This window comes from Kitasatospora sp. NPDC089509 (assembly GCF_044749365.1).
GTDB lineage: Bacteria > Actinomycetota > Actinomycetes > Streptomycetales > Streptomycetaceae > Kitasatospora.
Genome location: NZ_JBIVHS010000007.1, coordinates 435,894 through 479,357, shown reverse-complemented (window position 1 = coordinate 479,357; position 43,464 = coordinate 435,894). Strand labels below are relative to the sequence as shown.

At 73.3% G+C, this 43,464-nt stretch carries 28 protein-coding genes (1 of these 28 cut by a window edge); 9 read left to right on the top strand and 19 right to left on the bottom strand.

Annotated features, from left to right (window positions below):
- Positions 1-21: 21 nt before the first annotated feature.
- The 4 genes from ACIP4P_RS18775 to ACIP4P_RS18760 are packed head-to-tail and all read left to right on the top strand — an operon-like array spanning position 22 to position 12,340.
- Complete coding sequence (locus ACIP4P_RS18775) at positions 22-6,831, top strand: amino acid adenylation domain-containing protein (RefSeq protein WP_400919764.1); 6,810 nt, start codon at positions 22-24, stop codon at positions 6,829-6,831.
- Positions 6,825-10,727 (top strand): amino acid adenylation domain-containing protein, encoded by a 3,903-nt coding sequence (locus ACIP4P_RS18770; protein ID WP_400919762.1) that lies wholly within the window; start codon positions 6,825-6,827, stop codon positions 10,725-10,727. Before ACIP4P_RS18775 ends, ACIP4P_RS18770 begins: the two co-directional genes overlap by 7 nt.
- A 14-nt stretch (positions 10,728-10,741) precedes the next feature.
- On the top strand, positions 10,742-10,963 hold the full coding sequence (locus ACIP4P_RS18765; protein ID WP_350515250.1) for an MbtH family protein: 222 nt from the start codon (positions 10,742-10,744) through the stop codon (positions 10,961-10,963).
- Between the two features lie 30 nt (positions 10,964-10,993).
- Positions 10,994-12,340 (top strand): hypothetical protein, encoded by a 1,347-nt coding sequence (locus tag ACIP4P_RS18760; protein WP_400919760.1) that lies wholly within the window; start codon positions 10,994-10,996, stop codon positions 12,338-12,340.
- Positions 12,341-12,424: 84 nt separating this feature from the next.
- Here the strand turns inward: ACIP4P_RS18760 and ACIP4P_RS18755 are convergent, their stop codons facing one another.
- The 5 genes from ACIP4P_RS18755 to ACIP4P_RS18735 all read right to left on the bottom strand — a co-directional run bounded on the left by ACIP4P_RS18755 (position 12,425) and on the right by ACIP4P_RS18735 (position 18,238).
- Positions 12,425-13,549, bottom strand: a complete 1,125-nt coding sequence (locus ACIP4P_RS18755) for an alpha-hydroxy acid oxidase (protein ID WP_400919758.1) — start codon at positions 13,547-13,549, stop codon at positions 12,425-12,427.
- Positions 13,546-14,634 (bottom strand): 4-hydroxyphenylpyruvate dioxygenase, encoded by a 1,089-nt coding sequence (hppD, locus tag ACIP4P_RS18750; RefSeq protein ID WP_400919756.1) that lies wholly within the window; start codon positions 14,632-14,634, stop codon positions 13,546-13,548. The genes ACIP4P_RS18755 and hppD overlap by 4 nt, the downstream gene beginning before the upstream one ends.
- The gene (locus ACIP4P_RS18745; protein WP_400919754.1) at positions 14,631-15,992 is read right to left on the bottom strand and encodes a PLP-dependent aminotransferase family protein; all 1,362 of its coding nucleotides are present in this window, start codon (positions 15,990-15,992) and stop codon (positions 14,631-14,633) included. Before ACIP4P_RS18745 ends, hppD begins: the two co-directional genes overlap by 4 nt.
- Before the next feature lie 214 nt (positions 15,993-16,206).
- Complete coding sequence (ccsB, locus tag ACIP4P_RS18740; RefSeq protein WP_400919752.1) at positions 16,207-17,343, bottom strand: c-type cytochrome biogenesis protein CcsB; 1,137 nt, start codon at positions 17,341-17,343, stop codon at positions 16,207-16,209.
- Between the two features lie 232 nt (positions 17,344-17,575).
- Positions 17,576-18,238 carry a hypothetical protein gene (locus ACIP4P_RS18735; RefSeq protein ID WP_400919750.1) on the bottom strand — a complete coding sequence of 221 codons (663 nt, stop codon included), beginning with the start codon at positions 18,236-18,238 and terminating at the stop codon, positions 17,576-17,578.
- A 247-nt stretch (positions 18,239-18,485) separates the two neighbouring features.
- Between ACIP4P_RS18735 and ACIP4P_RS18730 the strand changes: the two genes are divergently transcribed.
- Positions 18,486-21,926 (top strand): SdrD B-like domain-containing protein, encoded by a 3,441-nt coding sequence (locus tag ACIP4P_RS18730; RefSeq protein WP_400919748.1) that lies wholly within the window; start codon positions 18,486-18,488, stop codon positions 21,924-21,926.
- Between the two features lie 424 nt (positions 21,927-22,350).
- On the top strand, positions 22,351-22,836 hold the full coding sequence (locus ACIP4P_RS18725; protein ID WP_400919746.1) for a hypothetical protein: 486 nt from the start codon (positions 22,351-22,353) through the stop codon (positions 22,834-22,836).
- A 205-nt stretch (positions 22,837-23,041) separates the two neighbouring features.
- Here the strand turns inward: ACIP4P_RS18725 and ACIP4P_RS18720 are convergent, their stop codons facing one another.
- The 14 genes from ACIP4P_RS18720 to ACIP4P_RS18655 form a co-directional block, all read right to left on the bottom strand.
- Positions 23,042-23,878, bottom strand: a complete 837-nt coding sequence (locus tag ACIP4P_RS18720) for an alpha/beta fold hydrolase (RefSeq protein WP_400919811.1) — start codon at positions 23,876-23,878, stop codon at positions 23,042-23,044.
- Positions 23,879-23,933: 55 nt separating this feature from the next.
- Complete coding sequence (locus ACIP4P_RS18715; RefSeq protein ID WP_350513310.1) at positions 23,934-24,650, bottom strand: spheroidene monooxygenase; 717 nt, start codon at positions 24,648-24,650, stop codon at positions 23,934-23,936.
- On the bottom strand, positions 24,643-26,103 hold the full coding sequence (locus ACIP4P_RS18710) for a flavin monoamine oxidase family protein (RefSeq protein ID WP_400919743.1): 1,461 nt from the start codon (positions 26,101-26,103) through the stop codon (positions 24,643-24,645). The genes ACIP4P_RS18715 and ACIP4P_RS18710 overlap by 8 nt, the downstream gene beginning before the upstream one ends.
- 9 nt (positions 26,104-26,112) lie before the next feature.
- A complete protein-coding gene (locus tag ACIP4P_RS18705; protein ID WP_400919741.1) occupies positions 26,113-27,822 on the bottom strand; it encodes an AMP-binding protein in 1,710 nt (569 codons plus the stop codon).
- Positions 27,819-29,129: a flavin-containing monooxygenase gene (locus ACIP4P_RS18700; RefSeq protein WP_400919739.1), complete on the bottom strand. Its 1,311-nt coding sequence runs from the start codon at positions 29,127-29,129 to the stop codon at positions 27,819-27,821. The genes ACIP4P_RS18705 and ACIP4P_RS18700 overlap by 4 nt, the downstream gene beginning before the upstream one ends.
- Complete coding sequence (locus ACIP4P_RS18695; RefSeq protein WP_400919738.1) at positions 29,126-29,509, bottom strand: hypothetical protein; 384 nt, start codon at positions 29,507-29,509, stop codon at positions 29,126-29,128. The genes ACIP4P_RS18700 and ACIP4P_RS18695 overlap by 4 nt, the downstream gene beginning before the upstream one ends.
- The gene (locus ACIP4P_RS18690) at positions 29,506-30,636 is read right to left on the bottom strand and encodes a saccharopine dehydrogenase (protein WP_400919736.1); all 1,131 of its coding nucleotides are present in this window, start codon (positions 30,634-30,636) and stop codon (positions 29,506-29,508) included. Before ACIP4P_RS18690 ends, ACIP4P_RS18695 begins: the two co-directional genes overlap by 4 nt.
- Positions 30,629-32,053: a flavin monoamine oxidase family protein gene (locus tag ACIP4P_RS18685; RefSeq protein WP_400919734.1), complete on the bottom strand. Its 1,425-nt coding sequence runs from the start codon at positions 32,051-32,053 to the stop codon at positions 30,629-30,631. Before ACIP4P_RS18685 ends, ACIP4P_RS18690 begins: the two co-directional genes overlap by 8 nt.
- Positions 32,054-32,056: 3 nt before the next feature.
- Positions 32,057-33,580: an NAD(P)/FAD-dependent oxidoreductase gene (locus ACIP4P_RS18680; protein ID WP_400919732.1), complete on the bottom strand. Its 1,524-nt coding sequence runs from the start codon at positions 33,578-33,580 to the stop codon at positions 32,057-32,059.
- A 4-nt stretch (positions 33,581-33,584) separates the two neighbouring features.
- Entirely contained in the window at positions 33,585-35,186 is a 1,602-nt protein-coding gene (locus ACIP4P_RS18675; protein WP_400919730.1) for an aldehyde dehydrogenase family protein, read from the bottom strand.
- Complete coding sequence (locus ACIP4P_RS18670; protein WP_400919728.1) at positions 35,183-36,541, bottom strand: TrpB-like pyridoxal phosphate-dependent enzyme; 1,359 nt, start codon at positions 36,539-36,541, stop codon at positions 35,183-35,185. Before ACIP4P_RS18670 ends, ACIP4P_RS18675 begins: the two co-directional genes overlap by 4 nt.
- Complete coding sequence (locus ACIP4P_RS18665; RefSeq protein ID WP_400919726.1) at positions 36,538-36,945, bottom strand: hypothetical protein; 408 nt, start codon at positions 36,943-36,945, stop codon at positions 36,538-36,540. The genes ACIP4P_RS18670 and ACIP4P_RS18665 overlap by 4 nt, the downstream gene beginning before the upstream one ends.
- Before the next feature lie 139 nt (positions 36,946-37,084).
- Positions 37,085-38,686: an MFS transporter gene (locus ACIP4P_RS18660; protein ID WP_400919724.1), complete on the bottom strand. Its 1,602-nt coding sequence runs from the start codon at positions 38,684-38,686 to the stop codon at positions 37,085-37,087.
- Between the two features lie 139 nt (positions 38,687-38,825).
- On the bottom strand, positions 38,826-39,896 hold the full coding sequence (locus tag ACIP4P_RS18655) for a hypothetical protein (RefSeq protein WP_350513298.1): 1,071 nt from the start codon (positions 39,894-39,896) through the stop codon (positions 38,826-38,828).
- Between the two features lie 829 nt (positions 39,897-40,725).
- Here ACIP4P_RS18655 and ACIP4P_RS18650 point away from each other — a divergent pair.
- The 3 genes from ACIP4P_RS18650 to ACIP4P_RS18640 form a co-directional block, all read left to right on the top strand.
- Positions 40,726-40,998, top strand: a complete 273-nt coding sequence (locus ACIP4P_RS18650) for a hypothetical protein (protein ID WP_400919722.1) — start codon at positions 40,726-40,728, stop codon at positions 40,996-40,998.
- A gap of 77 nt (positions 40,999-41,075) precedes the next feature.
- On the top strand, positions 41,076-42,416 hold the full coding sequence (locus ACIP4P_RS18645) for an LLM class flavin-dependent oxidoreductase (RefSeq protein ID WP_400919720.1): 1,341 nt from the start codon (positions 41,076-41,078) through the stop codon (positions 42,414-42,416).
- A 112-nt stretch (positions 42,417-42,528) separates the two neighbouring features.
- A protein-coding gene (locus ACIP4P_RS18640; protein ID WP_400919718.1) for a pyridoxal phosphate-dependent aminotransferase crosses the window boundary here: on the top strand, positions 42,529-43,464 show its 5' portion. 234 nt of this gene lie beyond the right edge of the window; the window shows 936 of its 1,170 coding nt (coding positions 1-936); its start codon is at positions 42,529-42,531; the stop codon falls past the right edge of the window.

Genomic DNA, 43,464 nt, shown 5'->3' with positions numbered 1-43,464 from the left:
CTGGTCAACCCGGCGCGTTCGATGGCCCGTCACCCGCTGTTCCAGGTGATGCTGGCGTTCCAGAACACCCCGCAGGTCAGCCTCGACCTCCAGGGTCTGAGCTTCACCCTGGAGCCCGTCGACCTCGACATCGCCAAGTTCGACCTGCTGTGGAGCCTGCGGGAGCGCCCGGACGCCGACGGCGTCGACGGCATCCTCGAATACAGCACGGACCTCTTCGACGCCGGGACGGCGGCCACCCTGGTGCGCCGGCTGGAGCGGGTGCTGCGCGCGGTCGTCGCCGACCCGGACCGGCCGATCGCCGTCCTGGACCTCCTCGACCAGGAGGAGCGCCGACAGCTGCTGGCGGAGTGGACGGACACCGCGGCCCAGGTCACCCCGGCGCCCCTGCCGGAGCTGTTCGAGGCGCAGGCCGCCCGCACCCCCGCGGCCACCGCCGTGCTGGAGGGCGATCTCGCGCTGAGCTACGCCGAGCTGAACGCCCGCGCCAACCGCCTGGCCCGGCTGCTGGTCGACCGCGGCGTCGGCCCGGAGTCGGTGGTGGCCCTGTCGCTGCCGCGTTCGGCCGAGCTGGTGACCGCCGCCCTGGCCGTGCTCAAGGCCGGCGGCGCCTACCTGGCCGTCGACCCCGACTACCCCGCCCAGCGGGCCGGCTTCATGTGCGCGGACGCCGCCCCGGTCGGCGTGCTGACCGCCGGCGGTTCGGACGGCCGGCTCCCGGCGGAGCTGACCCGCTGGCGGCTGGACGACCCGGACACGGTCGCGGAGTTGGCCGGGTACCCCGCGGCCGACCTGACCGACGCCGAGCGCCGCACCCCGCTGCGCACCGGCCACCCGGCCTACGTGGTCTACACCTCCGGCTCCACCGGGACGCCCAAGGGCGTGCTGGTCAGCCACCGCGGCCTGGCCGCCCTGGCCGTCTCGCACCGGGACGCCCTCGGCCTGGACGGCGACTCCCGGGTGCTGCAGTTCGCCTCGCTCAGCTTCGACGCCTCGGCCGGAGAGCTGGTCATGACGCTGCTGTCCGGCGCCACCCTGGTCGTCCCGCGCCCGGAGCAGGTCATCGGCGAGGGGGTCGTGGAGCTCATCGCCACGGCCGGGGTGACCCACGCGATGCTGCCGCCCGCGTTCCTCGCCACCCTCGACCCGGCACGGGTGACCACCCTGCGCGGCCTGATCACCGGCGGCGAGGCCTGCCCGCCCGAGGTCACCGCCCGCTGGTCGGACGGCCGGACGATGCTGAACGCCTACGGCCCCACCGAGTCGACGGTGTGCGCGAGCCTGAGCCGGCCGCTGTCCGGCGCGGTGGTCGCACCGATCGGCCGCCCGGTGGCCAACACCCGCGCGTTCGTGCTCGGCCCGGGCCTGGTCCCGGTCCCGGTCGGCGTCGTGGGCGAGCTCTACCTGGCCGGCGACGGCCTGGCCCGCGGCTATCTCGGCCGGCCCGGGCTGACCGCCGAGCGCTTCGTGGCCGACCCCTTCGGCGAGCCCGGCTCCCGGATGTACCGCACCGGCGACCTGGCCCGCTGGACCGAGGACGGCGAACTCGTCTTCGCCGGCCGGGCCGACAACCAGGTGAAGCTGCGCGGCTTCCGGATCGAGCTCGGCGAGATCGAGGCCGTGCTGGTCCGGCACCCCGCCGTGGCCCGCGCCACCGTCCTGGTCCGCGAGGACCAGCCCGGTGACAAGCGCCTGGTCGGCTACGCCGTCCCCGCGGACGGCGCCGCGCCGGACCCGGCCGAGCTGCGCGCCCACATCGCCGCCGCGCTGCCGGAGCACATGGTGCCCGCGGCCGTCGTGGTGGTGGACGGCATCCCGCTGTCCCGCACCGGCAAGGTGGACCGGGCGGCCCTGCCGGCCCCCCGGTACGACACGCTGCGCTCGGGCCGCGGCCCCCGGACCGCCCGCGAGGAGGTGCTCTGCGCGCTCTTCGCCGAGGTGCTCGGCCTGGAGCAGGTCGGCATCGACGACAGCTTCTTCGACCTCGGCGGGCACTCCCTGATCGCCACCCGCCTGGTCAGCCGGATCCGCTCGGTGCTGGACCTCGAACTGCCGCTCGCGGTGCTGTTCGAGGCGCCGACGGTGGCCGCGGTCGCGGCGTACGCCGGAACCGGGGCGGACGCCCGCCCGGCACTCGTCCGGGGCCCGCGCCCGGAGGCGCTGCCGCTGTCCTTCGCCCAGCACCGGCTGTGGTTCCTGGGCCGGCTGCACGAGGCCGACGCCGTCTACAACATGCCGGTCCCGCTGCGGCTCACCGGCACCGTCGACCGGCCCGCCCTCCAGGCGGCGCTGGACGACCTGCTGGCCCGGCACGAGTCGTTGCGCACCCTGCTCGTCGAGGTCGACGGGCGCGCGGAGCAGCGGGTGCTCGACGCCGACCGGACGCCTTTCCCGCTGAGCTTCGTCGACGCCACGGCGGCGGAGCTGCCCGAGCTGGTCACCGCCGCGGCGCGGGCCGGGTTCGACCTGGCCACCGAACTGCCGGTGCGGGCCACCCTGTTCAGCTTCGGGCCGGAGGAGCACGTGCTGCTGCTGGCGCTGCACCACAGCGCCGCCGACGGCTGGTCGCTGGCCCCGCTGGCCCGCGACCTGGGCGCCGCCTACGCGGCCCGGCTGGCCGGTACGGCTCCCGACTGGCAGCCGCTGCCCGTGCATTACGCGGACTACGCCCTGTGGCAGCGGGAACTCCTCGGCGACGAGGAGCACCCCGACAGCCTCGCCCACCGTCAACTCGCCCACTGGCGCGAGGCGTTGGCCGATCTGCCGGAGGAGCTGGCGCTGCCGGTCGACCGGCAGCGGCCGGCCGTGGCCAGCCACCGCGGCGGCCGCGTCGCGGTGGCCTGGGACGCCGAACTGCACCGGGCCGCGACGGAACTCGCGCGCACCACCGCCACCAGCGTGTTCATGGTGGTGCAGGCCGCCCTGGCCACCCTGCTGACCAGGCTCGGCGCCGGCGAGGACATCCCCGTCGGCAGCCCGATCGCGGGCCGGACCGACGAGGCGCTGGACGGCCTCATCGGCTGCTTCACCAACACCGTCGTGCTGCGCACCGACACCTCCGGCAACCCCGGCTTCCGGGAGCTGCTGGGCCGCGTGCGGGCGACCAACCTGGCCGCCTACACCCACCAGGACCTGCCGTTCGAGCGCCTGGTGGAGGTGCTCAACCCGGTCCGGTCGCTGTCCCGGCAGCCGCTGTTCCAGGTGCTGCTGGCCTTCCAGAACACCCCGGAGGTGGCCCTGCGGCTGCCCGGCCTGGACATCGGGCTGGAGCCGGTCGAGACCGGGGTGGCCAAGTTCGACCTCGCGCTGAGCCTGCACGAGACCCACGGCGAGGACGGCGGGGCCGGCATCGAGGGCATGCTGGAGTACAGCACCGACCTCTTCGACCGCCCGAGCGCGGAACTGCTCGTCGCCCGGCTGTCCCGGCTGCTGCGCGCGGTGCTGACCGACCCGGACCGGCCGATCGGCCAGGTCGACGTCCTCGGCGACGCCGAGCGGCACCGGGTGCTCCGGGAGTGGAACGACACCGCGGCGGCGCTGCCCGCCGAGGCGTCCACCGTGCACCGGGTCTTCGCCGACTACGCGCGCCGGCACCCGGAGGCGGTCGCCGTCCGGGCGGGCGCGCGGGAGCTGACCTTCGGTGAGCTGGACGCGCGGGCCGACCGGCTCGCCCGGCGGCTGATCGGGCTCGGCGTCCGGCCCGAGGACCGGGTCGCGGTCCTGACCGAGCGCTCCGTCGAGCTGGTGGTCTGCCTGCTCGGCGTGCTCAAGGCGGGCGCGGCCTACGCGCCGCTGCACGAGGGCTACCCGGCCGAGCGGATGCAGCAGGTGCTGCGGCGGTCGGGGGCGAGCGTCCTGCTCACCGACCGCGCCTGGCAGGAACGCGGGGTGCCGCAGGCCGAGCAGGTCGTGCTGGTCGACGAGACGGACCTGCCGCCGACCGACGGCGCCGCCGTCCCGGCCGTCCCGGCGCACCCCGAGCAGGCGGTGTACGTGATGCACACCTCCGGCTCCACCGGCGAGCCCAAGGGCATCACCATCACCCACCGCGCCCTGCTGGAGCTGGTCCTCGACCCGCGCTGGGAGCCGGGGCACCAGGACCGGGTGCTGATGCACGCGCCGTACGCCTTCGACATCGCCGACTACGAACTGTGGATCCCGCTGCTGACCGGCGGCCAGGTCGTGCTGGCCCCGCCCGGGGACGTCGACGTCGCCGAGCTGAAGCGGCTGATCGTCGAGGAGCGGATCACCGGGGTGCACTTCACCGCGGGCCTCTTCCGGGTCGTCGCGGACGACCTGGCGGACTGCCTCGGCGGGGTCCGGGAGATCCTCACCGGTGGTGACGTGGTCTCGGTGGCCGCCGTCGAGAGCGTGCTGCGGGCCGCCCCGCACGTCGTGGTCCGGCACCTGTACGGGCCGACCGAGATCACCCTGTGCGCCACCCAGCACCGGGTCACCGCCCCGGCGGAGCTCGGCGACCGGCTGCCGATCGGCCGGCCGATGGCCAACACCCGGGTGTACGTGCTGGACGGCGCGCTGTCCGCGGTGCCGGTCGGCGTCGCGGGCGAGCTGTACATCGCGGGCGCGGGCCTGGGCCGGGGCTACCTCGACCGGCCGGGCCTGACCGGCGAGCGCTTCGTGGCCGACCCCTTCGGCCCGGCGGGCGAGCGGATGTACCGCACCGGCGACCTGGCCCGCTGGCGTCCGGACGGCACGCTGGAGTTCGTCGGCCGGGCCGACGACCAGGTGAAGATCCGCGGCTTCCGGGTCGAGCCCGGCGAGATCGAGGCCGTGCTCGGCCGACACCCGGCGGTCGCCCAGAACGCGGTGGTCGTCCGGGAGGACCGGCCGGGCGACCAGCGCCTGGTGGCGTACGTGGTCGCGGCCGGCGACGAGGGGCCGGCCGGCCCCGAGCACCCGGCGACGGACCGCGTCGACCCGGCGGAACTGCGCACCTTCGTCGGCACCGTGCTGCCCGACTACATGGTGCCCGCCGCCGTGGTGGTGCTGGACGCGCTGCCGCTGACGCCCAACGGGAAGCTGGACCGCAAGGCCCTGCCCGCCCCCGCGGCGCGTCCGGCCGGCTCCGGCGGGGCTCCGCGCAACGCCCGCGAGGAACTGCTCTGCGGGCTGGTCGGGGAGGTCCTCGGGCTCGGCACCGTCGGCATCCACGACAACTTCTTCGAGCTCGGCGGCGACAGCATCGGCTCCATCCAGCTGGTCAGCCGGGCCCGCGCGGCCGGGCTGGCGCTGACCCCGAAGGACGTCTTCCAGGCCAAGACGGTCGCCCAACTCGCCCTGGTGGCGGGCGAGGTGGTCGTCCGGGCCGCCGACGACGGGGTCGGCCCGCTCCCGCTCACCCCGGTCATGCACGACCTGCGGGCGCGCGGCGGCACGCTGGACGGCCTGCAGCAGTCGGTGCTGCTGCAGGTCCCCGCCGAGCTGACCACGGCCGGGCTGACCACCGTGCTGCAGACCGTGCTGGACCACCACGACGTGCTGCGGCTGGAGGTCCTCGACCAGGACTGGCGGCTGCGGACCCGGCCGACCGGTTCGGTCGACGCCGCGTCCGTGCTGCGGACCGTGGACGTCACCGGGCTGGACGACGCGGCGGCCCGCACGCTGATGCGGGTCGAGGCCGAGGCCGCGGGCGACCGGCTGGACCCCGCCGCCGGGGTGCTGCTGCAGGCCGTCCGGTTCGACGCGGGCCCCGCCCGCTCCGGCCGGCTGCTGCTCGCCGTCCACCACCTGGCCGTGGACGGCGTCTCCTGGCGGATCCTGCTGCACGACCTGGCGGCCGCCTGGAGCGCCGTCGCGGCCGGGCAGGAGCCCCGGCTGGAACCGGTCGCCACGTCCTTCCGCCGCTGGGCGCGGACCCTCACCGAGGAGGCCGGGCGCCCCGGCCGGACGGCGGAGCTCGCCTTCTGGACCGGACCGGACCGGGCACCGGAACCCCTGCTGGGATCCCGGGCCCTCGACCCGGCCCGGGACACCACCGCCACCGCGCGCTCGCTCACGGTGTCGCTGTCCGCGCCGGTCACCGAGGCCGTGCTGACCACCGTCCCGGCGGCGTTCAACGCGGGCGTCAACGACGTCCTGCTGACCGCGCTGGCGCTCGCGGCCACCGTGCTGCGGGAGGACCCGGAGGGCGCCCCGGTGCTCGTCGAGGTCGAGGGCCACGGCCGTCAGGACGACCTGGTGGAGGGGCTCGACCTGTCCCGCACCATGGGGTGGTTCACCACCGTCTACCCGGTCCGGCTCGACCCCGGCGCGGTGGACTGGGACGACCTCTGGTCGGCCGGGCCCACCGTCGGCCGACTGCTCAAGCGGGTCAAGGAGCAGCTGCGCGCGGTGCCGGACCACGGCATCGGCCACGGCCTGCTGCGCCACCTGAACGCCGGGACGGCCGGAGCGCTGGCGGACACCCCCGCCCCGCAGATCGGCTTCAACTACCTCGGCCGGTTCGACGCCGCCGGACCGGGCGCCGACTGGGGCCTGGCCCCGGAGAGCGCGCAGGACGACGCGGCGGGCCCGCCGTCGGCCGGCCCGACGCCGCTGCGGCACGCGCTGGACGTCAACGCGGTGGTCCGGCCCGGGGCCGACGGCGCCGAACTGCGGGCCGGCTGGACCTGGCCGGACGGTGTCCTGGCCGAGCGGGACGCGCGGGCGCTCGCCGACACCTGGGTGCGGGTGCTGGAGGCGATGGCCCGCCACGTCGAGCGCGCCGACGCCGGCGGCGCCACCACGTCGGACTTCGACCTGGTGCAGCTCGACCAGGACGAGATCGATGAGTTCGAGAACGAGTTGCTCGAGGACGGGGACCTGTGGTGAAGCGCGCACGGATCGAGGACATGCTGCCGCTCACGGCACTGCAGGAGGGACTGCTCTTCCACTCCCTCTACGACCGGCAGGCCTCGGACGTCTACCACCTGCAGTTCGCCTTCGACCTGCGCGGTGAGCTGGACGCCGAGGCGCTCCACCGGGCGGCCGCCGGCCTGCTGCGCCGGCACGCCAACCTGCGGGCGGCCTTCCGCCAGCGCCGCAACGGCGAGTCGGTGCAGGTCGTGCTGGACGAGGTGACCCTGCCCTGGCGCGTGGTCGACCTCTCCGCCCTGCCCGCCGACCGGCGCGCGGAGGAGCTCGCCACGCTCCTCGCCGAGGACCGGGCGAAGCGGTTCGAGGTCAAGAGCCCGCCGCTGATCCGCTGCCAGCTGGTGCGGCTCGGCGCCCGGGAGCACCGGTTCGTGTTCACCAGCCACCACCTGCTGATGGACGGCTGGTCGGTGCCGCTGCTGCTGAACGAGCTGTTCACCATGTACGCCGACGGCGGCGACCACGCGCTGGCACCGGTTCGGCCCTACCGCGAGTACCTGCGCTGGCTGGGCCGCCAGGACCGGACCGCCGCCCAGGACGCCTGGCGCCGCCACCTGGCCGGCCTGGAGGGGCCGACCCTGCTCGGCCCGGCCGGGGCCGGCCGCGAGACGGTGGTCCCGGACGAGGCCTCGGTCGACCTCGGCGCGGACCTGACCGCCGGCCTCACCGCGGTGGCCCGGCGCAGCGGACTGACCCTCAACACCGCCGTCCAGGGCGCCTGGGCGCTGGTGCTGTCCCGGCTGACCGGCCGCACCGACGTGGTGTTCGGCGCGACGGTCTCCGGCCGCCCGGCCGACCTCGCCGGCGTCGAGTCCATGATCGGCCTGTTCGCCAACACCGTCCCGGTCCGGGTGCGGACGGACCCGGACCGCTCCCTCGCCGGACTGCTGGCCGACCTGCAGCAGGAGCGATCGGCCCTCGCCGACTACGAGCACCTCGGCCTCGGCGAGCTCCAGCAGCTCAGCGGCGTGCGCGGCGAACTCTTCGACGCGCTGTACGTGTTCGAGAACTTCCCGGCCCCGGCCGAGCGCGACACCCCCGGCTACCAGGGCCTGACGCTGGCCGGCGCGGACGGCCAGGCCGCCGCCCACTACCCGCTGACCCTGACCGTCCTGCCCGGCGCCACCCTCCGGTTGCGCCTGGACTTCCGCGCCGACCTGTTCGCCCGGGAGACCGTGCTCGGCTGGGCTGACTGCCTGCGCCGGGTGCTGGAGGCCCTGGTGGCCGACCCGGACCAGCCGGTCGGGGCCGTGGACGTGCTCGACGCCGACCGGCGGCAGCGGCTGCTGGTCGGCTGGAGCGGCGAAACGGCCGCGCCGGACGGCAGTTGCCTCCCGGAGCTGTTCGAGGCCCAGGTCCGCCGGACCCCAGACGCCACCGCGCTCTGGCAGGACGACGCGCCCGTCGGCTACGCCGAGCTGAACGCCCGGGCCAACCGGATGGCCCGCTTCCTGGTCGGCCAGGGGGTCGGCCCGGAGTCGGTGGTCGCGCTCGCCCTGCCGCGCTCGGCGGACCTGCTGGTCGCGCTGCTGGCGGTGCTCAAGGCCGGCGGCGCCTACCTCCCGCTGGACCTCGAACACCCCCGCGAGCGGGTGGAGATGATCACGGCCGCGGCCCGCCCGGCGGTGACCCTGACCACCCGGGACGGACTCACCCGGCTGCCCGCCGGCGAGGCCCGGTGGTGCGTGGACGACCCCGCCTTCACCGCCGTCGTGGCCGGGTGCGCCGCGGACGACCTGACCGACCGGGACCGCGCCGCCGCGCTGCGGCCCGGCCACCCCGCGTACGTGATCTACACCTCCGGGTCCACCGGGACCCCGAAGGGCGTCCTGGTCCCGCACCGCGCCCTGGTCAACTTCCTGCACGGCACCGGCCGGCTGGTCCCGATGGACACCGCGGACCGGATGCTCGCGGTCACCACGGTGGCCTTCGACATCCACGTGCTGGAGCTGTACCTGCCGCTGCTGGCCGGCGCGGGCGTCGTGGTGGCCGGGCGCGACCAGGTCCGCGACCCCGCCGAACTGGCCGCCCTGCTCCGGCGCAGCGGGGCCACCGTCATGCAGGCCACCCCGACGCTGTGGCAGGCGCTGCTGTCCGAGCACCCGCAGGACGCCCGGGGGCTGCGCATGCTGGTCGGCGGCGAGGCGCTGCCCGCGCCGCTGGCCGCCCGGATGCGGGAGCTCGGCCAGGAGGCCGTCAACCTCTACGGGCCCACCGAGACGACCGTCTGGTCGACCGCCGCAGACCTCGGCGCCGACCTCGGCGCGGACCGCCCGGGGGCGCCCTCGATCGGCCGCCCGATCCGCAACACCCGGGCGTACGTGCTGGACGAGCGGCTCCGACTGGTCCCGCCCGGGGCGGCCGGCGAACTGTACCTGGCCGGCGAGGGCCTGGCCCGGGGCTACCTGGGCCAGGCGGCGCTGACCGCCGGCCGCTTCGTCGCGGACCCGTACGGGCCCGCCGGGGCGAGGATGTACCGCACCGGCGACCTGGCCCGCTGGACCGAGGACGGCCGGCTGGAGTACCACGGCCGGACCGACCACCAGGTCAAGCTGCGCGGCTTTCGGCTGGAGCTCGGCGAGGTGGAGGCCGCCCTGGTCGCCCAGCAGCAGGTCGCGCAGGCGGTCGTGGTGCTGCGCGACGACCGGCCCGGTGACCGCCGCCTGGTCGGCTACGTCGTCCCGGCCGGGCCCGCCCTCGACCCCGCGGAGACGCTCGCCGCCCTGCGCCGACGGCTGCCGGAGTACATGGTGCCCGCGGCCGTGGTGCCGCTGGAGGCACTGCCGCTGACCCCGAACGGGAAGCTCGACCGCAAGGCGCTGCCCGCACCGGACCTCACCGGCCAGGTCTCGGACCGCGAGCCGAGCACCGCCGAGGAGGAGGTGCTGCGCACCCTGTTCGCCGAGGTGCTCGGCCTGGAGCGGATCGGCGTCGACGACGACTTCTTCGAGCTGGGCGGGCACTCGCTGCTGGCGACCCGGCTGGTCACCCGGATCCGCGCGGAACTGGGCACCGACACCTCCATCCGCAGCCTCTTCGAGGCGCCGACGGTGGCGTCCCTCGCCGAGCGGCTGCACCGGCAGGACGACCCCTTCGACACCGTGCTGCGGCTGCGCCCCGGACGCCGCGGCACGCCGTACTTCCTGTTCCACCCCGCGGCCGGGCTCGGCTGGGGCTACACGGGCTTCATCGGCCGGCTCGACCCGGAGTCGGCGCTCTACGCGCTGCAGGCCCGCGGACTCACCGGTGACGGTGAACTCCCGGGCAGCGTGCGGGAGATGGCCGCCGACTACCTGGCCCGGATCCGCGCGGTGCAGCCGAACGGGCCGTACCGGCTGCTCGGCTGGTCGTTCGGCGGGCTGGTGGCGCACGCGGTGGCGACGCTGCTCCAGGACGAGGGCGCGGAGGTGGAGCTGCTCGCGCTGCTCGACGCCTACCCGGCGGTGGACGGCCCGGAGGTGTCCGAGGCCGACCTCGACCGGGAGATCCGGGCGGCGCTCGCCGCGGAGCCGGCCGGCGCCCCGGACCCCGCGGGCCCGCCCGCCCGGTCGGACGACCCGCCGGCCGCCCTGGGGGAGCGGGGCGTGGCGGCGCTCAAGCGCGTCGCGGCGAACAACATGCGGATCGCCCGCGGGTTCGTCCCCGGCACCTTCCACGGCGACGTGCTGGCCTTCCGGGCCGCCCGGCAGCCCGGCGGGCCGCTGTCCCCGGCCAAGGCCTGGGCCGCCCATGTGACCGGCGGGATCGATGAGTTCGAGCTGGACTGCACCCACCAGGAGATGACCGCGCCGGCCTCGCTGGACGTGATCGCCGGGGTGCTGCGGGACCGGATGTCGCCGACATCCGGACGATGACAAGGAGAGACACGATGGCGACGAACCCCTTCGAGGACGAGAACGGGACCTACCTGGTGCTGGTCAACGACGAGGGCCAGCACTCGCTCTGGCCCGCCTTCGTCGAGGTGCCGGCCGGCTGGCGCACGGTCCACGGCGAGGACAGCCGGCAGGCCTGCCTCGACCACATCGAGCAGAACTGGACGGACATGCGGCCCACGAGCCTGGTCGAGGCCATGGATGCGGGACATGCCTAAGGTCTGCGGCAGCACGGGGGAGGCACGGACATGACGAGCTCGGGATTGGCGGCGGACCGGGACCGGACCGGGGAGTCCGGCGGGCCGGTGCCCGGCGCGGGGGTGGGCGGACCCGCCCTCACCGTGGGGACGCCCGCGGCCGCGGCGCGGGCGCTGCGGCGGGCGGTCGAGGAGGTCACCGACTGGTCGCACCGGCCGATCGGGCCGGAGAGCTACCCGGACTTTCCGTACCGGGCGGTCGTCGACTACTACCGGCGGGTCGGAAAGGCCGCGGTGGCACCGGAGTTGGTGGCGCTGCTGCGCGGCCTGCGGGTCCGGATCGGCTGCGGCGGGCTGGCCCGGCCGTGGTCGTCCCCGGACGCCTGGCTGTTCGACCAGTGGCTGCCGCTGACGTTCACCGACCAGCCGATGGCGTACAACAGCTACGCCGGCCACGACCTGCTGCAGGTCGCGCACTGGGACGCGGGGAGCGCGGAGCACGCCGAGGACCTGCTGATGGTGGCGCTGCTCGCGGACCTCGCGACGGTCGAGCTGGACGCCCTGGCCCTGCCCGAGCCGACCGACCGGCAGCGGACCAGGACGGTCGCGGTGCTGCAGGCGGTGGCCCGGCTCGGCGCGTTCGCGCCGGCGGCCGTGCCGGACACCGCGCCGCTGGAGGCGTTGCGGGCCGCGGTCGCCGCCGCGCCCGGGAACGAGGAGCTGGTGGCCGCCGGCCGGGAGACCGTGACGCTGCTGCGGGCCGGGGTGCCGGCCGGACTGCGGCGGGCGGTGGACATCGGGCTGCTGCCGGTGACCACCGTGCACGACGAGCACATGTTCATCCGGTCCGTGCAGCTCTTCGAGCGGATCTTCGCCCGGGTGGCGGCCGCGCTGACCGACGCGGTCGAGGCGGTCCGGGCCGGCCGGCCGGCGGAGGCGGCCGCCGTGCTGTCGGCGACGGCGGCCCGGCTGACCGGGGCGACCTCGGCGCTGTACCGGATCCTGACCACGATCCCGCCGGAGACCTTCGCGGTGATCCGGGACCACACCCACGGTGCCAGCGCCATCCAGTCCCGGCCCTACCAGATGATCGAACTGGTCAGCGCGAAGCGGCCGGACGGCCCGTACTCCAGCGAGAAGGGCCCCGAGTTCACGGTCGTCGCGACGCTGCAGGAGGAGTTCCTGGCGCGGATGGGCGGCTGGGACGCGGACGAGGCGCGCCGGCTCCAGGAGGAGATGCTCGCGCTGGACGCCGCCTGGCGGTCGATGAAGCGCACCCACTGGGGCGTGACGCTGAAGATCATCGGCCGGGTCTCGGGCACCGGCGGCACCACGGGCGCCGACTACCTGAAGGCGGCGGCGAACATCGAGCTGTTCCCGATGCTGGCCGCCGCCTAGCAAGCCTGTCAGGCCCTGTCAGGCCCTGTCAGGCCCTGTCCGGTCCGGGCCGAGCCCGGCCGGACAGGGCCCGCCGGGCCGGGCTCAGCCCAGCACGGTGGCCAGGTCGCGCGCGGCGCCGAGGTCGGGGCACCCCGACAGGACCAGGGCCTCCCGGAGTTCGGCCTGCAGCAGCTCGAACACGCGGGCGGCGCCCGCCTCACCGTCGGCGGCCAGGCCCCACAGCACCGGGCGGCCGAGCAGCACGCCGTCGGCGCCGAGGGCCAGGGCGCGCAGGACGTCCGTGCCGGAGCGGATGCCGCTGTCGAGCAGCACCGAGCAGCGGCCGCCGACCGCCTCGACCACCGGCGGCAGGGCGGTGACGCTGGCCGGCGCACCGGCGAGCTGGCGGCCGCCGTGGTTGGACACCACCACCGCCTCGGCGCCGATCTCCACCGCCCGGACGGCGTCCCGCGGGTCGAGGACACCCTTGAGCACCAGCGGCATCGTGGTGCGCTCGCGCAGCCAGGCCAGGTCCGCCCAGCCGATCGCGGGATCGAAGGCCTGCCCGGTGTGGGTCGCGACGCCCGACGCCCCGGGCTGCCGGGTGTGGGTCGCCGCCAGCGGCACCCCGCCCAGGTTGGCCGCGGTCACGTCGGCGGGCAGCGTGAACCCGTTGCGCAGGTCGCGGAGTCGACGGCCCATGACCGGCACGTCGACGGTGACCACCAGCGCCTCGCAGCCGGCCTCCTCGGCGCGGCGGACCAGGTCGAGCACCTGCGCGCGGTCGCGCTGCCAGTACAGCTGGAACCAGCTCGTACCGCCGACCGCGGCGATCTCCTCCAGCGGGTAGCTGCTCAGGGTGCTGATCGCGTACGGGATCCCGGCTTTGGCCGCGGCGCGCGCGGCGGCGAGCTCGCCGTCCGGGTGCATCAGCCGCTGGTAGGCCATCGGCGCCACCACGACCGGCATCGCGGCCGTCCCGCGCAGCAGCGGGCCGGAGGGGTCCGCGACGTCCGTCCCGGCGAGCACCCGCGGCACCAGGCGCACCCGGTCCAGCGCCGCCCGGTTGGCGGCCTGGACGGACTCGTCACCGCTGCCGCCCGCGACGAAGTCCCGTACCTCGGCGGGCAGTCGGTCCGCGGCGAGCCGCTCGACGTCGGCGAGGCAGACCGCCGGGCCCGCCGGAGCCGCCGGGACCGGTGCCGGATCCGGAGCGGGGCCGCTCATCGGGCCGCCTCGTCGGTGCGGGACTGCTCCAGCTCCACCGCGGTGTAGAGCGCCTTGATGTTGCCGCTGCCGAAGGTCCGGGCGCCCAGCCGCTCGATCACCTCGAAGAACAGCGTGCCGCGCGGGTGGACGGAGCGGGTGAAGATCTGCAGCAGCTGGCCGTCCTGGTCCTGGTCGACCAGGATGTTGAGCTCCCGCAGCCCGTCGACCGAGTGGCGCAGCAGGTCGAGGCGCTCCGGCACCAGGTCGTAGTAGGCCCCGGGGGTGCGCAGGAACGCGACGCCGTTCGCGCCCAGTCGGGCCACGTCCTGCACGATGTCGTCGGTGGCGAACGCGATGTGCTGGACGCCGGCGCCGCCGTGGTCCTTGATGAACTGGTCGATCTGGCCGGGCTCCCGGGACAGATCGGGCTCGATCAGAGTGAGCGTCACCGTGCCGGAACGATTCTGCACGACCATGGAGTCCATGGCCTGCTTGCCGACCACGATGCGCTCGGTGAAGACCATGTCGAAGTCGAGGACGGTCTTGTAGAACTCCACCGTGGGGACCAGCTGACCGGCCTCCAGGCACACCGCGAAGTGGTCCACCGTGTGCAGACCGGCGGCGGACCCCTCGGCGGCGGCCTCCTCGACGGCGTCCGGCCCGGCCACCGGCAGCCCCGGCAGGGCGCGGGCGTCCACCCCGGGCAGCCGCTGGACGAAGGTGTGCACGACGTCGCCGAAACCGGTGATGGAGGCGGTGACCACGCCGTCCCGGGTGGTCGGCTCGGCGACCGGACGGGCACCGCGCCGGACCGCCTCGGCGAAGGCGGCCGCCGCGTCCGGGGTGGCGAGCCCGATCGCCGACACACCGTCACCGTGCCGCTCGACGAAGGCGGCCGCCGGGTGGTCGGCGTCGCCGGCCGCGGTCAGCACCAGTCGGACGCCCTGCCGGCCCACCGCGACCGCGCGCACCCCGTCCGACGCGTCGGCGGACCGGGCGTAGACCTCCAACCCGTACTGGTCCACGAAGAGTCCGGTCGCCAGGTCGAGGTCGGCGATCGCCAACTCGACGTGGTCGACCCCGAGTATGTCGAGCGCGCTCACAGGTGTCCCCCTTGGTTCGGTGCGGTCGTGCCGTTCTCTTCGCACTGCTCGTCGACGAACTCCGCCAGCCGGTCCAGGCCGACGGTGATCTGCTCCGGCGTCAGGTAGCTGAAGGACAGCCGGATCTGGTGGCGGGGCTCGCCGTCGCCGTAGAAGTGGTGCATGGGCGTCCACAGCACCCGGTGCCGGCGCGCCGAGAGTTCGAGCAGCTCGTCGTCGACCGGGAACGGGACGTCCATGACGACGAAGAAGCCCCCGGTGGGCACGTTCCAGCTCACCCCCGGGCGCCGGTCCGGCCCGAACCGCTCGGCCAGCCCGGCCAGCAGGTGGCGGAGGTTCTCCTGGTAGACCGCGTTCTCCGGGGCGTTCGCCGCGCGCAGGCTGAAGTCGTGCTCCAGGAGCTTCCCGCCGATGACGGCCTGGGCGACCGGCGGGGTGTTCACCGTCAGCATGCTCTTGATCTTGGCGAGTTGGTCGGCGAGCGACTGGGTCCCGCCGTTGCCGTCGCCCACCAGCTGGTCGGCGACGACGTAGCCGATCCGGGCGCCCGGCAGGCCGGTCTTGGCGAACGAGCCGAGGTAGACCACCCGGCGGTCGCGGTCGAGCGCCTTGAGCGTCGGCAGCGGCTCGGTGTCCGGCGCGTGGAAGATCCCGTACGGGTTGTCCTCCAGCAGCAGGAAGTCGTGCTCCGCCGCCAGCCGCAGCAACTGCTGCCGGGTCTCCAGGTCGAGGCTGATCCCGGACGGGTTGGCGAAGTCGGCCACCACGTACAGCGCCCGGGGCCGCAGGCCGGACTCCTTGGCCCGTCGTACGACCTCCACCAGGTCCGCCAGGTCGATGCCCGCCGGCGAGCCCTGGACCGGCAGCAGCGGCATGTCGACCAGCTCGGCAGCTCCGGCGACCCCCACGTAGCAGGGCAGCACGGTCAACAGGCAGTCCTGCTCGGTGCGGCGCAGCGCCCGCAGGGTGAGGAACAGCGCCTCCTGGCAGCCGACCGTCACCACGATCGACTCCGGGTCGACCACCACGTTCTCGTCCACCGCGAGGTTCTTCGCGATCAGGTCGTGGATGATCCCCTTGGTCCGGCCGTACTGCAGCACGGTCCGCCGCACCAGCGTGACGTCGCCGTCGAACCGCTCCATCAGGTGCTCGGTGTACCGGCGCAGGTGACGGTGGACCAGCTCGGTGTCGAACAGTCCCTCGAAGGGGCGTCCGGCGGCGAAGGAGACGGCCTCCGGGAAGCGCTGTGAGACCTCGTTGAGGAAGTTCATCGATTCGATGACCGGTGAGGCCAGCGATGCGTGCAGGTCGGCGAGTTCCAGCTCCACCGGACTCCGCTCGTTGTCGGACGCGGTCAATCCAGCTCCCCCTTGTGTCTGCACCCGCGCCGAGCGGCGGCGAACTGCTTCCCCGAAGCCGCCTGCGCGGGGTTCACGAACGTGCGGGCGTGCGGGAACGCAGCCCCGGAACAGAGTGAATCATGAAACGATCCCGGCACCGGTCCGAGGTCCGCCCCGTGATCCCGGGGCGCACCACGGGATCACGGGGCGGAGTTCCGTACCGCCGGCGGCGTCAGCCGATCCCGGCGTACGAGTGCTTGCCGGTGACGAAGATGTTGATGCCGTAGTAGTTGAAGAGCATGCAGGCGAACGCGACCAGGGCCACGTAGGCGGCCTTGCGGCCACGCCAACCGGCGGTCGCCCGGGCGTGCAGGTAGGCCGCGTACGCGACCCAGGTCACGAAGGACCAGGTCTCCTTCGGGTCCCACTCCCAGTACTTGCCCCAGGCCGCCTCGGCCCAGATGGCACCCGCGATGACGGTGAACGTGTACAGCGGGAAGACGATCGCGTTCACCCGGTACGAGAAGCGGTCGAGCGTGGCCGCCGCGGGCAGCCGCTCCCAGACGGAGGCGGGGATGCGCAGCGGGCCCGTCTCGCGCGCGCCGAGGGCGCGCTGCTTCTCGTAGACGTCCTTGCCGAGGTACATCAGGGTCGCGGCGAAGGCCGTGTAGAAGGCGCCCACACAGGCCGTCGCGGCGGTGACGTGGATGCCCAGCCAGTACGAGTGCAGGGCCGGCACCAGCGCGTCCGCCCCGGTGTAGAGCACCGTCACCGCGAGCCCGAGGGTCAGCACGGCGCCGACGGTGACGGGCACGCCCAGCCAGCGCACCGGGGCCTTGGCCGCCAGCAGCCCCAGGTAGACCAGGACCATGGCGAGCGCGAACGCGCAGGAGAACTCGTACATGTTGCCCCAGGGCCAGCGCATCGCCGACAGCCCGCGGGCGGTGACCCCTCCGACGTGGAGCAGCGCGCCGAGCGTGGTCAGCGAGATCGCGATCCGCCCCGCGAGGTCCGCCTTCGGGCTGCTCCCCGCGGCACCGGGCCCGTCGACCTGGGGCTCCTCGCCCCGGCCCGTGGTCACCACGGTCGCGCCCTCGCCCGCCACCACGGTGCGGGTGAGGGTGGTGGACCCGCCGTCCCCGGAGGCGACGGTGACCGTGGCCTGCCGGACGCTCCTGCCCGCGTGGGCGGCCACCGTCTCGGCCAGGGTCGTCTGCTCGATCGAGCGCCGGGCCACCGTTCCCCGGCTGCCGAACGTCCACTCGAAGAGGTGGGCGAACATCGCCAGGACGTACACCGCCATGGCCGAGTAGATGAGCTTGTTGGACATGCCAGCCAGTTGGAGGTCGACGACCGAGGCGAGCTTCACCACGAACTCCTTCGGAGTCAGGCTTCGATGGACACTGACCGCCCCCACTCTACGGTGGGTGATCCGCTGCCGACTCTCCGGGGTCCCGCTCCCGGGCCGGGGCTGATCCCCCCTCAGTCGACCTGTCCGGCAGCGGAGACGGGCGCGCGAGCGGGATCAGCCGATCCCCGCTCCCGTCGAGCCCCGGGTCTCGTTCGCCGGTTCGCCCGGCGGGCCGCCGCGTACGGTGTCGTCATGATTCAAGATCAACAACCGTTTCCCATAACGGTGATGAGGGGAACGGTGGCACCCGCCGGGCCCGCCGGGGCGCGCAGGGCACGCGAAAGAGCCGTCCTGGCCGGGCGGTTCGGGGGATGAGGGCGGCGACCCCTTCCACCAGCAGCATCCAGGTCGGGTGCCCGCCGGTGCCGAAGGCGGCGGCCAGGGCGTAGCCGATGGCGGCGTCGGCCGGGCGGGCGTCGGCGTCCTCCCGCCAGTCGGCGATGACGACCTGGTCGCCGTCGCAGGAGAAGTCGCCGAGGCGCCTGCCGTCGCGGGTGAGTCGACTGCTGGGGATGGAGTCCGGGACCAGGACGTACACCGCGCCCCGGTGGGTGACCTCGACCCGGTAGGAGCCCCGGAGGAACCTGCCCCGGCCCGGCCGCAGCGGCACCGGGGCGCCGTCCACGGTCAGGGTGAGGCGCTCGGCGTCGCGGGTGCCGATCGCGATCTGCGGGTCCGGTTCGCCGTCCGGCCCTCCGTCCGGGTTGCTCTCCTGGTCGCGGGTGAGGACGACGGTGGGGATCCGTTCGCCGGAGACGGTCACCCGCTGCTGGCCCCGGAGGTCCACGGTGATCGCGCCGAACACGGTGTCCTCGGTGGTGAAGGGGACGGGAGTGGTCGGGCGGTCGGTCATCTGGGCTTCCTCCGGTCGGTCGCTTTACCCGTTCTTTGCCTCTCGTCCTTTGTATCCCGTCCGGGCGTGCGCGGAGTACGACGATCGGGTGATTCCACGGGCGGCGATCGGGGGGCTCGCGCCGTCCGGGTGGATCGGGGCGCAGGGTGGTGGGGGTCGTGCCATCCGTGGGCCGGGCAGGTGAATCACCGTGACCCGTCCTCGCGCCGTCAAGAGCGGCGTCGGGCGGTCGGATGAACTGCCTGCCATGCGACTTCGATTCCGGACCGGGCGGATCGCCTCGGTTCTGGCACTGGTGGCGGGCTCGCTGCTCAGCAGCAGCGTGCTGGCACCACCGGCCCAGGCCGCGATCTCCTTCACCAAGAGTGTGGACAAGGCGACGCCCTCCCCGGGGGAGAACGTCACCTACACCCTGCGCTACACGTGCTCGATCACCGAGTGCGCGAACGGCCAGATCCTCGACACGCTGCCCGCCAACATGCAGTTCGTCGGCTGGACGCCCGACCCGTCATCGGTCGACGAGGCCGCCTCCACCGTGCCCGCCACGGGCGCGATGGGCGGCACGATGGACATCAAGCTGAAGAACCTCAGCCCGGGCACCACCGCCACCATCACGGTGACGATGAAGTACCCGAACTTCTCCACGCCCAACGGGGCGGCCTCGACCAACTCGGCGACCATGTCGGCCACCGGCGAGACCTCGCAGACCGCGACCGCCGACACCAAGGCGGCCGTCCAGCCGCAGTACACCGTCACCAAGGGCATCCAGACCTCCAGCAGCGACGGACGCACCGTCACCTACCAGTTCAGCGCCTGCGCCACCGACAACGTGCCCAACGTCGACCTGGACACCAGCCGGCTGCTGGACACCCTGCCGCCCGGCGCGGTGGTGGACCTCGGCCGCTCGCCGGGCTGGTCCCAGGTGGCCCCCGGGCCGAACACCTGGGGCTACGACATCGGGGCGTTCACCTCCGGCAACGGGCGCGGCGGCTGCCGACTGCCCGGCGTGCTGGTCGTCAACTACCCGGAGGCCGACTTCCCGGACGGGACGACCTCCGACAACACCGTGGACCTGCTCGGCGCCCCGCTCACCGAGAGCGAGCGGCGGCTGGACTCCTCCTCCACCACCACCGGCCAGTTCCGCCCCCCGGCGAGCGGCGTGGTGGTGACCGCCAGCAAGGTGTGGCGGGAGACCACCGTCTCCGGTGACCTCAACTCCTTCAGCCTGTCGGCCACCAACACCTCCGGTCCGGCCACCAGCCTGACCATGACCGACCCCGGCGCCGGCAGCAGCGACGGCGTCTACAACTGGATCTACCCGCAGTCCCTCCAGTTCGAGCCGTGGAACCCGACCAGCATCCAGCTCACCGTGCAGTACCGCCTCAACGGCGACCCCACCTGGCAGACCTTCACCCCGACCAGCCCGCTGAACGGCTCCAGCCCCCGCCGGATCACCTTCGTCCAGGGCGCGGGCGACCCCGCCAACGACGAACTGGGCATCCCGGCCGGACGGTGGCTGGACGGCCTCAAGTTCACCTGGGACGGCCCCATCCCCACCGGCTGGAGCCCCGGCAACGCCGTCCAGCTGGTCACCCAGGTCGCCACCCCCGGCCACGACGGCCGCCCGGCCCCGGCCCCGCTGACCAACTGCGTGGACACCACCGCCAGCGACGGTAACAACAGCGCCTCCGCCAACGCCTGCGCCTCCACCACCATCACCCCGGCGACCAACCTCGGCGCCGCGAAGACCACCGTCGCCGGCGAGCTGTCCGCGCCCGGCGGCAAGGCCACCTTCCAGGTCATCCCGTACAACCGCAGCGCCCGCGACCTCGACCGCCCGCTCGTCCTCTACGACGTGCTGCCGGCCGGCGTGGTCTACATCGACGGCTCCGCCCGCCCGGACCCGAACTACCCGGACGCCAAGGCCCCCAGCTCGATCACCGTCACCCCCGGCCCCGACGGCCGCCAGATCCTGAAGATGGAATGGCCCGCCGGCGCGCCCGACATGACGTACCTGCACGACCAGCTGGCCTACCGGATGCTCTTCGACGTCCAGGTCGCCAGCAGCATCCGCTCCGGTGAGCTGACCAACGACATCTACGTCACCGTCGACCAGCCCACCAACCCGGTCTCCTGCATGTTCTCCGGCTCCGACAGCGGCAGCACCCCCGACGTCATGGACCTCAACGGCAACGGCGACACCACCGAGCTGATGTGCCACGCCTCCTCCAAGATCCAGGTGGACGTGCCGGCGGTGCTGCGCTCGTACAAGGAGGTCAAGGGCGACCTGGACGCCGACTACGTCACCATCGGCACCGCCACCCCCGGCGGCCAGACCTCCTGGCGGATGACCGTCCGCAACGACTCCCCGGACCCGGTCACCGACTTCATCGCCTACGACAAGCTGCCCACCCCGGGCGACAACTACGTCCTCACCCAGGACGCCCCCCGCGGCAGCGCCTGGACCCCCTCGCTGAGCCAGCCGATCACGGCCAGCGACCCGACCGTGGTCATCGAGTACACCACCGACCCCAACCCCTGCGTCGAGCCGGTGATCGTCACCCGCACCGGCTGCAACAGCGCCGCGACCTGGAGCACCGCCTTCCCCGGCCCGGGGACCGCGACCTGGTTCCGCATCCACCGCCCCGGCACCATCGCCTCCGGGGACGCCTTCACCCTCACCTGGCCGATGGTCGCCTCCTACGACGCGCCCGAGGGCGACTACGCCTGGAACAGCTTCGCCTTCACCGCCACCGACAACGAGGGCCGGCAGCTGCTGCCCGCCGAGCCCGCCAAGGTCGGCGTCGCGGTCAAGCGGATGGCACCCTCCAACAACGCGCTCGGCGACTTCGTCTGGCAGGACCTGGACGGCTCCGGCATCCAGAAGCCCGGCGACCCCGGCATCCCCGGCGTCACCGTGAAGCTGCTGGACGGCAACGGGCAGCCGGTGCGGGACAAGGACGGCAAGCCGGTCACGACGGTGACCGACTCGACCGGGCACTACCTGTTCGACAACCTGCCGGACGGCAGCTACCAGGTGCAGTTCGACCTGTCGACGCTGCCGTCGGGTGCCACCGTCACCAAGCGGGGAGCGGGCACGGACCCGAGCAAGGACTCGGACGCCGACCCGACCACCGGGCTCACCCAGACCGTCACCCTGAAGGGCGGCCAGCGGGACCTGGACCTGGACATGGGCGTGATCCTGCCCACCACCTCGCCCTCGCCCACGGCCTCGCCGTCGCCGACCTCGTCGCCGTCTCCGACGTCCTCGCCGAGCCCGACGTCGTCTCCCTCGCCGACGTCTTCGCCGAGCCCGACGTCCTCGCCGTCTCCCACGTCGTCCCCCTCTCCCACGTCGTCCCCCTCGCCGACGTCTTCACCGTCTCCGACCGCGTCGCCGAGCCCGACCTCCTCGCCGTCTCCGACCGCGTCGCCCAGCCCGACCTCCTCGCCGACCGCGAGCGGGTCCCCGAGCCCGAGCGGCTCGCCGTCGCCGACCCAGACGGTCGGCCCGACCGGCAGCCAGAGCCCGACCGGCGGCACCCCGTCGGGGTCGAGCAGCCCCTCGCTGCCGAACACCGGCAGCCGGATGAACGGCCCGCTGCTCGCCGCCCTCGGCGGGGTCGCGGCCCTCGGCGGCCTGATCCTCTGCGTCACCGCCTACCGCCGCCCCGGACGCCACAGCTGACGCCCGACGTGCGCTGACGTCCACCGACAACTGCGACGGACAACCGAACAGCAGGACCTGACCAGTGGCGCCGCCTCCGGGCGGCGCCACCGGCGCGTTCGGGCGTCGTGCACCGGGCACCCGGGCCGGACGGCGGGCGAAAGGATCCGGACAAGTCGGCAGCCCGTGCGGCGGCCGGTCGAGCGGTGGGGGCTGAAGTCAGGGAGCCGTCCGGTCGGATCCGCCGGGGAAAGCCGTGGCCGAATCTCGTGGCGGCTTCCGGAAAAACGGTTGACAGTGCGTACAGAAAATACTCGACACGCTTATCTGGTAATTCCCGGAGTGTTTGTCGACGAATGTGAAACCTTGTCCCACCACGTCATTCGTGGAGTAATGGTCATGTCCTTCTCGATCGGGAGGGACTCGATCTCCGAAAGGGAATTCCATGCGCTACGGAAGGTTCGGAACGAGCGCGCTCCTGGGAGTCGGCGCGGTGCTCGCGGTCGGGTTGGGGACCGCGCCGCTGGCGATGGCCGCCCCGGCCCCGGTGGCGCCCGCTTCGGCCACCGTCACGTTCGACTGCGGCAGCTTCGGGAGCGGGGTGGCGACCCTGGTGGCCTCCCAGAACGGCACCGCGGCGACGATCTCCGGCAGCGGTTCGATCATCGCGCCGTTCGCCATCCCGGCGAACGCGGTCACCTCGACCCTGACTCTGGCCAACGCCTCCGGGGGAACCAGCACCTTCTCCGGGACCGCCAACCCCGCGGCGGCCCAGGGGGCGGCCTTCGCCACCGGTCCGATGACCGGTTCCGTCAACTCCGGTGACAGCCTGACCGCGACGACGCTGAACCTCAGCTACCCCGCGGCCGGCATCTCGGTGAACTGCACCGCCACGACGGCGCCGGCGCCCGGCCCGTTCGTCTTCTCCTGATCCGCGCACCGGGCTCCCCGGTTCTTCCGGAGAGCTGAGGAAACAGTCGTGGCCGCCGTCCCGGGACGGCGGCCACGTCATTTCTCCGGGAATTCCGCGGTCCCTTTTCAGGGGGCGGGGAACCGGGGTCGAACGAGGACGGCGAAGCCGCCACGCGCACGGCGTGGCGGCGTGGGCCGGACGAGCGGCCGGACGGGCGGCCGGATTACGGCGCCCCCCACTTCCTGATCGACTGGGCGAGCAGGGCGGGTTGGTCCAGCGGCAGCAGCGAGTACGTGTCGGCGATCTCCACGTGCCGCCCCTGGGGCAGCGCGTCGGCGAGCCGGCGCCCGTGCTCCGGGGGCATGACGCGGTCCTTCTCCGCCCACACGACGAGGGCGGGCCGGTCGAACCGGGGGAAGTGTTCGGCGGCCGCCACCAGGGCCCGCCGGTCCGCCGCGATCCCCCGCAGGGCGCGCACCGCGTCCCGCCGGATGCCGGGCTGGGTCAGCACCGGCTTCATCCAGCGGGCGACGACCGGGTCCCCGCGCTTGGTGAGCCAGCCGAAGGCGATCGGCAGCCGCCGCACCGGCTTGAGCCGCATCTGCTGCATGAAGGCGCCGAACAGGCTCGGCGGCAGCTTCCCGGTGAGCACCACGGTCCTGCCGGTGAGGCCGGGAGGGAAGTTGTCGAAGGCGTCACAGGCGACCAGCACCACCCGGCCCACGCGGGCCGCGCCCTCGGCCATCAGGAGTTGGACGAGGGCACCTCCGGTGTCGTTCCCCACCAGGGTCACGTCGGTCAGGTCGAGGCGCTCCAGGAACTCTGCCACGAGCCGGGCCTGTCCGCGGGGTGACAGGTCGGTGCCCTCCCGCACCGGCACGGTGTGGCCGCCGAGCGGCAGGGTCGGAGCCACGCAGCGATGGTCGGCCCGCAGGTCGGCGATCACGTCGTCCCACAGCGAAGCGTCCATCAGGAGGCCGTGCAGGAACACGAGCACCGGCCCGTCGCCGCCGGTGTCCGTGTACTGGAGCGTTCCCGCGGAGAGCTCGACTTCGTCCATCGTCATGCTCCGGATCACTTCCCCAACTAGGTTGTGCCGTTGTCGGATTGAGACTTCAGGAGGTCAACGGGCCGAGTGGGTCGCGCCCTTCCCACTGACCCTCCGATCGGTAGGGCCGAAGGCGTACGAACGACGTTTCGTGGTGGAAGGCCCGGTCGGCGTGCGCGGCCATCGCCTGGGCGTGCCCGCCCGGGTAACTGCTGACCGTATAGTCCCGCATCTCCCGCGTGCTGCGCCAGACCGAGAGGGTGCTCACCAGGTTGGGCGGGCGGATCAGTGAGGTGCCCGCCAGGAAGGCCGGATGCGTGCGGGCCTCGCGTTCGGCGGCCGCCGCGGCGGCCAGGAACGGGCCGGCCCGGTTCGCGCGGACCCGGGCCATGGTGAGGACGGCCACCGGGCCGTCGGTCACCGGCTGTTCCTGGCGCGGAAGGTCTTCCAGCCCCGGCCAGGAGCCGATGGTGCGCACCGGTTCGAACCGCGCGTTCCAGCCGCGCCGGTAGATCCGGACCCGTGGATGCGACAGGAACCGGTCGAGGGAGTCGTCGTCCTCCCAGGCGGCGAGCAGGGCGACGCCCGTCACCTTCACCCCCGGGACCAGGCCGGTGCGCAGCGGTTGCATGAGCCAGGTCTGGGACCAGCGCAGGCCGTCGACGGCGGCCGGGTCGGGCCGCGACCGCAGGGCGGTGAGCGCCTCGCGGGCGCCGACCTCCGCGATGTGCACGGACATCAGCGACGAGCGCCGGTGGACGGGAGTCGTCGGATCGTCAATCATGCTTATCGGCCTCGTCCATTCGTCGGAAGACATCGTCGAACCGGTTCTCCGGAGCGGCGTCCGTCCGGGCGGGAGTCTCGCCGGAGTCGCGCCCGATGACCTCCAGCGCGACCCGTCGGCCGGAGTCGATGGCGCCCCCCATCGCTCCGTACTCGGCGGTCACGGTCTCCGCTCCGGCCCAGTGGATGCGCCCGATCGGTTCCCGCAGGCCGGGCCCGTAGGAGGTGTAGAGCCCGGGTGGGGCGTAGGAGTGGTAGCAGCCGCGGGTGTAGGGCTCGGCCATCCAGTTCTGCTCGATGACCTCGTACGGCCAGGCGGCGCGCGGGCCGAAGAAGCGGGTCAGCGCGCGCAGCACCGTCTCCCGCCGTTCGCCGGGCGCCAGCCGGCTCACCTCGCGGGCCGCCGGACCGGTGACGAAGACCGCGAGGACGCCGGGCGTGCCGTCCGGCGGGCACGAGTCCATCACGGCGCGCACCGGGCCGTCCGGGCTGATCACCATTCCGGTGAGGCCGTCCTTGCGCCAGAACGGCTCGTCGTAGAGGGCCAGGTACTTGATGGCCGAGCCGAAGGTCAGCCGCTGCGTCAGCTGGTCGCGGTGGGCCGGCAGCGGGGGGTCGTAGTCGATGCGGCCGGCCAGCGGGACGGGGATCGCCAGTACCACCCGTCGGCCGACCGCCTCGAACCCCTCGCCGATCACCCGGACGTGGGTGCCGGTGTGCCGGACCTTCCGCACGGTGGCCCCGTGGTACGTCTCCGCCCGGATGCTCTCGGCCAGTCGCTCGGCGATGTTCTGCGAGCCGCCGACGAAGCGGCGCTCCAGGGTGCCGCCGGTGACCGAGGTCATGGCCCGGAAGCCGCCGGCTCCCTGGGAGTAGTAGAGGACGTGCAGCAGCGAGACGTCGGCGGGCGTGGCGGCCAGGCCCGCTTCGATCATCACCTGCATCAGTCGGCGTCCGCCCCGGGTGCGCAGGTTGCGGCGGGCCCAGGAGGCCATGGTCTCGCTGTCCCAGCGGTCGGCTCCCGGGGCCCGCCACGGGGCGTCGAGCGGCACCCGCCGGGCCATCCGCTCCAGCCGCAGGGCGGCCTGGCCGAAGTCCGCCAGGGTGGCCGGGCCGATCCGCGGCATCAAGCCCCGCCAGCGGACGAGTTCGCCGTCCCAGTCGATCAGCCGGTCGCCCTCGTCGTGCACCCGGTAGGAGTCGATGCCGAGCTCGCGCGCGGTACCGGCGATGATCCGCTGGGCCTTGCCGTGGAACTCGGCGCCCAGTTCGACGATCTTCCCGTCACCGATCGGGGCGCTGAGCGCCCGGCCGCCCAGCCGGTCGCGGGCCTCCAGCAGGGCGACCGACCGTCCGCTCCGCTTCAGCTCGCGGGCCGCCGTGATCCCGGCGAACCCGCCGCCGACCACGATGACGTCCGCCTCGACGGACGGATGCTCCCTGATGTCCCGCACCTGCTCCTCCTAAGCGCCTTCGCGCAACACGACGTCAGGGCGGATCGCTTCCGATCCGTCACCCCCACCGGCCTTGAGCTTTTCCGTGAGCAGGTAGCGCCGGGCCTTGACCGTCGCGGTCCGGCGGAGTTCGGCGCGGTCGACCAGGAGTGGAGCCCCGAGGCCGGTCAGGCCCGCCGAGGCGGTGCGCCAGGCGTCCTCGTCCAGCGGCTTCCCGTCGCGCATGCAGACGACCGGGACGGGCTTGCCGTCGCCGTCCGGCACCACCACGACCTCCTCCGCGTCGGGGATGCGGTCGAGCAGCACGTCCTCGATCCACAGGCAGCTCTCGACACCGTCGATGCGGTCGGCGACCCGGTCGAGGACCTCGACCTGGTGCCAGCGGCCGCGCCGGCCCCAGTCCCCGGTGTCGAACCACCGGCCGTGCCGGCGCCTGGAGAACGTGTCCGGAGTGCCGACGAAGGCCAACGCCTGCGCGCGGGTGCGCACCTGGACCATGCCGGGGTCGGTCTGTGAACGCCGGCGCCGGCCGGTGGCGGGGTCGGCGATCCGCACCCGCACGCCGGGCACGGGCCAGCCGACGCTGCGCGACTCCCGCCCGCTCTGGCGCCGTACCGAGCCCCTGGTCTGCATCCGCAGTGTCACCACCTGCGTCTCGGTCATCCCGTAGGACTGGAGCCAGACCGGCATGGTGCGTTGGGAGGCGTCCAGCAGCCGGCGGACGGTCCGGGGGTGGATCGCGTCGAAGGTGTTGAAGAAGACCCGGACGCTGGCGAACGGGTTCGACGGATGGTCCGCCAGCGGCTCCCAGCCCACGAAGGCGTTGGGGTGCGCCTCCACGATGGTCGGCCGGTAGCGGCCGAAGAGGCTCAGGACGGTCTCGTCGTCCGGGTTGCCGATGCCCAGCAACGGAGTCCCGCGGGAGAAGGCGGCCAGCTGGGTCGTGGTGGCCCGGACGTGCACGTGCGAGATGGCGCTGGCGAACAACTCGTCGGGGGAGTGGACGAACGGGGCCATCGCCTCGACCCCGGCGGTGAACGAGACGCCGGTGCAGGAGATTTCGGCGAGCTTCGACACCCCGGTGGTGCTGGACGTGTGGGTGATCATCATCGGATCGTCCGGCTTGAGCGGGTCGGGTGCCGGCACCGGGCCGCCCCAGAGGTCCTCCACCGGGATGCCGCCGTCGATCGGGGCGATGGCCGTGCAGGAGAGGTCGCGCAGCCGGGCCGCGTCCAGTCGCGCGTGGGCGGCGGTCGCCGGGTCGGTCACCACGAAACCGGGCTTCAGCCGGTCCAGCAGGACGGCGAGGATGTCGGGGTCCAGCCGCGCGGACAGCAGGGCCGGGATCGCGCCGATCCGGGCGCAGGCCCAGGCGAGCGCCTGGATGTCGTAGTTGGGGCTCTTGACGATCGCCACCCGGTCCCAGCGCCTGACGCCGGCCCGGCTCAGTACCGCCGACATCTGGCGGACCAGCACGGCGAACTCGACGTAGTCGAGCTCCACCCGCTGCTGCGGGTCCCAGGCGAAGGGCTGGTCCAGGTAGATCGGCACCCGTCCGAACCGCTCCGCGGCGGCCTCGGCCATCAGGCCGATGTTGAACGGCCGCAGGATCGGGAGACGCGGCCCGACCGCGCTGCGGAGCAGGCCGATCGGACTGGTGCGGCGCGCGGAGAGCGGAATCGTCGTCCGCCGCGCCGGTTCGCCACCGGTGGTGCTCATGGATGTGTCCTCCTCGTCGAGTGGGTACGGCGCTCGTCGGCGAGGAGGCGCTCGTACTCGTGCGGATCCACCAGCAGGTGCCCCGAGGAGTCGTGGAAGCGTCGGTCCTGGCGGCGCCGGGCCGCCCGGATCCGGGACCACATCTCGCCGCGCGGGGGCAGCCGCACGGTGCCGGTCAGCAGGTCGCCGATCCACTCCGACTGGGCCTCGGCCAGTGGCATCAGTGCGGTCATCGAGTGCAGCAGGCCGACGAAGTACAGACCCGGGAGCTCCGGCGGCACCGCCTGGTGGTAGAGCGGCGGTGCGTCGTCCCCACCGCGCACCAGCGACTCGTCGAGGAACGGGAACGCCAGGCGGTAGCCGGTGCAGTGGATGATCGCGTCCGCGTCCACCACCTCGCCGTCGCCGAACCGGACCTTGCCGCCCTCGGCGGACACGATCACCGGCTTCGGGGTGATCCGGCCGTGCGCGATGGCCGGCAGGAACTCGCTGTTGGCGATCAGCGGACCCCGACCCGGCCGGTAGGGCGGTGCGGGCAGGCCCCAGTCCGTCATGTCGCCGTGCACGAGCTTGATGACGAGGGAGACCAGGGGGCTCCGTTGCTCCGGGGTCAGCCGCCTCATCAGGGGGGAGAGGCGGTCGATCGGACGGCCCTCCAGGATCTTGGGGACCACGTAGTGACCGGTGCGCACCGCCAGCAGGGTGGTCCCGGCGACCCGTGACACCTCGGTCGCGATGTCCGCCGCGGTGGCGCCCAGCCCCACGACGACGACGGTGCGGCCGGCGAACTCCTCCGGTCCCGCGTAGTCGACGGAGTGCAGCTGACGGCCGGTGTACTCGCCGTCGAAACGGGCGTGGACCGGCTCGCCGTGCCGGCCGCCGGACGCCACCACAACCGCCTGGTAGCGGTGGGCCGTTCCGTCGTCGAGGGTCACCGCCCAGCTGTCACCGACCGGTTCGACCCGCCGGACCCCGGTGTCGAAGCGGATGTGCCGACGCAGGTCGTAGCGGTCCGTGTAGTCGTCGAAGTACCGGGCCACCTGGGCGTGGTGCGGGTAGTCGGGGAAGTCCTCGGGCATCGGGTGACTCGGGTACTGCATCACCGACTTGGAGGTGTTGGCGAACAGTGACGGGTAGCCGGGGCCGCGGCCCTGCGGCGGCGGGTAGCGCCAGAGGCCGCCCACCTGCGGGCCGCGCTCGAAGCAGTCGAACGGGATGCCGCGCAGCGCCAGCGACCGGCACGCCGCGATTCCCGAGGCACCGGCCCCGATCACGCACACCCGGTCCGTGGCGCCGGCCGCGTTCACTCGGCCACCTCGGCGCGGTCCGTCGCGAGCAGTCCCGCCACGCCGAGGCCCGTCGCCAGCAGCGAGGCCGCGGTGTCGACCGCCGCGGCGGAGCGCTTCTTGCCGGCCCGGAACCCGAGCAGTCCGGCCGCCACGTCCAGCGCGTCGCAGGCGATCCCGGCCCGGTACCACAGCCGCCGTGCGTCGCCCCGGCTGGCCAGCAGCCCGGCGGCCAGGGCCAGGTTGCGCGCGGCGAACAACCGGACCAGGTAGCGCCCTTCGGCGTCGTCGGGGATGCCGAGCGTCCTGGCGCCGACCCCCGGCACCAGGAACGCCGCACCGCCGATGCCGCGCAGCCCGCCGAGCAACAGCGCCGCCGTGCTCCCTGACTCCCTGCTCATGCGATGTCCTTTCGTGCCGTCGTCGACGGATGGGGGCCGGGGGGCCGGGTGAAGCCCGAGAGCCGGACCACGACGCCGGCCCGGCGCAGGGCGTCGAGGTCCGCGGCCGGCTCCGCGTACTGCTCGGGGAAGGAGATCCCGGGTGCCGTGTCCGGAGCCAGCACCCGTTCGGCGGCCAGCACCGCTCCGAGTGCGCTCAGGTGCGCCTGGCCCGAGGGGTCGAGCAGTTCGACCGAGACGGAGCGGGTGGCGTTGCTCGCGGTGACCGTCAGACCGGCGAAGTCCCCGGTGCCGGGGCGTTCCAGCAGTGCGGAGCGCACCCGGCGCAGGCCCGGCCGGGCCAGCAGCCGGAGCGTACCGGACCGCTTGAGGCCGACCAGTCCGTACAGCGAGGCCCGGCTCTGCAGCGCCAGCCGGGTCCGTACGGTCGGGACCCGGAGCAGCAGCGGTGCCGTGCTCTGCTCCAGGGTCCCGATCAGCGCGGCCGCCCGCACCACACCGTCCGGACAGCGCACCTCGCGCAGGTCGGACAGCGGCTGGGTGGGCCGTCGCCGGCCGTCGTGCATCGGGTAGTACGGCCAGGCGAGGCGCTCGCCGAACCCCCAGGAGTCCGGCCCGACCCGGTCGTCCGTCGAGGCGAGGACGGTGATGTCGACCCGTTCGGCGGCACCCAGTTCGCGCACGGCCGCAGCGGCCGACAGTGCGCCGAGTCCGGCGAACCAGCTCCCCGACAGGTGCACGGGGGCGGGCGGTCGTTCCCTGGCCGCGGCCACCGTGATGTCCAGGATCCCGGCCGGCGCGGCACGGTGGATGTCCGCGATCGGGATGCCCCGCCGCATGGCATCGACGATCAGGTGGTCGTCCGGGTCGCTCACCACGGCCAGGACCGCCGCCGGACGCTCCGGCAGGGCGGCCAGCGGTTCCTCGGCGCCGACGTCGACGGTGACCGTCGACGCCCCGATCGAGGCGGCCAGCGCTCGGGCGTGCCGGGGGGTGCGGCCGCCGAGGACCAGCGGCAGCCGCGGGTGGCGCTGCCGCAGGAGCCGGGACACCTGCGCCCCGACCACGCCGTAGCCGCCGACCACCAGGAGGGGCGCGGCCGGTGCCGGGCCGACCCGCCTAGCCACGGCGCACCGGGTCCGCGGCCGCGAGCTGCCGGACGGACTCCCCGGAGTCCCGGGCGATGATCTCGCGGGCCGCACGGCGGCCGGAGTCGACGGCGCCGCCCATCGAGCCCATCTGGTGCACGCCGCTCTCGGTGCCCGCCCAGTGGATGAGTCCGATCGGCGTGCGCAGCGCCTGGCCGTAGGCCGTGTACAGGCCCGGCGGGGCGAAGCCGTGGTAGCAGCCGCGGGTGAACTCCGCGTCCAGCCAGTTCTGTTCGACGAAGGCGCGGGGCCGTGCGGCCTGCGGGCCGAAGGCCTCGGCGAGTCCGGTGAGCACCGCGGCACGCCGTTCGGACGGCGTCAGCCGGGCCAGTGCCCGGGCCGCCGATCCGGTGACGAAGGCGGACAGCACACCGGGGCTGCCGTCGGACGGCGACGTGTCGAAGGCGACCCGGAAGGGGCCCCGATTGCTGGTGACCTGGCCGCTCAGTCCGTCGGCCCGCCAGAACGGTTCGTCGTAGACCGCCAGGCACTTGATCGCCGCACCTGCGGGCATCCGCTGGGTGAACTGGTCGCGGCTGCCCGGCAGTGCGGGCTCGTAGACCAGTCGACCGGCGAGCGTGACGGGAAGGGCGATCACGGCGTAGCGCGCCCGCACCTCGAAGCCGGTCCCGCTGACGAGCACCGAGTCCGCGCGCTGTTCGACGCGCCGTACGGCCGCGCCCGTGCGCAGCTCCTCGGGCAGCCGGGCGGCGAGCCGGTCCGGGATGCTGTGGGCGCCGCCCTCGAACCGGTAGCGCTGGATGCCGCCGCTGACCTCCACCAGGTAGCGGAAGCCGCCCGAGGCGTTGGCGTAGTACAGCACGTGCAGCAGCGACAGGTCGGCCGGGGAGGCGCAGTAGCCCGCCTCCATGACCATGGTGAGGAAGGCCCGGGCCGCGGGGGTGACCGTGTTGCGGCGGCACCAGGACCAGAAGGTCTGGCTGTCCAGCCACCGCGCGTTGGGCGCCCGCCAGGGGGCCTCGGGCGGGACGGTCCGGGCCAGTCGTTCGATCCTGAGCACCGCCTGCCCGAAGTCGGCCAGGGTGGCCGGTCCGACCCGCCACGGGAACAGCCCGGTGTACTCGTACCGGCGGCCGTCGAGGACGGTGATCCGCCTGCCCTCGTCGTACGTCCGGAACCCTCGGACGCCGACGGACGCGGCGGTCGCGGCGATGGCGGTGCTCTTGTCCCCGAAGTACTCGCCGCCGAGGTCCACTGCCTTGCCGTCGCCCAGGTCGAACCCCTTGAGCCGGCCGCCGACCCGCTCGCGGGCCTCCAACAGCCGCACGGTGTACCCGGCGTCCTTCAGCGTGCGGGTCGCCGTCAGCCCGGCCAGTCCGGCGCCGACGACGACGACGTCGGCCTCCATGCGGCGCTCGTCCGCTGCCTGCGACATCTGTCAGTTCCCCGTTCTCTCGTGGTGTCGCTCCGGCGCCGGCGCCGGCGCCGGCGCCGGCGCCGTCCGGCCCGCGGGGGCGGGGGAGGGGCCGGTCGTCCGGTCGTCCGTCGGGGCCGGCTGCCCCCGCTCCGCCCGGGGGGCCGAGGTCAGGTCCGAACTCGCCAGCGCGGGATGGCGGTTGATCCAGCGCCGGCGCGGTTCGCGGGCCAGCAGCCGGGCCGTTTGCCCGATCAGCGGCCCGCGCGGAGCACGGCCGGACAGCAGCAGGCGTCCGGTGGCCACGCCGAGGTCCCGGAGCGGGAACACGTCGTAGTAGCGCGAGCGGTGGCTGAACAGGTCCAGGAAGCGGTCGGTCTCACCGCGTTCGTTCAGCGCCCGGACGGCTTCGGGAACCATCGGCGGCAGGGCGCCCGCCTCGCCCAGGGTGGTGGCCAGCCAGTAGTGGCCCTCGAAGCGTCGGTCGCGCCAGTGGCCCCAGCGCCGGAGCGTCCGGTCCAGGTGCCGTGGTGAGCCGCCCAGGCCGTCGACGACGGCCTGGGCCAGCGCCTCGACCTGGAGGAAGGCGTCGCCGATGCCCCGGCCCGCCGACGGGTCCTTGAAGTGCCCGGCATCGCCGACGAGCACCCAGCCGGGGCCGGTGGCCTGCCGGAAGTAGCCCTCGAACTTCACGATGCCGGAGATCCGGTCGGCGATGCGGGCGTCGGCCAGTGCCGCCGCGGTGGGCTCGCAGGCGCGCATGTGGGCGAGCAGTCCGCGTTCGGTGTGGCGGCGGAAGTACTCCCGTTCATGGGCCTCGGGGGAGACGCCGACCAGGTACAGGCCGTGGTCGGCCGGCCCGGCCCACACCATCCGGTCCCCCCAGCGGTGGAACACGAACAGGTCGGAGTAGGCCGGGTCGGCCCCTTCGAAGAAGGTGAAGTAGTAGCTGCGCTGGTTGCGGTTGACGTTGTACTTGCGGGACCCGCACAGGGACGCGACGGTCGAGCTGCGGCCGTCCGCACCCACCACGAGCGGGGCGTGCAGACGTGCCTCGGAGCCCTTGGTCCGGGTCCGCACACCGCACACCCGGCCGTCGTCCCACAGGAGTTCGACGACCTTGGTGTCCGTCCGGACGTCGGCGCCGGACTCGATCGCCCCGTTCAGCAGGATCGAGTCGAGCAGGTGGCGCCGCAGGAACGCGGCGCCACCGACGTCGTCGAAGCGGAGCGGGAAGCGCTCGGTGAAGCGGACGTCGTCGAGCCTGGTGTCGGCACGCTTCATGAAGCGCACGCCGGTCTCCTCGACGGCCTCCAGCAGGCCCAGCCGCTTGAGGAACAGCAGTCCGTCCGCCTCCATCAGGTGCGAGGAGAGGGTCGGCCTCGGGAACACCGCCTGTTCGATCAGCGCCACCCGCAGGCCGGCGCGGGACAGGAGGGTCGCGAGCGGCGACCCGGCGCAGCGACCGCCCACGACGATCACGTCGAACCGTTCGACGGCCGACCGGGTGCGCCGGGGTGGGCCCGGGGGAGAACCGTTGGTCGACATGGCGTCAGTCGTCCGCCTTCTCCGTCGTGGTGAGGACCCGTGGGTCCAGGGGGCGGGGATCGCCGGTGCCGCGGACGATGCCCTGGAGGTGCGTGGTGCGCAGTCCGGCGTAGTTGAGCTCCCCGTAGGGGCCGCCGGTCTGCCGGTTGCCGCCGTGGGTCGACAGGATCGGGCTGAACCCGATGTGCGAGTCGTTGATCTTCAACTGGCCGCCGTTGCCGACCTCGGTGGCGAACCGGTCGACGAGGTCCTCGTCCCGGGTCCACAGCGAGTTCCGCAGCCCGTAGGCGTTGCCGTCGAGGAAGTCGACGACGGCCTCGAAGAGCCGCTCGTCGGAGTCCTCGTCCGGGACGATCACCGGGAGCAGCGGGAAGAAGGTCTCCTCCCCGACCACGGACAGGCCGCGGGCCCGCTCCAGCCCGTCGAGACGGATGACCGTGGGCTCGCAGAAGAGGCCCGTGGGCGACTCCAGCCCGTCGAGGCCGACCCGCTCCCCGCCGCAGAGGAGTCGTCCGCCGGCGCCGAGGGCCTCCGCTTTGAAGTCGAAGAAACGGTCGACCTTCAGCACCGGGCTGAGCAGGACCTCCGGGTCCTCGGGCTGTCCGGGACGCAGTTTGCGGACCCGCTCCACGAACAGGTCCAGGAACTCCTCGGCCACCGCCGGGTGGACCACCGCGTACTTGGGGACCATGCAGATCTGGCTCGAACCGTAGAAGCTCTCCTCCAGGGCACGGGCCGCGGCGTCGAGGTCGGCGTCCCGCCAGACGACGAACCCGTCGTTGCCGGCCAGCTCCAGGACCGCCTTCTTGCCGTTCCTGAGGCACTCCTCGCCGAGCTTGAGCCCGGCCGGGCTGTCACCGAAGAACAGGATGTCGTCGACCAGCGGGTTGGAGACCCAGTCGCGGAGGATCCCCGCGGCGGGGCCGCAGATCAGGTTCACCGTGCCGGGCGGCGCACCGTGCTCCTGGAGGATCGGTACCAGGAGCTCGCGGTAGACGAACATCACGCTCAGCGGCGAGGAGCGGGGCGCCTTCACCACGAGCGTGTTGCCGGCGAGCAGGGCGAAGATGCCCATGGTGGAGTTCGAACCGGCGGCGTTCTGCGGCGGGTTGACGCACACGACGCCGTCCGGCTTGCGGACCAGGTCGATCCGCCGGCCCTGCGACTCGAAGGTCTGGTGCAGCTGGGACTCGTACCACCGGATGGTGGCCTCGTCCGTGCCGCACAGCATGCCGCTCACCTCCCACTGGGCGAGCCGGCGGGGGTGGCCCTCGGCGATCAGGATCTCGATCAGCTCGTCGGCCCGCGCGGCGAGCCTCCGGTTGAACTCGACGACGATCCGGCTGCGGACCGCCTGCGGGGTGCGGCCCCAGGCCCGGCTCGCCTTCCGGGCGGCCCGGACGGCGGCGTCGTTGGCGTCCATGCCGCCCAGCGCGCAACGGGCGACGACGTCGTCGGTCGGTACCGCGCCGCGGTTGAGCTCCAGGGAGCGCTTGAGGTCGAACGCGGGCTTGGGGTCCTCCAGGAAGGCGGAGGAGCGCACCACGTAGATCCAGCGGTCGCCCTCGACGTCCTGTCCGTCGATGTGCAGCGGGTACGACTTCACGAGGCCGTCACCTCCGGACCCGGGGTGACGAAGTCCTCTTCCTCGACGTCGCGCAGCGCGCCCGCGTTGAACCGGCCGTACGCCTCCAGGTCGAGCAGGCCGTGGCCGCTGTAGCAGAACACGATGGTGGCGTCGCGTCCGGTCCGCTTGCACTCCTCCGCCTTGTCGATGACCGCGCGGATGGCGTGGTTGGTCTCCGGTGCCGGCAGGTAGCCCTGGGTGCGGGCGAAGAGGGTGCCGGCCTCGAAGACCTCCGTCTGCGGGTAGGCGACCGCGTCCAGCAGGCCTTCGTGCCGGATCAGGCCCACCTGGGGGGCGCAGCCGTGGTACCGCAGGCCGCCGGCGTGGATGGGCGGGGGCACGAAGTCGTGGCCGAGGGTGTAGGTGTACACGCCGGGGCCGCGTCCGCCCGCGTCCGCGAAGTCGAGGCGGTACTCGCCGCGGGTCAGCGGTGCGCAGGCGTCGGGTTCGGCCGCGACGATGTCGATGTCCGCGCCGTTGAGCTTGTCCTCCAGGAACGGGAAGGCGAAGCCGCCGAGGTTGGAGCCGCAGCCGACGGAGGCGATCAGGTAGTCGGGGGAGCGGCCGACCTCCTTGAGCTGCTCACGCACCTCCTGGCCGATGACCGTGTGGTGCAGCAGGCAGTGGTTGGAGAAGGCCCCGACCGCGAGCCGGGCGCCCGGGTCGTCGTAGACGCACTCGATGGCCTCGCTGACGGCGGTGGCCTCGCTGCCCGGGTGGTGGGGGTTCTCCGCGAGCAGCTTGCGGCCGAACTCGGTGGAGTCACCGGGGCTGGGACGGACCTCGGCCCCGTACGTCTCCATCAGGTGACGCCGGTAGGGCTTCTGGTGGTAGCTCGCCCGGACCATGAAGACCAGCAGGTCCAGGCCCATGAGCCGGCAGGCGAGGGCCAGCGCGGTGCCCCACTGGCCGGCGCCGGTGTCCGTCACCAGCTTGGTGTGGCCGTCTCGCTTCGCGTAATAGGCCTGCGCCAAGGCGGAGTTGAGCTTGTGGCTGCCGCTGGGCGAGGTCGCCTCGTACTTGAACCAGATCTGTGCGGGTGTGCCGAGCTCGCGCTCCAGGGCGACGGCGCGGATGAGCGGCGTCGGACGCCACATCCGGTAGGCGTCGCGCACCGGTTCCGGGATGGTGATCCAGCGCTCCAGCGAACTCTCCTGCGCGGCCATGGCCTTGGAGAAGAGACGCTCCATGTACTCCTTGGTGACCGGCCGGCCGGTGGCATTGTCGAGGTACTTCTCCGGGAGTCGCGGCAGGTCCGGCATGACGTTGTACCAGCGGGTCGGAATCCGGTCGACGGGGAGGTCGACCCGGTCCATCAAGTGCGAGTGGTTCATTTCCCCGTGTCTCCTTGACGTGGTTTTTCGCGGAACGCGGCGGAGCGGTTCTCGAAGAACGGCGCGCCCGGTACCGGCGCATTCCTGTGCGCGCCCGCCGGCGGGCGGGCGGAGTGGCGAAAGCCGAAGAACCGGCGGCCGGGCGGCAGGGGGAATCCGGGCGTGCGGATGAATTCCGCTTCCTGGGCGTGGCCGTCGGCGGCGGCGTGGTCGGAATTCGCCACCGGGTAGTGATCGGAGGTCGCGGTGAAACGCGGAACTCCGGTGAATTCTCTGGTCTTTGCGATCGATTCGCGTGGGGCGGGATCGCTCCCGAAAGTGTTTGCGACACTAACAGCCTGATTGTGGTGCGGGCAACGGCTTCCGGTCGCCTGCCGATTCACCCGCGAATTGCGCGCGAACATGTCAGCGGCGGGACGGGTTCGTCGAAGTCGCGGGGGGAGTTCGACGAACGGGAACGGCCGGCCGCCCGCGTTCCGTGCCCCGTGGGGCGGAATGCGGACGGCCGGCCGTGGGGTGCCCACCGGGGGCGGGCGGACGGCCCTACTGGTGGGCCGCCTCGGGGGTGCCGGGGTTCTGCGGCTCCGCCGCCAGGTCCGGCGGGATGCCGTCCAGGGCGGTCGCGTGCAGGTCCTTGGCCCGCAGTGAGAACGCCGCGATCACGGCCGCCACCAGGGCGACCACGGCGCAGAGGACCATGGCGTCGTGGAATCCGGTGGTGAAGGCGGCTCGGCCGTCGTCGACGATGCGATCGAACAGTCCGGGGCCCGCCGCGCGCGCGGCCGTGTCGATGCTGCCGGCACTGATCGCCGTCGCGGTCTCCCCGGCGTGCGGCCCCAGCAGGCCGGCGGAGCCGGAATGCAGGAACGCCTGCGCGACCCGGTTCTCGAAGATCGACCCCGCGACCGCGATCCCGAGGGCGGTGCCCACCTGCTGGAATGTCTCGTTGATGCCGGACGCGACACCGGCCCTGGCCGGCTCGGCGACACCGATGGCCAGCGCCGCCCGGGTCGGGTTGAACAGGCCGAACGCCGCACCGGTCACCAGCAGGCTGGGGACCAGCGCCGTCCAGCTGTTCTCGGGGTCGCTGAACAGCGTCAGCAGCAGGGCCCCGCCGAGCAGGACCTGGGAGGCCGCCATGACGACCCGGAACGGCACCCGGCCGGCCATGCCGCCGGCCGCCGCACCGAAGAAGAACATGCCGAGCGAGAGCGGCAGGAACTGCAGTCCGGCCTCCCAGGGCGAACTGCCCAGCACGCTCTGCAGGTAGTTCGTCTCCAGGAAGATGGGCGGAAGGCCCGCCACGTTGGCGAGGAACGTCACCACGCACAGGCCGATGAAGGTGGGGCTGCGGAAGACCGTCACGTCGAACATGGCCCGTTCGCCACGGGCTCGGGTCAGGGCCGCGAACGCGCAGAGGGACACCGCGGAGACGACGTACAGCGCGATGTTGGTCGCCGAGAACCACCCGTCGGTGTTGCCGCGGATGATGGCGAGCACCAGGGCGGCGAGGCTGACCGTGAAGGTGACCATGCCCAGGACGTCCGGCGGGTTCGCCGTCCCCGAGCGCGACTCCCGGAGCCGGCGCATCGCCAACAGGCAGGCCACCCCGCCGACCGGGACGTTGATGAGGAAGATCCACCGCCAGCCGGGACCGCTGGTGAGCGCGCCGCCGATCAGGGGCCCGGTGGCGACCGCGATGCCCACCGCGGCACCGAACGCCCCGAACGCCTTGGCCCGCTCCTTGCCGTGGAACTCGTGTCCCAGCAGGGCCGGACCGACCGCGAACATGACGGCCGCCCCGATGCCCTGGACGCCCCGGCTGATGTTCAACATGCCGATGTTCCCGGCGAGACCGCAGGCCAGCGACGCCAGGGTGAAGACCACGAGGCCCACGGTGAAGGTCTTCTTGCGGCCGCTGCGGTCCGCCACCGCGCCCGCGGTGACGAGAAAGGCCGCGAGGGTCAACGCATAGGCGTCGAAGACCCATTGCATGTCGTTGAAATCGGCGTCCAGGGATTCGTGGATACCCGGCAGCGCGATGGCCACGATACTCAGGTCGAGCATGAGCATGAAGGTGCCGACGGATACCACCGTCAGCGTCCACCACCGCAGTGCGGCCGGTGGTTGTGATGTCGCGGTCATGCCGCCTCCGTAGCATCAGGGATGGAAGAGACGGGAAGGCGTCCGGCCGGTGTCATCGCCCGGGGGCTCCGGGCGCTCTTCCCGCTTGGTGCGTTCCGGTGTGCGTCCGTGGCCCTCGGCTGCGGTCGAATGCCACGGGTCAGGTCGCGGACGGCGGCCCGGCGGTCTCGGACCGGCCGTCCATGGCGCGGGCGAACTCCAGCCACTGCTCGGCACAGGCGCGTGCCATCAGGGCCACGGCGTCCGCCCGGTGCGTCGGTACGCCGTGCGCCAGCCGGTTCCACTGGTCCGGCTTCGCCAGGTGGACGTTGAGCAGCTGCAGCAGCTGGCGGCCGGAGTCGGACAGGCGCAGGGAGGGGTCCTTGCGCAGGCTCTCCAGCGTTCTGGAGTTCGCGGGGTACGCCGCCCCCTGGCCCTGGGGCATCGTGTCCACCGGGCCGCCGACCCCCGTACCGGGCGAGGGTTGACGTCGCCGCTGCCGAGGGGGTACCACGTCCTGGCTGCGGAGCATCCGCTGCCGGACGTCCCGGGCCGTCGCGACCGCGATTCCCGCGGCGTCGGCGACCTCGCGCAAGGACGCCGTCGGGTCGTCGGCCATCAGCCGGCTGGCGAGCAGGCGGCCTTCCGCGGCGTTGAGCGGGCGGATCCGACCGTCCCTGCCCAAACGGGCGTTCAATTGCGGATGGTCGGCAGTTGAACGGCGCCGGACCGCGGCGACGGTCCTCGCCGCCAGCCCGGAGGCCTCCGCGATGCGGCGGTCGGACCACTGCGGATGCGAGGCGATGATCCGCTCCGCGGACGAGGTCCGGTCCGCCTCGGTCAACGGCAGGCCGTGTGCGTGGTTGAGGCGGACGGCCAGGACGAAGGCGTCCTCGTCGCGCCCCTCGAAGAGCCGGGCCCGGATGAACTCCTGGCCGCGCAGGGCGGCCGCACGGACCCTGTGCATGCCGTCGACGACCTGCCCGGTGTCCCTCCGGACGACGATCGGTGGCAGCGGCTCGTCCACCTCGGCCAGCAGCCGGACGTGCGCGTCGGATTCGCCGGCCACCCGCGGTGAGTCCGCGGGCAGCAGCGACTCGACCCGGACCAGCACGACGGTGTCGCCGAGCAGGCCGCTCGGTTCGGGTCGCGAGGCCTGCGGCGACGCTTCGATGATGCTCCCGGATTCGTTCGGGTGGTCCGGGCGTGACGGCTCCACTGCATCGTTCATGATCCCCCGTTCGTTCGCCATACAACTCGACCCCCGTAGCTGCGGGGTGGCGAACCCTCGCAGCTTGCATGCTGATCACCACGTCGAATGTGCACGGCCCCGACGCAGTCGACGCCGTGTCCTCGGCCCGAGTCGACTCTCCTCTCCCGTCGCATTCCCTGCCCGCCGGTCGGCGGACCGATAAAACGCGAACGCCGGTGCGGTGCGGCGCTGTTGTCGATCAATCAATGGTCCGACCGGTGAACTCGTCGGCTCGCACGCGAACTCGGGCACCGCTTCGGCGATGCCCGACAGGCGGAGATCCTTCGGGCGGAATCCAGTCATCCCCTTGTGTCGATGGATGCGGCGCCGTACCTCGATCGGCCGCCGACTGCAAGCAACCTCGTTACCAGTGGCTGAAGTTGCTGGTCCGACGCATTCGCCGACAGCCTGCCGCCGGTGTGCGGCAGAGTGGACCACCGGCTTCATGATCCGTCAACAAGCAACAATTCCAGCCTAGTTGGCTTTACGCAGTCTAGGCACGATGTTTGTTCCGGTTCAACCAATTCCGTTGGGTGGACAGGAAGTTCGCCGACCGCGGGCGGCGGCGCGCGGGCCCGGCCCGGAGGCCCGCCCGGTGGTGACGGGCGCGGCCCGGCGTGGGCGGCCCGCTGCCGCAACCCCCTTCTGGACTCCTTCTGATCGCCTTTCGGCACTCGGGTGCCGTTCGAGGCCGAGTGGAAGGTGGTTGGAAAGCGCACCCGACTGGACTGTCCTCCGTCGGGGACGCCCGACCGGACGGACGGTAGCCGCCGCAGAGCGCGGCGGACGGCACAGCGGGGAGAGCGCGATGACGAAGACCAGGATCCTGACCCGCACGGTGCTCGGCCTGGCCGCCGGGGCGATGGCGGTCCTGGCGCTGGCCGGCCCGGGGGACCAGCAGAGCGACGACACCCACTGGGGCCTGGCCCGGCAGTCGGCCGACACCCACTGGGGTCGCTCGCCGCTGGCGGGTGACGACGACACCCACTGGGGTCGCACGCCGCTGGCGGGCCAGGGGGGCCAGCAGAGCGACGACACCCACTGGGGTCTGGCCGGGGAGCCGGACGGCCTCGGGCTCTGAGGCCGCGCAGCACACGACCGAGCAGCACAGGACCGCGCAGCACACGGCGGAGCGACAACCGACAGGAGGGAAAGGTCATGGGCGGCACACGCCGGATGATGAAGCTGGGGGCCTTCATGCTGGTCCCCGGGTACCACGTCGCCTCCTGGCGGCACCCGGTGGCCAGGGCCGACGGCGGCCTGGACTTCAGCCACTACCGGGAGCTGGTCCGGACCGCCGAGCGGGCCAAGTTCGACATGTTCTTCGTCGCGGACGGCGTCGGCATCCGCACCCCGTACCAGGACGCCGAGGAGCTCAGCCGCTGGGGCCGGTTCCTGCAGTTCGACCCGATCACCCTGCTCTCCGCGCTGTCGGTGTCCACCGAGCGGATCGGCCTGGCCGCGACGGCCTCCACGACGTACAACGAACCCTTCCACCTGGCCCGCAAGTTCGCCTCGATCGACCACCTGAGCGCCGGTCGGGCGGCCTGGAACATCGTCACCTCGGTGACCGACGCGGAGGCCCGCAACTTCAACCGGGACTCCCAGCCGGACCACGGCGCCCGCTACCACCGGGCCCGGGAGTTCATGGAGGTGGTCACCGGGCTGTGGGACAGCTGGGAGGACGACGCCTTCCTCTACGACAAGGACGGCGGGCGCTTCTTCCGGCCCGAGAAGCTGCACCTGCTGGGCCACCGGGGCGAGCACTTCTCGGTCGCCGGCCCGCTCAACGTGGCCCGCCCGCCGCAGGGTTACCCGGTGCTGATCCAGGCCGGCGCCTCCGCCGACGGCCAGGACTTCGCGGCCCAGTGGGCCGAGGTGATCTTCACGGCCAGCCAGACCCTCGCCGAGGGCCAGGCCTTCTACCGGGCGATGGGCGAGCAGGTCCGGTCCCACGGGCGCGACCCGGAGCAGGTGAAGATCATGCCCGGGCTGTTCCCGGTGGTCGGCCGCACCCGGGCCGAGGCCGAGGACAAGTACGCCGTGCTGCAGGAACTCGTCGACCCGGTGGTCGGGTTCGGCCTGCTCACCCAGCTGCTGGGCGACGTCGACGTCTCCGGCAGCCCGGTGGACGGCCCGCTGCCCGAACTGCCCGAGACCCAGGGCAGCACCAGTCGGCAGCGGCTGGTCTACGACAAGGCGCGGCGCGAGGGGCTGACCATCAAGCAGCTCTACCAGTCCGTCTCCGGCGGCCGCGGCCACCGGGTGCTGATCGGCACCCCGGAGGAGATCGCGGACGCGATGGAGGAGTGGTTCACCGGCGGGGCGGCCGACGGCTACAACGTGATGCCGCCGGTGCTGCCGGACGGCCTGACCGACTTCGCCGACCTGGTCGTCCCCGAGCTGCAGCGCCGCGGCCTGTTCCGCACCGAGTACGAGGGCACCACGCTGCGCGACCACCTCGGGCTGCACCGGCCCGCGCACCCGAAGTCCGTCTGACCCCCGGCACGCCGAGCACATCCAGCACACCCAGCAGACCCGACACATCCAGCAGAGCAGCTCCCTGATCGACCGTCCGCCAGACCACCCGAGAACCGAGGAGCACCCGAGCATGCCGTCACTGGCGCGAGACCTCAGAGAGATTCCGCCCTCACCCCTGGTCCGGGTCGAGGAACTGCTCAGCCGCAGCGGCGACCTGGCCCCGATCGGCCTGCACCAGGGCAAGACGGTGTTCGAGCCCTGCGCCCGCCCCCGCCCGTGGAGCGCCGAGGAGTTCGCGGTCGCGGCCCACCAGCACGGCCCGCCCGGCGGCGTCCGGCAGTTGCGCGAGGCCTTCGCCGAGCACCTGTCGGCCCGCCGGGGAAGCCCGGTCGAGCCCGCCCAGGTGCTGGTGGCCAACGGCGGCACCCACGCCATCTCGGTGGTGCTGCACGCGATCCTGGAGCGCGGCGACGAGGTGCTGGTGCTGTCCCCGCAGTGGCTGTTCGCCACCGGCCTGGTGCACGCGGCGGGCGGGGTGCCGCGCGAGGTGCCGGTCTTCCTGGAGCTCAGCGCCGACGCCGACTTCGACTTCCTGGCGGTGATCGAGCGGGCGGTGACCGACCGGACCCGCGCGATCTACTTCAACAACCCCAACAACCCGACCGGTTACCGGCTGACCGACGCCCAGTTGGCGGCGCTCACCGAGCTGGCCGAGCGGCACGACCTGTGGCTGATCGCCGACAACGCCTACGAGAACTACGACTTCACCCGGGCCGGCTTCATCGACCCGGCCACCGTCGGGCGGGCCGCCGAGCGCACCTTCTCGGTGTACAGCTGCAGCAAGACCTACGCGATGCCGGGCGCCCGGGTGGGCTTCCTGGTCTCGCCGCCCGGACTGACCGAGCCGCTGACCAAGTGGTCGCTGCACTCGCTCTACTCGGTCTCCAGCGCCGCCCAGTTCGCCGCCCTGGAGGCGCTGCGCACCCCGGCCGAGGAGCTGACCCGGCGCCGCGACCGGGCCGCCGCGGCCTGGTGGCTGGCCGATTCCAAGCTGGAGATCCCGCAC

What these genes read in the sequence shown, in the direction of transcription:
- ACIP4P_RS18735 (WP_400919750.1), bottom strand. Translation starts at nt 18,238, where the DNA reads ATGACCGACCGCCCGACCACTCCCGTCCCCTTCACCACCGAGGACACC.
- ACIP4P_RS18755 (WP_400919758.1), bottom strand. Translation starts at nt 13,549, where the DNA reads ATGAGCGGCCCCGCTCCGGATCCGGCACCGGTCCCGGCGGCTCCGGCG.
- ACIP4P_RS18760 (WP_400919760.1), top strand. Translation starts at nt 10,994, where the DNA reads ATGACGAGCTCGGGATTGGCGGCGGACCGGGACCGGACCGGGGAGTCC.
- ACIP4P_RS18670 (WP_400919728.1), bottom strand. Translation starts at nt 36,541, where the DNA reads ATGAACCACTCGCACTTGATGGACCGGGTCGACCTCCCCGTCGACCGG.
- ACIP4P_RS18705 (WP_400919741.1), bottom strand. Translation starts at nt 27,822, where the DNA reads ATGAGCACCACCGGTGGCGAACCGGCGCGGCGGACGACGATTCCGCTC.
- ACIP4P_RS18720 (WP_400919811.1), bottom strand. Translation starts at nt 23,878, where the DNA reads ATGGACGAAGTCGAGCTCTCCGCGGGAACGCTCCAGTACACGGACACC.
- ACIP4P_RS18665 (WP_400919726.1), bottom strand. Translation starts at nt 36,945, where the DNA reads ATGTTCGCGCGCAATTCGCGGGTGAATCGGCAGGCGACCGGAAGCCGT.
- ACIP4P_RS18730 (WP_400919748.1), top strand. Translation starts at nt 18,486, where the DNA reads ATGCGACTTCGATTCCGGACCGGGCGGATCGCCTCGGTTCTGGCACTG.
- ACIP4P_RS18715 (WP_350513310.1), bottom strand. Translation starts at nt 24,650, where the DNA reads ATGATTGACGATCCGACGACTCCCGTCCACCGGCGCTCGTCGCTGATG.
- ACIP4P_RS18725 (WP_400919746.1), top strand. Translation starts at nt 22,351, where the DNA reads ATGCGCTACGGAAGGTTCGGAACGAGCGCGCTCCTGGGAGTCGGCGCG.
- ACIP4P_RS18655 (WP_350513298.1), bottom strand. Translation starts at nt 39,896, where the DNA reads ATGAACGATGCAGTGGAGCCGTCACGCCCGGACCACCCGAACGAATCC.
- ACIP4P_RS18680 (WP_400919732.1), bottom strand. Translation starts at nt 33,580, where the DNA reads ATGTCGACCAACGGTTCTCCCCCGGGCCCACCCCGGCGCACCCGGTCG.
- ACIP4P_RS18650 (WP_400919722.1), top strand. Translation starts at nt 40,726, where the DNA reads ATGACGAAGACCAGGATCCTGACCCGCACGGTGCTCGGCCTGGCCGCC.
- ACIP4P_RS18660 (WP_400919724.1), bottom strand. Translation starts at nt 38,686, where the DNA reads ATGACCGCGACATCACAACCACCGGCCGCACTGCGGTGGTGGACGCTG.
- ACIP4P_RS18695 (WP_400919738.1), bottom strand. Translation starts at nt 29,509, where the DNA reads ATGAGCAGGGAGTCAGGGAGCACGGCGGCGCTGTTGCTCGGCGGGCTG.
- ACIP4P_RS18645 (WP_400919720.1), top strand. Translation starts at nt 41,076, where the DNA reads ATGGGCGGCACACGCCGGATGATGAAGCTGGGGGCCTTCATGCTGGTC.
- ACIP4P_RS18775 (WP_400919764.1), top strand. Translation starts at nt 22, where the DNA reads ATGGCCCGTCACCCGCTGTTCCAGGTGATGCTGGCGTTCCAGAACACC.
- ACIP4P_RS18765 (WP_350515250.1), top strand. Translation starts at nt 10,742, where the DNA reads ATGGCGACGAACCCCTTCGAGGACGAGAACGGGACCTACCTGGTGCTG.
- ACIP4P_RS18685 (WP_400919734.1), bottom strand. Translation starts at nt 32,053, where the DNA reads ATGTCGCAGGCAGCGGACGAGCGCCGCATGGAGGCCGACGTCGTCGTC.